The following is a 44,795-nucleotide window of genomic DNA, read 5'->3' on the forward strand; positions in this document are numbered from 1 at the left end:
GGCGTTGCCAAGATCGTGATGCCACATACTCACGCCTTAGATGCACCAAAGGCAGACGCTGGGAAAGTCTACGGCTTGGAACTTAACTCAAAAGTTGAGATTCAAGGTCGCGTTGGCAGATTTCTTAAGCTCAAAGAGCTACACAAAGGCAAGCAGGTATATGTCACAGGTAACCGTGCTTATATCGTGCTATAATCGTAAATGTAATTTATATTGGACAATAAAAGAGCTACTTTGGGATTAATTTCCTGAAGTAGCTCTTTTTTTGTTTCTATGATAAAATGACTTTATCGGGCAGAATGGTGCCTTTATATGTAGCTTTAAGCTTCTATGCATATAAGTATTAATGAAGTGAATTAAAATGCATTTTAAGAGCCACTCTGGAGGGTAAAACCTCTGGGGTGGCTCTTTTTTTGTGTAATGATATAATAAAAAGAGCAGTGGTATTACCCACTTGCTCTCTTGAGTTTTACTTCATAAACTTTTTAATGATCCATGAAGCAATTACAGTGGCTAAAACACTTGAAAAAGTAGTAGCCACAAAAGCTGTTATAGACATGAAAGTAACACTTTCTAGGTTGTGATAATTTGGAATTGGTTGGGTTCCACACAACCATTTATATTTTAGCAAATTTTAAAATAAGAACAAAATATTGAAACATTGTTCACTTTTAATATATAATAGTGGTGGACATGAAAGGATACACTTTCGTTTAAAGTCCCGAAGCTGGTTACTTTGGGCATGTGTCTAGCCGTCTAGTCGGTGTTTGTTGCTCTTGCTGTGCCGCAAGGGCTTTTTTGATACTTAAATTATCAGTTTTAAATAGCAACGAAAGAGCCACTCTGGAGGATTTGTCCTCTGGGGTGGCTCTTTTTTGCATTTTCAAAGAAATAATTATTGCATTTATCACGATAACGTGATAATATAATAAATGAAGGAGGTGATAATCTTGGCGCGGAGAAAAGTTCCTAAGAAGTTTCGGAAAAAACTTCGAAAGAAAAAAAGCCCTAAGGCTACTCCGTTAGAAGTGGCTGCAGCAATTGCAACAATTATTTCGGCAGTCGTTGAATTGCTCAGCTATTTCCACATTAGACCTTAAAGCTGTAAGGAGCCGAAAGGCTCCTTTTAGCCTATTATAAATTAGTTAGGAGAGAAAATCTATGAGTAAACGTTTAGCATGGACCATTATTTTAGTTTGTTCAGCATTAGTAGTGTTGCTAAAAGTCTTAACATATTTAGGAGTTAGACCATGAAAATAAATCTTAATAGTGATGATATAATGGAAGCAAGAGAAGCTGCTAGCATTTGGGGCGTGTCCGAAGGCTATGTTAGAAAAACTATAAGTCAATCACCCGAAAAATTTCCTGAGGGAACCGTCCGTAAATTTGGTAAACAATGGGTAGTTACTACTGAAGGAATGGAACATGCTACAGGCAAAAAAGACCCTAGAAGAAATTGATCTCTAAGGTGGCTCTTTCCATCTTTTCAATGGCTAAGCCTTCATTATTGCAATGTGCTATAATGATATTGTTTATATTGGACATGAAAAACCGCCCACAGCTAGTCTGTGAGCGGTTTGACAATTATAGAAAATCTACGTAAAATCTACTGAATAATCAGCACATTAGGTGGTATCCTATGGAACATTTAAAAACGAAAAAGGCTATAAATCAACACATGAGACGTGATAACACAAGAATTTATATTGACATCAAGGGGAAATAAAATGGCTAAAAAGAAAACAAATATTAGTAGAATTATACTACGAGTTTTGGCCATTATCCTTTTAATCGTTGGTGTGGCGCTAATCTTTAATAAACAAATTAGCAATCAAATGATTCGTCATAATCAGCAATCTACTCTCAATGGCTTGAATAAAAGTAAAGTTACGGAAAATCTACGTAAAAAAGGGATGTATGATTTTAGTAAAGTAAAATCATTGGGAATAGCGCAAGCAACAAGATCACAAGTTAAGAAAACTTCTGGTGCGATTGGTGCGTTAGCAATTCCTGATGTAAATATGTCCTTGCCAATTATGTTAGGCATGAGTGATGATGCCATGTCGACAGGCGGTGGTACGATGCGAGCTGATCAAGTGATGGGTAAGGGAAATTATCCTTTGGCGGGTCACTATATGACAGCAAAAGGTATCTTATTTTCACCATTAGAAGATGTCAAAAGGGGAGAGTTAATTTATTTAACTAATCTTAATAAAGTATATGTTTACCGAATTTATATGAAAAAGGTTGTTGATCCTACAGCTGTTTGGCTGGTTGATAATACGAAGAAAAATATCGTAACTTTGATCACTTGTGCTGATGGGGGCAAGAATCGCTGGGCTATCCGTGGCAATTTAATTAAAACGGAAAAAGCTACCGATGATAATTTGAAGGTTTTCAAGTTAAAATAAAAATCTACAATCTTTAACCTGATTTAGATTTGCGTTAAAATTATAATAGATTTTGTAATAAAGACACTCAATCATGAGTGCCTTTTCGTTTTGAAAAAACATAAGGTGTTTGATAATTAATGAAATGGCAAGAAAGAACAGCTCAAGAATTAGCACCAGACTTAGTTGAGAAGTATCAATTGAGTCCAATCGCAGCTAAGTTATTTGCTTTACGCGGTATTAATACGGACGAAAAGCTCGATTTTTGGTTTAATGCTACAGAAGATAATTTAGCTGATCCAGCACTCATGCACGATATGGATAAAGCGATTGAGCGAATTAATCAAGCAATTGATAATGGTGAAAAAATTACCATTTATGGCGATTACGATGCCGATGGGATTACCGCAACAACCATTATGACAGAGACATTAAGTATTTTGGGCGCAGATGTTCATTATTTTATCCCTGATCGCTTTAAAGATGGTTATGGTCCTAATTTAGCTCGATACCAAGATATTGTAGCTGATGGAACTAAATTAATTATCACAGTTGATAATGGAGTTACTGGGATTGAAGAAGTTAAATATGCGCAAGAGCATGGCGTTGATGTGATTTTGACAGATCACCATACTTTTCAGGAAGAAAAACCAGCTGCTTATGCAACTGTCCATTGTAATTATCCTGGGCAAAAATATCCTTTTGATGACTATTGCGGTGCTGGAGTCGCTTATACAATTTGTCGTGGTTTAATGCAAGATACGATGCCCGAATTACTTGATTTAGCAATGATCGGTACGATCGGTGATATGGTTAAAGTCACGGGTGAGGGTCATATTATTGTTAAGCGTGGCCTGGAAATGCTTAATCAAACAGAGCGACCTGGTTTGCGTGCTTTAATTAAAAATGCTGATCTAACTTTAGGTGGAATCAATGAGACTGATGTAGGATTCAATATTGCTCCACGTTTGAATGCTGTCGGCCGGTTAGATAATGCTAATTTGGCGGTTGAGCTTTTACTAAGTGATAATGATCTCGAGGCACAAAAAATAGCTGATAAAATTGAAGAACTTAATAATCAGCGTAAAGAGTTGACCACTCAAGTTTATGAAAAATGTATGGATTTGATTCAAAAAAATAGCTGGCAGAAGCAAAATACTTTAGTTTTATATGATCCAGAATTTCATGAAGGCGTCTTGGGGCTAGTTGCTAACAAGATTGTTGAAAAAACACATAAGCCGACAATTGTTTTAACTAAAAATGCTGCAGGTGAAATTAAAGGATCAGGTCGTTCATTTACTGGGTTTAATTTATTTAATGCATTGAATCCTATTAAAGACCAATACTTAACAAAATTTGGTGGTCATGATTTTGCTTGTGGCTTGTCAATGGAAGAAGAAAAAATTGCTCTGTTACGAGACCAATTTGAAAATAATTTCCAAGTTGAGGGTGGTCTTGAAACTAAAGATTATGATATGGAACTACCTATGAAAGGATTAAGTCCGCAAACTTTAGCGCAAATCAACCAGGTAGGACCTTTTGGTACGGGTGATCCACAACCAATTTTTAGTATTTCTGATCCAACGATCACTCACTTTTTTAAAATGGGTAAAGATAAGAATCACGTTAAATTTACTGTTAACAAGCAAGGTAGAAATTTAGCGGTAGTTGGTTTTAATAAGGGCTTTTTGAATAATAATCTTTTACCATTTATTTCTAAAATTTTTGTGCAGTTATCATTAAACACTTACCGAAAGCAAATTTCTTTACAAGGAATTATGACTGGTCTCGCTTTTGCCTCCCCTAAATTAGCCGTCCCAATACCGGTAATCGATTTACGTCAAGAAAAATATGTGATGGGTTTTGCTGACCGTTATCTATTATTTGATCAAAAAAATATTCCGATTGTGCGTAATAGACTGCAAATCGATGAAGATAAGATTAGTTTGGTTAAAGATTATGATCAAACAGGTGAAACGATCGCTTTACTTGATGTGCCACGTAATCAAGTTGAGTTGGATGAAGCTTTGGAAAAGAATTACCAACAGATCTATTTGCGCTTTTTGCTTGATCAATTACCAGTTGAGCAAATTCCAGCTAAAAGTTATTTTGGAAATATTTTAAAGTATATTTATAGTCATCCAACATTAACCCCAGCAGATTATCGAACCGTAGCACCATATTTAGGTTTAGATTATGATAGTGTGCTTTTCATTCTGAGAGTATTTTTTGAACTTGGTTTTGTAAAACTAGACGAAGGCAAGTTAGTCGGTGCCCCAGCTCCTAAGAAGCAGCCATTAACGGCATCGAAGTACTTGATGGCAGCTTCTTCGCAAATTAAGTTTGTCAGTCAATTGCGGACGATGCCAAGTCAACGTTTAATTACATATATTAATAATTTGGCAAATAATTAGATAATTATCCTGTTTTCAGTGCTTTTATTGTTAAAATCTGGTAAAATATACTGGTCGAAAGTGTTTGAATACAAACACACAGAGTTTTGGAGGTTTTGCTTCTTATGGCAGTTGATTTTAGTAAATATATTGCAAGTGTTCAGGATTTTCCTAACAAGGGCATTGTTTTCCGTGACATCACACCGATTTTGCAAGATGGTGAATTGTATCGCGCCGCTACGCATGAATTAGCAGAATATGCTAAGAGTAAGAAGGCAGATGTAATTGTTGGACCTGAAGCTCGTGGTTTTATTGTAGGTTGTCCTGTAGCTACTGAATTAGGCTTAGGTTTTGTACCTGCAAGAAAGCCACATAAGTTACCAAGAGAAGTTGAACGTGCTTCCTATGACTTGGAATATGGCTCAAATAGTTTGGAAATGCATAAAGATGCAATTAAGCCGGGTCAAAGAGTGGTTCTGTGTGATGACTTGATGGCTACTGCTGGTACCTTAAGAGCTTCTAAAGAATTAATCGAAAATCTTGGTGGTAAGCTTGTAGGTGCTGCGTTTTATATTGAATTACCAGATTTACATGGTAGAGAAAAGTTGCCAGATGTTGATATTTACAGTTTGGTTAAGTATCACGGCGCCTAAAAATAGAATAATAAAAAAAGGGAATTAAATCGATCTGATTTAGTTCCCTCTTTTATTTGAGCAAGTTGATATTATATTAAGAATTATTTTTTAACAAAGCCGGCGTCATACCAGACATTACTATTGTATTTAACTGACCAGCCAGTGACATTTGCATTAACGGCGGTCAATTCATAACTATTGGAGGTTGGTGCGAAATAGGCTTGATCATGCATCCATCTTTGCCATTTTTTGAAGGCTTGAACTCTGTAGTTAGGATCGAAGGCCTTTTGGCTGTCGATATCGTTTAATAGTTTATTATTGGTTTTAGAAGCAAACCGGGCAAAATTCAATTGCGAACTTTGACCATAGAGACTATTTGGTGAAGCGTCTCCTAAGCCCCAGGTACCCTCAAGTACATCAATTCTAGGGTCTGCGGCTTTAACTGCTTGAACCCAAGAATTGAATTCCATTGGTCGACCGCCTAAAAAACGTACATTCAAGCCGACCTTCTTCCATTGTTGAATATAATTGGACCAGATAGATTCCGCGTTTGGTGACGATGCGCGAACTGCTAAGTTAATTGTTAATGGTTTACCATTAGGCTGACTACGGAATTTGGCACCTTTTTGATATTTATATCCAGCTTGATCTAGCAATTGTTTTGCCTTTTTAAGATTATATGGATAACCAGGAATACTTCCATCATGAAATTTACCGTATTGTTCTGGAATTAAAGTGTCAACTCGGAAATTAAGATCATGATAGAAGCGGTGGTTGATCATATCAATATTCATGGCTGATAACATTGCTCTTCTTAAAGCTAGGTTATTCATCTTACTGTGCTTATTCTCAACATTTTTGCCTAATTTACTATCCCAACGGCCGACGCGAAAAGCAAGATAACTATAGCCTAAAGCTTTTTGACCAATAAAATTAACACCCTTTGTATTTTTTACCTGGTCGTATTCTGAGTTGATTACATCAGCCACGTCAAATTTGTGACTTTTAATTGCTTGTGACGCATTTTTATTGCTGATGACAGAGATGTTAACATGGTCAAAATTAGGTTGACCACGCCAATAATAAGGATTGCGTGACCAGGTAGTCGATTGTCCTCGCACTAATTTATCTAATTTAAAGGGACCGAAGAATAATGGCTTCTTACGAACTTTGTCGCTAGAAACGAGTTTACTGAAGGGCACATCTTTTAAATAGTGATAAGGTGCTGCATGATTCCAGATATAGCTATTACCAGCTTCTAACATAGCAGGATGCATTTCTTTAAAATGCAGAACAGCTTTTTTCCCATTGGGACCATCAGGTAGCTCAATTCCAGAAATTTTATTAGCCTTTCCTTGGTGATATTCAGTTACACCTTTCAAATCTTCTAAGTCAGAGTTGTACATAGTAGTATTGACCTTAGGATTGGCTAAAATTTCATAAGCATATTCAAGGTCCTTGGCCGTAACAGGTTGCCCATCAGACCAGCGAACCTTCTTTTTAACTGCAATGGTGGCAGTTTTAGCTTTTTGATCCAATTTTAAAGTGGCGGCACCAAGATTGTTATATTGCCGGTTTTTATCATATGTAAATAGTTCTTCATTACCCGGATCACTAACAATGGCATCTGGATGAGTGTCAGCTATTTCAGCTAAAAAGATCCCAGTAAAGGGAGAATCCGCTTCTAAAGCATAAGTCAAAGTCCCGCCCTTTTTAATGGGCTTTTTAGGCACTGTTTCTTTAAAATGTTCATTTGCTAAACTGGTATTCTTGCGAGCTTGATTGCCACAAGCTGTTAATGCAAGGCTGGACAATGATAATAACATGAACGACAAAACTTTGGTTTTTGAATGCATATTATTCCTCCTTTTAAAAACCAAAGCAGCTGAATAAAAAAAGCCCTACTAGGCCAATCTTATTGACCTAATAGGGCGTTTATTTAACACGGTACCACCTAAATTTTCAATAAAAATATTGAATCTTAATTCACATACGGCCACTTTAAATGGCGATATGCTACCGCGATAGAGGGCGGATCCTAAAATTGCTAATGAATCACAATTTTAGCTCAAAGGTGATATTTAGTAAAAAATAAATGCTTTTTTTCACCGACCAAAAGCTCTCTGGAATTATTTTTACTTTGCTAAATTTCCTTATCAAAGCTGCAAATTATTGTTTTGTATGCCTAATAATACGCGGTTAATTTAAATAGTCAACTAAAAAAATCAAATGCAATCTATATAAAATGTGCTCAAGCCTTGGTAAATCTGCGTTTATATGATTAAAATAATTTTAGTAAATATATTTAGTTTTAGTAAAACTTATAACTAGATATTTAGAAAATAAAAATGTAGAATATCATTTAACAAATTATGACGAAGGAGAGCTAGGATTTTGGCTACAATTAAAGAAATTGCCCAAAAAGCTGGAGTTTCAGCGGCAACTGTCTCACGAGTATTAAATTATGATCAAACTTTAGCAGTCAATGATGCAACTAAGCGCAAAATTTTTGTGATCGCAGAAAAACTGAATTATCAAAAGAATATTCGTAAAAAGCGAAGCAAAAATAAATTTATTGCAGTGGTCTTATGGTACCAACCTGAGCAAGAAATTAAAGATACTTATTACTATTCAATTCGTATGGGAATTAATGAGCAGGCTAGAATCGTTGGTTATGATACTAAAGTCTTTTATCAAAGTGATGCCTGGTTAGATTTAACCAAAGCTGAAGGCATAATTGTTATTGGTTCTAATCAATTTACTGATCATCAGCTGAAAAAGTTAAAAGCTTTTAAGAGGCCACTAGTGTTTGTGGGGCGGAACACTTTGGCTGAAGGATATTGCTGTGTTTATTCAGATTTTCACTTATCAATTAAAGAAATTGTTGATCATTTTATTAAGATAGGCCAAAAAGATATTGGAATGTTGGCTGGTGACCTTAATGATGAATATGACAAGGAAGATCTAATTGATTTTCGCTTTCAAGATTTTGAATTTTATGCGCGAAAATTAGGTTTATTTGATTCGAGCAAAATTTTTGTTGGAAAGTTTACGCCTGAATCAGGTTATGAAGCTATCAAGCGGGTAATTGAGGCCGGTAAAAAAATACCTGATGGTTTAATTGTTGCCAATGATGCTATGGCTATCGGAGCATTAAAGGCGTTACGTGAAGCGAATATTTTAGTACCGAATGATGTGAGTGTTATTTCATTTAATGATACAACTGCAGCAAAATTTGCTAATCCGGCTTTGAGTAGTGTGCATGTTGATACCCATGCGATGGGTGCAATGGGGATGCAGGTTTTGCAACAAGTAATAACTAATGAAAAAGTTACGCCATATAAGGTAGTCTTTAAGACTAGCTTAGTTTTGCGTGAAAGTAGTTTGAATTAAAAAGGATTGATTTATCAATGTTTTGAAAACAGAGATAAATCAATCCTTTTTTATTTTTAGACAATATTTAAAACTTTCGTTCGAAAAATTGTTGACGCATAGAACACATGTTTATATAATTGTGATTATTAGAACGAATGTGCAGATGTTAATATACCATCGCATCTGTAGTTTGTAAATTTGAAATATTGAAAGAAGAGTATAAATGAAAAGGAGCCAGTAAAAAAGAGAGGCAAGATTGGGCAAACACTATTATTTTCGTATTTGCAGAAGAAGTGGAGGAGTTTTAAGTATGAGGATACAGTTGAACTAGTTTCACAATATGTTAAATCTGGAGTTTTAGTACCTATAAAATCTCGAGGAGTTACGGCAAATAAAGATAATCTAGCTAAGTGCTATTTCTATAACGAGATTAATTTCAGCAGATTTGGTTAAAAAACTAAATAGTTTTAATCAGATAGATGTTAGCTGGTATCTTGAACCTAAAAAAGGTGATAAAAATATTTTTTTGGAGCCAGACAATTGGCACAAGGAATTTTTAAAGGAGTACGATTTTTTGAAAAAATTAGATGTATTTTTGACTGAAAATAAAGTCAAAATTAGTAAGACGGTATCGATTAATGAGCGTAGCTTAGAAATCTTTGGTGAAGAAAAAGTTTTCGAAAAGAAAAATGGAATTTCCATTTTAAAACGGTATCATATTGATCATGCTCAATTAAATATGTATAGGACATATGAGTTCACGAATTTTATTCCTCTAACTGGTCAAGGTAATGATTTCATTATGATTGAAAATGAAGATCCAATGTTTGATTTAGTGAAAGCATACCACGAACAAAAGAAAACTCAGTTTATGAATTTGGAGATTAATTCTTTAGTTGACTTGCTTAATAATCCTTTGGCTAAATATTATTTACCAGTTGATTTTTTGACAGGAATAAATTATACATTGGTGATTTAGATGGTGCAGGAATTAGTATCTTTTTAAATGTTCGGGACCATACACCATATCATGATATTAGACCTTGGGTAGAAGTGTATGAAAAGATGTTAGATAAAGCATTTAGTGAAAATATCATGTCTCGGCTTGATCAAAATAAAAAGCGTAATCAGGTGAAAGATATAGAATTGATGGATTTTTTACAGTATTTTTCACCTACATATCAAAGAATGATTCATAAATTATTTGTAAGTAATTGCTATATACCACAAGAAATTTTGAATTACAGTGATTATTAGGTGAAAACTATGGACGATACTGATTTAAATTATCTAAAAGAAGCAATAATTCAGCGAAGTAAAAATTTGCAAACTAATAATTTATTACTTAAAACTATAAGTCGAGCAAAGTTGCAGCTTAATAAATTCTTTGTAAATGACGTTGCCAAAGAGAATGAAAATCGACGTAATATACTTCAAGTAATGAATTTTTTAAGTATTTGTTGGAGCTTACAGTTATCCTCAGCTGATAATTTATTTGAGATAGATGAATTTGTAGATACTTACCTTGCTTTTTTGCTGAGAATCCGGCACAGAGAGTACATTTTGATCTTCAAGGTTCAACTTTTAGTTATTGAATCATTCTAATGAATATCACTATAGGGCTGGGTATTCCGAAGATATAAAAATGGCGGGTGCAATTGAAGCTTATGCCTATCCTCTTAAACGTATACTTCGTTTAGTTAGATCTAAATCTCCAAATGATCATGAAATTTTTGAATTACGAGTATTTGTTGATCAACAAATGTGTCTTAGTTCTAGGGAAGAATTGATACAAATTTTTAAGTTTCTGATTAATAATTTTTTAGGTGAACAGGATTTTATAGAAATTTATAGGGTAAGATTTGTTGATTCAAAAGAATATATAGGTGTCCAAATAGCAGATCTGCTGGTAGGTGCGGCACGACGGAAGATATTAGTCGATACGAGTATTATTTATTATTCAATTAATAATGACATTGATTGCCGTAAAGACGAGAATTTTCTTAAATGCTTCGGGCTATTGAATTTATGGCGAGAACAATATGCTCAAGATTCAAAATATACCTTGCTTTTACAAAAGAAATTAGATTATTTAATTAAAAAGATTGAAGCGATTATATATCAAAAATCAGTGTCATATTACGTTTCTCAAATTATTGCTACAGTTCACCCATTGAATAAGACATTAAGCAAGGATATTAAAACTTTTCAAGCTTTGGCTAGAAAGACTGGAAGTGAAGAAAAGCGGCGAAATTTTTTTAATATCTTTTTGAATAATTTAAAAAGAGTAAGATAAAATATGGGTTAGTAGTATGAAGAAAACGATAGGTCAAATTGATTTATTAATCGATAAAATTACTGAGCGAGAAGCGCTATTGAGTGATAAGAAGTTTGATCAAGCTGTTTTTTATCTGATGGATAATTGGAATTTATTAAAACAATCATTAAGTGCTGATATGGATTATAGCCAATTATTTGAAAAACTGCGAAAGCTAAATAAAAAAATTAAAGGTATTTCTAAGCCTTTTCATTATATGCCTAAAAAACACGTGCTATTAATCAGGGAAGGAGAGCAATTAATGCCATAATTAGCAATATTATTGGTGCTGATTGTAAAAAATTACAAAATTTGCAAGATGAACAAATCTTTCAGATGTATCTTGAAGCTAAGCTGCTAAATAAAAATTGAATGAAGCTTAACGATGATCGGGGAGTTAGTCAACGAAGCAGAAAAAGAAAATCTTATTTTATTCAATTAACTTTGAATATCTAATTACATGAATTTTGAAAAGTGAGTCTTCTTAAAAGTGATTGAAAATGTTATGATTTGAATTAAGGATCATTGATATAGCGGGATTTGTTTAGTGTATTCTCCACGTATGTGGAGGTGATCCTGTTTCGTTATGATGACCAAGTTGGTCACGTGCGGTATTCTCCACGTATGTGGAGGTGATCCCATTAAATTACCAGTTTTAGTAGGATTGCTCCAGTATTCTCCACGTATGTGGAGGTGATCCTATATGAAATCTACATTGATTGTGCAACATTTTGTATTCTCCACGTATGTGGAGGTGATCCCCGTTGATGATGCACCACAAGACATCAAGGCAGGTATTCTCCACGTATGTGGAGGTGATCCCTGTCTGTTATCGATGATAGCCACATTTCGAGCGTATTCTCCACGTATGTGGAGGTGATCCCTTGAGCTGCACATAGCCACCACAGCCCAATTGGTATTCTCCACGTATGTGGAGGCATCTTCCTCTTGTATCAAGAGATCTAAAAATAAAAAAATAGATAATCGATTAACTTAATCATTCTAAAAATCGTGCTTGATCTAACTTCCAAACATCGTTATACTAAAGAAAGTGTTGCATCGAGAATCCTTATTCACGATGCCCGATCAACAGAAATTTTAGCAAACCTCTTAAAGGCGACTCGCTTTTAGGAGGTTTTGTTTTTTTATTGCCAAACAAAAAAGATGACAAAAACGCTTTAATCATTCACAATAGGGAACAACAAATTGTTGAATTAGAGGATTTAATTATGAAAACAGTAAAGAATATTATTATCGGCTTTGGTAAAGGCGGCAAAACGCTAGCTAAATTTTTAGCGCAAAAGGGCGAAGAAGTCCTAGTCATTGAAAAATCCAATCAAATGTATGGTGGTACTTGCATTAATATTGCTTGTCTGCCATCTAAACGCTTAATTATTGAAGCGGGTAATGGCGTGGATTTCGTAGATGCAGTTAATGGCAAAAACAAAATGACTTCAATGTTACGCGGAAAGAATTACCATATGCTAGCAGATGAGAAGACAGTGACTGTGCTTGATGGTACTGCTAAGTTTACAGGAGACCATGAAGTTGCTGTAACTTTAACAAATGGTCAAGTAGAAGAATACCGCGGTGAGCGAATTTTTATTAACACTGGAGCAGTTCCAGTGATGTTGCCGATTCCCGGTCTGGCAGAAAGTAGTGCTATTCTTGATTCAACTGCTGCTATGGCCCAAGCTGAATTACCTAAGAAGTTGGTCATCATTGGTGCTGGCTATATTGGCTTAGAATTTGCCTCAATGTTTGCAGAATATGGTTCAGAAGTAACCGTATTGGACTTGCACGATAATTTTTTGCCACGTGAAGATGATGATATTGCAGCTGAAATTAAGCGTGATCTTGAACTTAATGGCGTGAAATTTGAATTAGGCGTAAAAATTACTAAGGTTGATGATCATACTATTTATTATGAGAAAAATAGCGAGTCTTTAACAATAACTGCTGATCGAATTTTAGTAGCTACTGGTAGAAAGCCCAATACTGAGAATCTCGGCTTAAAAAATACTAAGATTAAGCTAACTGAACGTGGTGCAATTGCAGTTGACGATTATTTAAAGACTAGTGTCAAAAATGTTTGGGCAATTGGAGATGTTAAAGGTGGCTTACAATTTACTTATATTTCGCTTGATGATTTTCGAATTATTAAGGACCAATTATATGGGGATGCCCAAAGGAAAGTAAGTGATCGAGTTAACGTGCCATATAGTGTGTTTATTACGCCAGCTTTGTCTCGAGTTGGCCTAAATGAAAAAGAAGCAAAGGCACAGAAAGTTGAATATGAATTGAAAAAGTTGCCGGTAGCTGCAATTCCTAAAGCACAAGTACTGAAAGACCCACGTGGTTTATTTAAGGCTCTAATTAATCCAGCTAATAACCAGATTTTAGGTGTAACTTTATATGGCGCTGAATCATATGAATTAATTAATCAAATCAGTTTGGCTATGAAAATGAAAATACCAGCACATGTTTTGCGGGATCAAATTTATACGCACCCAACGATGAGTGAAAGTTTTAACGATTTATTCAAGTAAAAAAACAGCTCGTGTCTACCAAATAGTAGATCACGAGCTGTTTTTTACTTACTGGTTAATTTAAATTTAGACCATGGTTTAATGAAGTCGAGCAAGAATAATTCATCTGAACTAATAGAACCAACTTTATTCATGCGTGGTTCTTTATGTGGTTCAAGGACAATTTGTAATTCATTTTTATAATGACCAAAATTATCATTGCCAATAATAATATCGCCGCGTTGAAATTCTACTTCGTTATCATGGATAGGATTAGGAATATCTTTATAGGTAACTCGCGGCATAGTTGAGCGAATAACCGCCTTAGTTAGGTCACCTCGGCGGAAGTGTTGTGGCTTTTCAACTATTGTTTTTTCAATTTCGTTAATGTCAGATACATAATTTACGTGTAATTTTAACTGATAGCGATTTACTTCAGAGAGTGCTTTAAGTTCCGCTTCACTAGCATAGGCGTTGCCAATAATTACATCATCAATCATATTTGAAGCAAATAAATGCATTGCTTGTACTTCGATTGGTAAATTGCGGTCTTCTTCTAAAGTAGGGAGGCCATCTTCAACATTCCAGGGACCAACTTTGCCAACTTGACTAGAGACAAAAGCAGCAGAGTGAATGCCAAAATTTTTAAAACGTTTACTACAATCTAAGAAGAAATCATAAGGTAGAGCCGTGCCGCGCTGTGGATAAAAATTATGGCAGCCATAGATGAAAGGTTGGTTGGCTTGGTAAGATAAAATATTGTTGAGGTAGTCAACATTATTACTCATATTAAGTTCAACAATTAGGCCATAAGGATTGTATGAAAGCATGGCCTCTGTTGCACCGTCAAAAGCTTCATCAAGCCGAATACCAGCTGCACCGATATCTGCAAAAAATTTCAGATCTGAATAATCAATTTCTAATTTCTTAAAGAGCTGAGGTGATACATCAAGAAAAGTTTGGTAGCCTAATTTATTGCCGTAGTCAATAATCTTCTTATATTTAGCTTGAGTTTCTTCAGGGCTACCTTGTACCTCAAGCATACTCATAAAAACACGAGTAAAGCCGTATTTATGACCTAGTTCTAAGTATTTTGTATTATCTTCAAAGTTGGTATGATCTGGATAAATGGACAGACCAAGTGATCTCATTGTCATAAAAGTACCTCTTTCATATTAAGATGTCTATACCAATTATATCAAGTTTAGCATTATGGGTCTAGTCCAAAGCGAAAAAGCAGTGAAATAATATACTCAAAATATAGTATGCTGATAGCAATTCGTCTCGTTACTTTTTCAGTAAACCAGGTGTTATATTAGGTGTACAGAGTATGTTTAAAAAGAGGGAAAATCAAGATGGGAAATTGTGATCAAGAGTCTGAGCGGCGACAAGTGGATGCACCTGGGTTAAATCTTTTTTTGAGTAGAATATATGAATATATGGCCTTGGCGGTTTTTATTTCAGCTATCAGTGCTTATCTAACAATGACGGTTTTTGCTAGATCATTTGCTAGCTTTATTGCGGCTCATCAATGGGAAGTGTGGCTGTTAATTTTATTGCCAATTGCTTTGACTTTTATTATTAGTTTTAGAGCAACGCGTAATCCCGTCGCGAGTTTTGCCTTACTGATGATAACCGCAATTGTTTATGGCGTTACTTTTGCTTTTCTTGCCGAGGCTTATAGCGGACACAATGTTGCTTCAGCCTTTGTTGCTTCGGCTACTGTTTTTATCATTATGGCAATTATCGGAACTATAACTAAAAAAGACCTGAGTCGAATTGGTTCTTATGCTTCTGCTGCTTTAATCGGCTTAATTGTAGCAATGGTAATTAATTTGTTTTTACATAATTCTATAATTGATTATATTTTTTCAACTATTGCGGTCATTATTTTTACTATATTGACGGCATGGGATGCTCAGCGCATGAAGAATATTTATTTACGCTATGGTGGTGATATTTCAACTAATGGACTAGCAGTGCTGGGTGCACTGCAGTTATATCTTGACTTTGTTAACTTGTTTTTACAATTTCTGGATATTTTTAGCGCAAGTGAAAGTAATTAAAATTTGACTTTATATTAATTCAAATGAAATAAGCACAATCTAATATATAAGCGTATACTATAAAGATATAGTTATTATTAGGGAGTGTTTTTAATGAAAAAATGCAAAAATTTGTTGATGACAATTGTTGTATTATTAACGTTAGTTGGGGAAATTAGTGTTATACCTGCGAATCTACAGAGTTCATCGCAATTAGTTAATGCAACCGTTTATCGTAAAAAAAGAAGGCGTAAGCAACATGACAAGACTAAAATTTGGACAAGTGAATATAAAATTGTTGGTAATAAGCGATCAAAAATATTTCATGTAATGCGTGGACATAATTACCGAATGAATCGCGAAAATGCAATTTTCTTTAAGAGTAAAGCAGCAGCTCGTGCGGCGGGATATCGTGAGTCAAGAAGATAAATGAAAAGCACTTCCAAGAATATAATTTCTTAGAAGCGCTTTTTTAATGCAAAATTGAATTAATAATTTATCTGTTTTTCATCACCGGTTGGTAAACTAAATCGATCACTACAGCAGCAATTAGTGCGACTAAAACGGTAATTGCTAAGTTTTGAATGGAAATTTTCACCATTGCTAAACCACAAAGGGCTAAGATAAAGGTTAACAAAACATCCGCAATTTGGACACCACCGACTAGTTTAGATGGATAGTCTTGCCAGAAGTACTTACGAGTTCTAGTAATTAGAACGATTAACATTGCACTAAGTACCAAGTAGACATAAACCATGGTAGAAACAGCACCATGACTCCAGCCATGAGTATTTAAGAACCAAACAAAGCCAATTCCAATTAAAGTCCAACCAGCGGCTAGTGAAAATGCAATTTTAGCTAATTTAGTCATGTTCCAATTTTCTGGTTTATAGGTAATGTGAGTCCGGTCAGTACCGATCATCATTGTGACCATATTGTTCATAATGGTGTAAATAACCATTGCATTTAAAGCCATTGGAATATAGTCGAAGAAGAGGTAACCAAAGGTCAATAACATAGTTAATTCAGCAGTTCTAGCCAATTTAGTTAACGACCACGTTGTCATTCTTTGATATACTCGGTGTCCCGCGTCTAAAATTTTAACGATTGAACCTAGGCCATCGTCAAGCAATACCATCTTACCAGAGCGCTTAGCTACGTCGGCCGCATTAGAAACGGCAATTCCGACCTCTGCCTGCTTCAAAGCAGGAGCATCGTTAACACCGTCACCAGTCATTCCGACGATGTAGCCTTTTTCTTGGAACAGTTTAACCATATTAAGTTTATCTTCTGGTAAAACATCAGCAATACCAGCAAGATCATTAATATCAGTGTTTTCGTTAAAATCATGAATAGAAATTACGTCACCGGTTAAATCAACTTGTTCTGCAACTGCTGCGGCAGTTTTTTGATTATCGCCAGTCAACATAATTGGCCGTACGCCACGCTTTTTCAGTTCAGCTAAGGCTGCTTTGGAATCTTTTCTAACTTTATCTTGTAAGATAAAGACGCCGGCGAGTTGATCATCAATTAAAACAGCTACAGAACGTCCGGCCTTAAAGTTAATACCAGAAACTTCTTCATTAGCATGTTTATCAATCAATGATAATTGCTTAAATGAGCCTAATTTTACATTATGACCATCGACTTCAGCCATCGAATAACCAATATCGGAAGTGAACGGTGTGAACTTTTCAGCATTTATTACTGGAATTTTATTTTCATTTAAGTATTCATCAATTGCTGTATCAATAATACCAGCATTACGTTTATCAGTTGCAGCACCGGCTAAAGTAAGTACATCCTTATCAGGTAGGTCGCTTAAGTCGGTCCAACCAGCTACAGCGGTTTTATTTTCTGTAATAGTTCCAGTCTTATCAAGCAAAAGTAAGTTTAAGTTGGCTGCATCTTGAATACCAGTTAAGTCAGAAGTCAGAACCTTCTCTCTACTTAAACGAGTTGCTTCAAATGAGTTAGACAATGCAAAGGTCGAAGGCATTGCAACTGGAATTGAAGCGATGAACATCATGGCCAAGAATGGCAACATATTGATAAAAGTGTTGAAATTGCCGCCCTTAAAGAATGAAGCAATAATAATAACTAAAGTCAAAACCCCGTCAAGCAAGCAGAGGTAGTAAATAATTTTAGTTAATAATTGTTGTAAGTGTCCTGGTGCAGCAGAATTATTGATTAAGTTAATCGTTTTCCCACTTCTTGAGTTTTTACCAGTTGCCGTAACAATTGCTAGGCCGTCACCTTCGACAACGGTTGTGCCCGCATAAGCAGTACTATCAATTGTCTTCTTAACCGACTTAGATTCACCTGTGATTGAACTTTCATCACAAGCTAAATTGCCATCAACAATCTTAACATCGGCTGCTAAAACATCCCCACGCTTAAGTGAAATTAAATCACCTTTAACTAATTGCTTCGAGTCAAGTTTGATCCACTTATCATCACGTTCAACTGAAACAGTAGGGGTTAGTTTGTGTGAAATACTATTTAAAACGCGTCTTGACTGCTTCTTTTTAGAGGCACCATTAAATGCTGCAAATAGAAGCATCAATAATACGAATAAAGATTGGACCCATTTGCCTAGGATACATTCTAGAATTAAAGCAGCTTCTAGAATCCAAGCAGAGAGGTTCCATAATTTAGATAAGAACTCCTTAAAGAAATTATATTCAGGCTCAGGTACTTCATTCAAGCCATCTTCTTTGAGGCGCTTATCTGCTTCAGCTTGAGTTAAGCCGCGGAATTTATCAGACATTGTTTTCCCTCCAAATCTACCTTTAATAAAGTAGCACAAATCTTGCAATGAATAAAATACTAAAATACAATATCAGATATTAAAATATTTGATATCAGTGCTAACTAAAATTAAAAAAGGATAAACTTTATGAATTTAAAACAATTACGGTATTTTTTGGTAGTAGCAGAAGAAAAGCAAATTACATCGGCTGCTAAACGGCTATATATTGCTCAACCGCCGCTTAGTTATCAATTAAAACAATTAGAAAAAGAATTAGGAGCACAACTGTTTAAACGAACTGCTCATGGAATTGAATTAACAGATGCAGGACAGACTTTTCAAAGTTATGCCAATGAAATTATTACGCTAGCTCAAAATGCTGAAAATCAGGTGCATAAGACGGTTTCAGGTGAATTAGGTACGATAACACTTGGGATGGCATCTTCTTCTACGGGATTAATTCCAATGAATTCTTTTGAAGAGTTTCGACAATATTATCCAGAAATTTCGTTTGATATTTATGAAGATAATACTTATGGCATTCTAGACAAATTAGAGAAAAAGACAATTGATTTAGGCATTGTGCGTACGCCATATAATCAAACTGGTTTGCAAACTAAGACTTTAACTACTGAAAAAATGATGGCAATTACTACTGATCCGATTTTGAAAGAGAAGAAAGAATTACGGATTAAAGATTTAGCAGGACACCCCTTAATTGTTTATCGCCGTTTTGAAGCTATTTTTAATCAAACTTTTGCGCATCATGGTCTTAAACCATTTTATGCAGTGAAATGTGATGATTCTCGAACGGCAATTACGTGGGCTAAGCAAAAAATGGGCTTGGCTTTAGTACCAGAGTCAATTGCTAAAACTTATGCTGAGGAAAGTATGATTCCGATTAAACATGCTAATTGGGTGACTCATTTACAATTAGTTTGGCGAAAAGACCGGCAGTTGACTCCATTGATGAAAAAAATCATTGCTGCAATGTGATAATATTGTAACTTGTGTCTAATTTATCCATAATTAATGTAAACGGATACATCAATTATGGAAGGTGATCAAATGTCGAATCCAATTCATGTTTATTCAGAAATTGGAAAGTTAAAAACAGTTATGTTGCATCGACCAGGAAAAGAACTGGAAAATTTAGCACCAGACATTTTACAGCGGATGTTGATTGATGACATTCCTTATTTAAAAATTGCTCAAGAAGAACACGGTGCTTTTACCCAACTCTTAAAAAAGCAGGGAATTCTTGTGCTTTATTTAGAGGATTTGTTAACACAGGCTAACGGCAGAAAAAATACGTTATGCATTTTTGGATCAATTACTTGATGAGTCAGGGATTACATGAGATATAAACAACCTTCTTTAGCTGATCTAGCTGAAGATCCAGATTATCCATTTTATCTGGATCCAATGCCAAATGTATATTTTACCCGTGATCAACAAGCTGCAATTGGTTCAGGAATGACGATTAATCGAATGACCTATCGCGCTAGACGGCGTGAATCTTTATTTATGGAAATTATTTTAAAGAATCATCCTAAATTTAAAGAGGCAAAGATTCCCGTTTGGCGTGATCGTTATCAACATGGTCGTCTTGAAGGTGGGGATGAATTGGTCTTAAGTGATCATGTGTTGGCTGTAGGAATTTCACAAAGGATGTCAGCCACTGCAATTACTGATCTGGCTCATAGCTTATTTGGTCATTCAAGTTATGACACGATTTTGGCAATTGCGCCAGTCGAAGTTGTTACCTATGATCGTAATTATGTATCAAATGATTTGTTGCGCAGGCATGGCATTATTTTGCATGAAATCCGTTCTAGCGAATTGTCCCGTGGTCGTGGTGGCCCTAGATGTATGTCTTGTCCATTAGTTCATGAAGATTTATAAGAGGCAAAAAATGAAGTATTTGCAAAATGTTTTTCAAGGTAGAAGCTTATTAAAATGTATGGATTATACACCAGCAGAATTGAATTATTTAATTGACTTTGCATTGCACCTGTTTGAAAAGTCATCGACTAGAACCCGTTCAGCCTTTGTAGTTGCTTGCAATGATTTAGGTGCTAATCCAGAGTATATGGGTGTTGGTGAAATCCATCTGGGTAAAAAAGAAAGCGTCAAAGATACTGCGAAAGTTTTAGGCAGTATGTTTGATGGGATTGAATACCGTGGCTTTGCATAAAAAGATGTGGAAGATTTAGCTAAATATGCTGGTGTTCCCGTTTGGAATGGTCTAACGGATAAGTGGCACCCACCCAAATGTTAGCTGATTTTATGACGATTAAGGAAAAGTTTGGTCATTTAAAAGGATTAACTTTGTGATGGTCGCGATAATGTGGCCGATAGTCTTTTGATAGCCGGCAGCATGTTAGGAGTTAATGTACACATTGTTACGTCTAAACCATTGTTCACGCATCCAGATGTGCAAGCAATTGCAGAAAAATTTGCTCAAGAAGCGGGGTCGCAAAATTTGATTACTGCTGATATTGATTAAGGCGTCCAAGTTGCTATTACACACGGCAATGGTCCGCAAGTCGGCAATTTGCTTTTGCAGCAATATGCGGGCGCTAGCAAGGATAATCCGGCAATGCAACTTGATACGATCAGTGCAATGACGCAAGGGAGTATAGGCTATTGGATGCAAAAAGCACTAGATGATCAATTGCATGTTGACAATTTTCCTAGTCAAGCAGTTGCTTTAATTACGCAAACGATTGTCGCTGCCGATGATCCTGCTTTTGCTAATCCTACCAAGCCTATTGGACCTTTTTACACATTTAATGAAATGCAAAAACAACAAATCTATCATCCTGATTATATTTATAAACAAGATGCAGGCAGAGGTTATCGTCAAGTGGTTCCATCACCTAAACCAATTGAAATTGTAAATGCCCCGATAATTAAGAATTTATTGAAAAATAATTTTGTCCCGATTGCTTGTGGTGGTGGCGGTATTCCTGTAATTGTCAAAGATGGACATCTTGAAGGAGTAACGGGCGTAATTGATAAAGATTACTCGGCTGCTAAAATGGCAGAAGACATTAATGCCGATGAATTAGTAATTTTGACTACAGTAGATCACGCCTTTTTAAATTATGGCAAAGAAAATCAGCAGGCAATTGGTCAAGTTAAAGTTGAACAATTAAAAAAATATTTAGCAGCTGGTCATTTCGCCGTTGGAAGTATGAAGCCTAAGGTAGAAGCTGCAATTGAATTTGTAGAAAAAACTGATAAGACGGCAATTATCACTTCCTTGAAAAATGCCAATAAACTAGCGGATAAAGTTGGCACAATTGTCTATAATTAGTTGGGTGATAATTAATGAATATTTTTGATGAAGGCAAACAACAAGATATTGCTCAAGTTTTAGCGGCAAAAGATAAACGAGTAGCTTTACAAAAGGCGATCTTTGCTAAATATCCGAATCGTTCTTTAGTTGATATTAAAATGAATATCCCAGGACCAATTAAGAATAATCGCTATTTAACTAAGATATTTAAAACAGGGATTCACGAGTTGGAAAGCTTATGGCATAAGTTGGGTTATGATTATAAATTAGTAGTTCAGCTTAATGATGATAGTGGGTGTGAGAACTTTTATGTACTAAATTTCCCAGCTGAAAAGATTAAATGGTCGACGGTTGATTTTGAAGATCATCAGCCGTTGGGACGTTTATTTGATGCTGATGTATTAATTAAAAATCAACCAGCAGCAATTTCACGGAAAGATTTAGGCGAACCAGTACGTAAATGTTTTCTATGTAGCCGTCCTGCCAAAGAATGTGCCCGAAGTCGCAGACATTCAGTGAAGCAAATGCAAGATTATATTTCAAAATTATATCAAGAGTATATTGCGTAGAGTGTGAGATCGAGGTTTATTAAAATCTCGGTTTATTTTTGCGAAAAATCCGTTAAAAAATTAAAGAAATAGATTAAAATAGTAATGAATGAATTTTTAGTTATACATGTAGGAATGAGTATGAAACTAGACAAAAATCAAGATAATTTGAAGCAAATTGCTTCATTAGTCCAATATGCTTTTTTGAAAAATAATGATTTGACTCACGATGAGAACTTTATGGAACGCTACCGCCATAGCGATGGCTACGGCTATTTTGTCGGCGATAAATTAACTAGTTATATGATGGTTAATCAGTTTAAGAGTGATGTTTTGGGGCATCACTTACCGATGGCGGGCATTGGTTATGTAGCTTCTTATCCTGAATACCGAGGGAAAGGCCATATATCACAACTGATGAAAGAAGTTTTAAGTGATTTACATGATCAAGATATTCCTTTTGCAAATTTAGCACCATTTTCTGAAACTTTTTATCGTCATTATGGTTTTAGTAATAGTATTTATCAAAAGGAGTATCGCTTTAGTGGGGATGCCTTACGTAGCTTCAAATTTTCAGATGCTGGTCATATAGTTCGTGGAAAGTGGGATGATTTGACCGTTCAAAATGGCGTAATTCAGCTTTATGAACGGCAGCTTCATACTGATGATGAACGTAATACGATTGTGCGTGAAGCATGGTGGTGGAATAGACTAGATTCTTATTATCATCATCGTAACGTCGCTGTCTATTTTGATGCTGATGAGCGACCAATGAGCTATCTAATTTATCGTATTAAAGATGATACTTTTTTGGCTGATGAAATGTACGCTATTACACCTCAAGGATTATTAAGCATGTTTTCTTTTATGAGTTCACATGCAACTAGCGTTAAACATTTTAGAATGATTGTTCCAGAAAAGTCGTTGCGAGCTGAGCTTTTTCCTGAGCAAAATCAGCTTCAAGTTAACGTATATCCCTACATGATGAGTCGAATCATTGATTTTGAAAAAGTCTTGGCTTGTATGCGGCCTGTTCAAGAAGGCGACTTTAATATTGAAGTTACTGCAGATGAACAATGTCCTTGGAATCTTGGCATTTGGCAATTAGGTAACCACCAGCGAAAAGTAACAGTAGAACGTAAGAACGATGCCTTGGTTGATTTCTCTGGTTCAATTACTGCTTGGACTCAAGTGCTTTTAGGTAGACTAACAATGAGCGCAGCTGTTAAACTAGGTTTGATTACTGATCATCGTATTAAAAAGCTAGAGTTTGTTAAAGGTGATATCTCATTTTATGATTATTTTTAATTGTGAGGTTAAAAATGATGAATAAAGGTAAGAAATTTAATTTAATCAAATTATTTGGCATTGTAGTTAGTGGACTTAATTTAATTTTCTTTGCTTTAATGGCACTTAGTCAATATGAAGGCGCTAAGGACAAGAAGAGAGTAGCTGAAGAAGGACACGCACCATTAGATGAAAAATAAAACGCAACAATTAAAAATTGCCTATTTTAACCAATTAGGACGAAAAGAATTAGATCAGACAGCGCAACAATTTAGTCAAAAGTATCCTGAAGTAGAGGTGAAGTTGATTGCTGCTAGCCATGACGATGCTTTTTCAATGTTAAATAAGGATCAAGCAGATTTGGCAATTAATGATCTACGTGATGATAATAATGCTTTTAAACAAGTTGAAATTACGCAAGCAGGTGTGATGGCTATTTTACCTAAAGGGGCATATCCTAATGGTCTGCAAATGATTGAAAAAGATAAACTTGCTGATTTAACTTGTTTTATCGTGGCAAAGCCGGAAGAAGAAGTAGCAGAATTACATTTGTTTAAAGACTTATATCAGATAAACAGTCCTTTTATTGCTGCTAACTCAGTTGAAGAAGCAGCGCTCTTGGTCGCTGCTGGATCGGGTTATTTCATTATGAATGAAAATACCGCTAACTTAATTAGCAATGATAGTTTGCAACGGTTTTTCTTACTTAATCATGGTCAGTTATTAAGACAAAAAATTATTGCTTTTAGCAAATCAGCTCAATCATTAAGTAGTGATTTTATTAAGTTTTTGCAAGCAGAGTATTAATTGAAAAGAAATTCTTGTTTTAGACCTAAGAAATACTGTAAAATATATTGTGAAAGCGAATTCATAATATGTTTACATTTTGGAGATGATTTTGATGCTAAAAAGAAATTTACTACCTTTAACTTCAATGGTACTTGCTTTGGGTTTAACAGGCTTAACAGGTCAAGTTGAAAGTGTTGCTGCAGCGACATATGGCAATGGTGTGCAAGTTACGATTCCTAAAAAGATGCAAGGTACATGGTATTCTTATGATCGTGATGCACATAACGGCACCAAGATCGTCTTCACTGCACATGCGATTAACGGTAAGCCAATTTATACGGAAGAAACTACAACAATTAGTGATTATTTTAATGGTAGAATTGCCAATCAGAAGAAATTTGATCAAGTTACGCGAAATTGGATGTCTGGTAAAACTACTAAGATGAAAAACGACACCTTTTATGAGATTGATCCCTGGATTACTTTTGAAAATTGGAATCTTTACCGCGTAGTTCTCCAAACGATTAATGGAAAAAAGCATAATGTACTAGTGTATTCTAGCAAATATGATGGTGGCAATTACTTTAGAAGTAAAAAGCTAGCTAAACAAATGAAAGATTTTAAATTTAAGCAGATTAATTATACGCTTTAAATTATGGCATTCCTTTGCAAGGGATGTTTTTTTGTTAAGCAACGCGGTAAAATTGAGTATAATAACAATAAAATTGATTTTGTGGGGGAATAGTTATGAAGTTAGAACAAGCACCCATTTTGCGTTTATATAAATTAGAAACTAGTAAAGCAGATCATGCTAAGTTCATTGAGGCCTGCCAGCAAAATATGCTTAATTCGCAAGCAAATGAAGCAGGTACTTTGTTTATGCAAACAAGTCATGACGAAGAGACCACCAACTTTATGGTTGAATGTTATCAAGATGAAGCCAGCTATGAGATACACGATAGTTCTCCGCAATTTAAGCAATTTATTTCTGCAACTAAAGGATTATTGACTAATCGAGTTGCCGTTAAGTTGTTTCCAGAGTTTATCTCTACTAAGGCAGAGAATTTATCAGTTAGTGGACCAAATAACTATGTAATTTACTTGACTGAAATTGGTGTTTCACTGGGCAAAGGGGATGAATTTGCTCATGCTGTGATGAAAGAAATGAAAACAGCGGTAGAAGAGGAAAATGATATTTTGGCAATGATTGCCGGTACGATTGAAAATCAGCCCAATGAGTGGTTGGCGATTGAAGTTTATCGTAATAATGCCGCTTATGAAAAGCATTTACAAACTAAAAATTTCAAGGAATATTTGAATAATACAAAGTATTGTGTTGAAAGCAAAAGTTTACGTAAGTTGCAGTCAGATGTAATTGTTGATCAAGGTGAAATTTTTTATCAACCATAAAAGAAGACCGAGTTCTGCATTATTGCATTACTCGGTCTTCTTAATATGGTTTTAGTTAATTTTTTATTTTCTATGTTTTGTTCTTACAGGTACTGCTGCGGGTTTGTTAATTAATACTGAGCTGATGGACATTAACTCCAACGTTAAAAGTGATCCAACAACTAAGAGCAATTTAATCAAGTTACTCATTCCTTTCATTTAATTGACTATATCATAACTAAAAATTATTAAGAATTCATAGTTAAAGATTAATAGATTTGGTTAAGAAAATAAAGCTAGGCAAAAGAGTCGTTAACACGTAAAATAAAGATAGAGTCAAAGTCTAATGCTAACGCGTATAAAATAAAGCAGCATCGATTAGAATGCTGCTTTATTTTTATAAATTAGATTATTTATTCCGCATTTTTGTTAAATATTTTTGGTGTTTTTGCTCAGCTTTTTCGTCTTTTTTAATGAAGAAGTAGGCTACTGCGGCTAGCACACCAACAACTACGCCGACAAGAATAGTTTTCCACGTAAAGTTGGTGACCATGTAGCAAGAAATAATTAAAGCAAGAACAGGAATTACGTAACCAAATGGTAATTTAAAACCATGATTTGGAAATTCATTAGTATGCTTGAATTTGATAACTGCTAAAATAGATGGAACGTATTGGATGAAGGAAGCTAATACGATACATGATACTAAGAAAAGATATGATTGCGTAATTAAAATCATTGTAATTACTGCACTGAGTAAAATTGCAATCCAGGCAGCATCATGCTTATTTTTCTTACCAATCCAACTTGGTAACATTGAGTGCTCATTAGCCAAAGAGGCAATTAATGATGGTGTGTTGAATGAACTGGCAAATGCAACACCAAGGACACTGATCAGCATTCCAACAACTACTAAAACATAGCCCCATTCACCAACAGCTTTTTGGAAGGCAGCGGCAATTGGAGTACTATAGTTTACCATTTTGGTCCCCAAGATACCGATTGCGACCAGCATCATTAAAGCATAAAGAACGGTTACGGTTACCATGACTGAAATTAATACTTTAGGAATATTCTTTTCCGGATTGTCCATTTGTTTAGCGGCAATTGGAATGAAAGAAAAGCCAGTAAACATGTAGAAGACAACGCTAAAGGCAGCACCAAAGTGTTTGAAGTAACCACCAACGCTTGCAGTTGCAGCTTTAGGAATTACCGGTGTAAAGTTCATCTTATGAATGAAGAAAACCCCGATAATGATAAAGATTACAATCGTTAATATTTTGGCTGCAGACGATAGGTTATCGACAAATTTTACTAAAGTTCGACCAAATAAATTGATAATTGTAAATAAAATAATTAAGCCAATTGCTGTACCATAGTAGACCGCTGGATTATTATATGCAGGCGTTAAGGTCTTTAAGATAGTTAACAATGCTACAACTTCTGCAGCATAGGTACAACAGCCCAAAAACCAGGTGTAAATACCTAGTTCATAACCAGTGAAGCGGCCAAAAGCATTGTAAGAATATAGCCAGGCAGCACCTGATCCAGTAAACCGACTTGATAGGTCAGCGTAACAGAGTGCGACCATACTTACGGTGACAGCAGCACAGATGGTTACGAAAACACTCATCAAGTTCATGTCCTTATAGATAGTTTGTGGTAGCAAAAACGCACCAGAACCGATTACTCCGTTAATTCCCAAAAAGTAAATAGACATGAATGAAAGCTTCTTGGGAGTCGTTGTTTTTTTAGCACTTTTCTCACCCCTCATATCAAATAGCTAAAAAATACATTTTGTCTAACATTAGGTTAGATCTTAATGTAAGTAATTTCAAATAATAAGAGTTATTATTTGATTAAAAATTTAGAATAATATAGTTTAGCAATAGGTAGATTAAAAGTAGTGTTATTTCACGTATTCCCCCCCTTAAATAGAGTTAATGTTGTAAAATGGAAGATGCATAATTATTAATGGATAAAGTTATTGCATTACTTCAAAATAGGCCAGAAGGGCCATTTTGTTGTGAAAAAAATAAAATTAAAAGAATATAGGATTGGAAATGGCAGGAATAGTAGAGCAAACATTATTAGAGCAACAAAATATTGACTTGAATGAAATGGTAACAGTAAATCAAATGATTAATCAATTGTTGCCAAATGCAAGTAAAGAATTACAACAAAAGTTAAAGATTAAAATCTATAATTTTGTCCGGACACGCAAACAACCCAGTGTCACGGTTAGAAGAAGAAAATATTTTAAACCAGCTGTGGCTAACTTGATTATTGGCAATGTTCAAGACTATGCTGATGCAATTGAACGTCGAGCTAAAGATGACTCAGCTAAAGAGAATACTGATGATAAAAAAGTTATTTCTAAGCCTAAGCGGGTTAAGACGATTACTAAACGCAAGATTTTAGCTAAAGTTATAAAAAATGATAAGATTGATAATTCGACTCAAAATAAGCTAGAAGACAGAATCGATTCAATTGTGAAGGCCAATTTTATTAGACCAGTTAATAAACGTGGTAGTTTTTCAGTTGAAGATGGCGAAAAAGTCGTAGCCGAATTAGATCCTTTTTATCAGAATATTAAGATTGATCAAAAGCATCGTAAGAATGCTGAACAGACTGAAGATAACAAGAAAAAAGAAGCTAATGAGCAGACTGATCAGCATTCAAAGGATCAAAATGAAGGTCAATTGAAGAAGTTTGAGCGTAAGAATAATAGCAACAACTGGAATAATAATCAATCGCAAAATCAGCATAAGCGACAAAACAAGCATCCCTTCGAAATTAGAAGAGAAAACAATAACCGCTCCCGTAATAATCATACTAATCGTCGTTATAATAATCGCAATAATAACTATGAATTTGAAGAAGCAACAGGCTTGCGGGACCGCTATAATGCAGTAATTAGAAATTACAATCAATTAGAGCAAAGATATAATGCTTTGCAAGATAAATATAATCGGGCTTTAGATGATAAAGCTAGATTGATCGAAGAAATGGGTAAGAAGAACGAAGACTTACGCCGTGTATTGATCGATGTTTTGCGAAAAATGTAGTTTTGGGTAAAGAAAGAGACTAGTGATCAATTTGAATTGATTACTAGTCTTATTTTTGGTTTAAACATGTGATAATTTAAAATTAAAAAAATATGTGTTTATTATTATTTTTTTGTAGTAAAATTAAAAATTATAAATATTTTTATTAATGGTTAATGGAGGAGAAGTATGAGTTTAAAAGAGCTATTTAAAAGCAATGTGTTTCGAGCCTGCATTATTATCTTATTGTATGTTTTATACGCATTATTTGGGAGTTTTAGTGAATATTTATTTAAATATGCTCTGAATTCAATTACTGCTGGTAATTTTAATACATATGTTTATTGGCAAATAATGCAGTTTGTTTTAGCATTATTCACTTCGTTGCTTTTACCAATTACTACCGTTGTTTTCACTAGGCAGACGCAAAACTATCTGCATAAAATTCGGCAAGAAATCATGCATCATTACTATGATGAAAAAAGTGATGAAAAAGTCTCTAGTATGCAGAACCGATTAACAGCCAATTTAAAAATCTTATCAGATGATTATGCTACACCTTGGATTACTATTTTAAGTGGGGTTTTAGAGATTGTGATTGCTATTGTTTTACTAGCAAGCATGAACTGGATTCTAATTTTGGTTACTGCCATTTTAGCTATGATTACACTTTTTGCTCCTAAAATTATGGAGAAGAAAACATCAGCTGCCACAGATAAAGTAAATAAAAAGAATGAAAAGCTGTTAAATACAATTGCTCATTGGCTTGGTGGATTGCAGGAACTACGTCGTTATAGTGCATACAGTCGTTTGGTTAAGCAAATTCATCGATCAAGTAGTGATTATGTGAACGCAAGTAAGGGTAGTGCAAAATTAAGAAGTGTAAGTTATTTGATTAATGCTTTTAGCAATTCAATTGCACAAATTGGTATGAGCTTTATTGCTGGAATCATGTTTTTGCTTAATATGATTTCATTCGGTGATTTTGCAGTTGCTAGTGGTTTTGCATTTACGATTTTTTCAGCAATTTGGAATATTACTCAGTCGTTAACGCAAGTTAAGTCAACTAAGGCTTTACGCGAACAGATTACCGATTTAAGAAAGCAAGTTCCTGATGAAAATAAAGATAAAGTATCAGCCTACGGTCTTAAAGTTTCAGGCTTGTCTGTAAAATACGATCAGGGGGAAACAATTTTTTATCCTGATTTTACAATAAAAAAAGGGCAGAAAGTTTTGCTTACTGGCGATTCAGGAACAGGAAAATCAACCTTGTTTAATGTTTTGTTAGGTAAGCTAAAACCTGAATCTGGTACGGTGACCTATCTAGATGAAAATGAAACTATCATTCCTGAAGGAAAAGCTAGAATTGGCAATATGCCGCAAAATCCAGTAGTTTTTCCCGCAACGATCAAAGAGAACATTACAATGTTTAACGAAAATTTGCAGGATAAGCTTCAAGATGTTGTTCAAGCAGTTCAACTCCAATCCGACTTAGCCAAAATGCCAGATGGTGTTAATACAACAATTGATCTAAAAAGTGAAAATTTGTCTGGTGGACAACGGCAAAAAGTTGTTTTAGCGCGAACGGAAATACACGAGCAATCGTTTGTTTTAATGGATGAAGTAACTAGTGCGATCGATCAAAAAGCTACCGAAAAAATCATTGATGAATTGCTCAAAACAGATCAAACTATTTTGATGATTGCTCACAACTTTACGCCAGAATTAAAAGCAAAATTTGATTAAGAAATTAAATTAAAAAGTAAGAAAGGGGATAAAGTAAGATGAATTTGAAAACTTTTATTAAAACCAATCCAGTTCGTTTCTGGTTAACTGCAATTGGTTGGATTATTATTCCTGCTTTATCAATTACCAATACTTACGTTGTACAAGAAGAGACGAATATCCTTTTAAGTCGTAATTGGACTAAGTTTATTTTAATCAATGTTCTTGCTTTTCTGATTATGTTAGTTGACTATGGTGTGAGTGCTTTAGTTGATTATCAGCAGCAGGCTCAGGTACAAGACTTAAATGATCAAGTTAGAGATAAAATTGTTAAGCGATATTATTATGACGGGAAAAAGCATACTGTTGCACAGATGCAAAATCGTTTGACTAATGATTTACAAATGCTTAACAATAACTACTTTATTAATGTCTTCTTATTGATTTATGGTGTGTCAACGATCGTTTTTGTTTTAATTTATCTTATTTTATTGAGTTGGCAATTATTGCTGGCTATTTGTTTGATGGTAGCTATTTCTCTTTTGCTGCCAAAGTTAACAGAAAAGCCGTTACAAAAAGCAACAGAATTAATTTCTGACAGCAATCAAAAATATTTAGATACATTAAATGATTGGTTATCTGGTCTGGATCAACTTCAGCAATTTTTAGCTGGAGCTAAACTATTTTCCGTAATAGAAAAAACATCAAAAAAATTAGAAGATGCTAATGTTAAGCAAACGGCTTATATTAAACTGCTTAATGCTGTAAATGGAATTGTTTCCGCGGCTTTTGGTTTAGCATTGTTTGTGCTTGCTGGTTGGTTGGTTAAAAATCATCAAATTCCAATTGGTGCCTTATTGGTAGTCGGTAATTTTCGGTATTACTTAAATGGAGGAATTGATACACTTACTAACGGGTTAGGAGCAATGAAAGGTAGTAAAAAATTACTTGCCGAAGTTGATAAATCTGCTAGTGATATTCCGATGCAAGCTGAAAAAGATGTAGTTATGCCTAATGTAATTAAAACAAAAGATCTAGTTTTAAAGTTCCCTAATGGAGAAAAATTGACTTATCCTGATCTGGAGATTAAGCAAGGCGAAAAGATTTTATTAACTGGCGATTCTGGTGCAGGTAAGTCTACTTTGTTTAAACTAATTTTAGGTGAACTTAAGCCTAGTGCAGGTAAAGTTGTTTATGAGGATAAGGCTGGTAAGAAAATTAATCCTGATTTGAGTAAGATAGGTTATTTACCGCAAGATCCAGTAGTTTTTCCAGCATCGATTGAAGAAAATATTACGATGTTTAATGAAAAACTGAATGGAAAAGTTAAACAAGTAATAAATGAAGTGAACTTTGCTGATGATATCGCTAAGTTTACTGAAGGACTAGATGAAAAGATTAATCTTGATAAGCTGAATATTTCCGGAGGTCAAAGACAAAAAATTGTATTGGCTAGAGCAAAAGTTCACAATAGTGATATTATCTTGATTGATGAGGGAACTAGTGCAATTGATCAGAAAGCTACAATGTCGATTTTGAAGAATTTATTGAAAAGCAAAACGACGATTGTTTTTATTGCCCATAACTTTAATGAAGGAATGCATCAGTTGTTTGATCGAGAGATTCATTTAGTAAAAGAATAGTTGAAGAAAGACACTGCATTTTTAGGGATGCAGTGTCTTTACTTTAGTTTGGAAAGATATAGGTATTGAAACTGTTATTCTTATTTATTTTAAAATAGCTTAGTAATTGATAAGCCATCCAGTCAGTATCGTCTGCTTCAAAAAATATTGAAGGATAATTTTGAAACATTTTAACTAGAATAGTTTCAATAAAATTATTAGAACTAAACCTATCCCAAGAACAGATGTATGCAATCTCGTTGTTTTCAGTGAATACAAGATTATCTATTTCTCCGAGTTCATTAGTACTATAATATCCAGTTTTTGTTGGAACTTCTTGGATAAACGTGTCAATATTAGCAGTTAATGGTGACACAGATTGATGAACTTGTTTGTAATATTTATAAAGTAATTGGCAACATGTTCTGTAATCGGAACTTTCTGTATTGAAAAAATGAAGAGATAATTTGTTATTGATCTCAATTTTTAAATCTTTTTTGTTAACGGTAAGCGTATAACAGTGTCGTTTGCAGATAAAACCATTTCTTAATAAAAAATCTACGATTGGATTTTCATTTGAATCAATCATGACTTGCAATGCTTGGTGCTCTGCTTGAACTATTTTTGAAAATGGAATATTTACAGAGTAATCACTTAGATTGAATTTTAGATAAATATATTTGTTATGAAAAAGATTGTGATAAGTAGAAATAGTGCCTAGATGCTTATCGTTATCAGTTACTTTGTAGATTTTAGGAGATATTTTTTCAATTTTTGTAGTCATTTTTTATCCTTTTGATAATTGAAATTAAATTTTGATCGGTTCCGTTTTTAATTATGAAGTTATAAATCGGTTCATAATTGAGCACAGGGAAAATAAGATCAGGATCAATTTTAGGTATAATGTCAATCATTGATTTCTTACTAATTACGTTGAGATTTTTAACTTCTTGAGCATTTCTTATCTTTCTTTTTGCTTGTGAAGGAGGATAACCTTGTCCCCAAGGCTGTTCAAAAAGATTTTTTATAGTCTGCTCAAAATTGATTTCACCACTCCAACCCCAATTAAGTCCTAGTGGAAAGGAGACAACATTGCCGTTATTGATATGACCAAAAATAAAAGCATCTTGTAGAGTGGGGATATAACCACATTGAATATTAGGAAAAGTATTTCATGCAAGCATCATTCCTTGTCGAGAAGTACATCCTGTCACAATGAAGTCAGTCGCCTTGCTATTAATTAATAATGCAACAGCTAGGGAAACTTGCACGTAAGATAGACTAGCCGAACTATCTTGATAAATACCAAAATTGAATACTTGATCATTGGATCCTACAGATTCTTTGATATACTTCTCTAATATGAAATTTTTACTTTTTTGCGACGTAGCTTGAATAATACCTATTTTCATAAATTTTACCTCAAAGGTTTATTTTGAAAGCGTTTTATAATATTGCGTAGGAAAATAAATAAGAAGGTGAGCACAATGAAAGACAGAATTATTGTTGGAACTCCTGTTAAATTGAGTCATGTTTTAATCGGTATAATTGTGGTGATTTTTCTTTCACTGTTTTTAACAGGATTTGGTTATCAACCTTGGTGGCTATTTCTTATTGTACTAATTTTAGGCGTATTTGTAACTTTACCGACTTTTTTCAGTTCATATTGGCAAATTGATAGTAAGAATATCACATCTATCACTTATGATAGCAATGATGCACTAAAATTGCTGCAGTTACTTGGTTTGCGTAAAAAAGATAAGCAAATCATTAATTTGTCAGAGATAAAAAATGCTTCTGTTGTTTATCGTAAAAATTTGCGTCTCAGTCCCGTTGATTTTAATCCCGACTATCTAGATTTAATCTTAGATCTAAATAAAGGAACAAAAGTTACCTTATCACTTGGAAGTATTGATTATCAGAAATTAGATTCTATTCTAACTTTATTGGAGGATAAGGATATTGCAGTACATGATAAGCAGGGAGTTCAGCAATTATTGAAGGAAAATAAAAATTTGTTTAATCATTTTCACAGGAAAGAATGGACATCACTTTAGGTGAGTAAAAAACAGATAATTAGAGACTATTTCCAGGCATGGCTTAAACCAAATATTGAAGTTATTAAATCTATCTTTGATAAAAATGCTACATATAGTGAGTGCTATGGACCTATTTATAGAAATAAAAAGGAGATAATATCTTGGTTTGAAAAATGGAACAAGCAGGGAAAAGCAATTGCTTGGCCAATAGAAAAGATATTAATTAATGAAAATACATGTATTGTTGAATGGCATTTTAAATGTAATTACCAGAAAAAATTAGTGAATTTGACGGCGTATCAATTATAGATTTTAATGATCAAAATAAAATAATTTCAGTAAAAGAATATCAATCTAAATCTCAACATTATTATCCATATAGCAAATAAGACTTCTAGCCATGATAGGTTAGAAGCCTTATTTTGAATGATACAATCTAATTTCTATGGAAGAGATTACCAAACCAACTATGGTTCTTTTTAGCCTCTTCTTTTCGTCGTTGTTCACGATCTTCTAACATTGCCTTAGCCAGCATATCAACTGTTTGAGTTAATTGTGCTTGATTGTCTCGTTGTTGCTTATCTCTAAATGAACTACTATTTTGATACTTATTCATTAACGTATCATCATCAAGCCATTTATCAAAGTTTTCAACATCAATAATAAAACCGGTGCTAGTTTGTTGTGATGCAATGTGATATTTTCTAGGCAAATATTTAAAGTAACGATCAAGCATAATAGAGCCGCTGTTTTTCGCCGTTTGATCAGAGATTTTATTGAAAAGCTCTTTATTGATTTGAGCTTTTAGCCGGTCATCTTGTTTAATGAATAAGATATCGCTTCCGATTTTCGCTTGATTGATTAACATTCCCCAATCATTTCGACCAACGAATAGGGAATAATCGTAATTTTCTTCAAAATACTTGCTGACTTGGTTATACATATCAAATTTATCAAGTGCAGTTTTTAAAACATGCTTGATTGGATATAAGAAGTCTTTTTCAATCTTCTGTGCGTCTTCAACACTAACGTTAGTAAAGAATTTTGCTAATTCAACTTGACAATATTTAAAAAGATCATCATTTGCACGACTAAATAAGCTAGTTAATGCTGCATTACGTTGATCACTTTCACCTGAAAAAGTAGATTCAAAGCTTAAGTACCATAAACGACGCATAATTTCAGGCTTTAGAGAAAATTGTGATTTAATAGAGCTTTCTTGTCTATTCATCGTGAAAATGAATGCTGGTGAGGGATGAGTTAAATTACGATTGTTTGTAACTTCCTTGATGAATCTTTCAAAGTAAGTACGGGTTGTAAGTTCAGGACTTACATCATCAATCATTAATGGACTTACGGGACCATTTGTATATACATAGTCACTTAGCGTGTTAGTGATTGTCATATTGATATTACTCTTGCCAAGGGCATAATTTTTCGGATCCATCATCCCACTATCTAAGAAATTATGGGCGCCAATTAATTTAGCGGCTAGTCTTTTCCCTAGGGTGGACTTACCGGTTCGACCTTGTCCGATTAGTGCTGTAGCAATAGGCACGTCTTCTCTAGATACGTTGCTTCCAGATAATTCATATAAATTGCGGATTTTCCAAAGCCATGGTGATTCATATAGAAACAGCATAAAGTCACAAGCTTGCCAGCCTTCACCAACTTCTTTGTAAGTATTATATTCATGAGTGATATCACAGAAAAGCTGGAGTGCATTTTTTAATTGCCCTTCAGTTAAATCAGAAGTAATAACTTCAGAAGGGATATTATCACCAATTTTAGAGGCTTGGAATAATTGACCATTATTGTAAAACTGAACAGGAACAGGGAAAAGATCTTCTTCTTTTTCAATTTGTGTTGTATCTGCTTTTTTATTTTTGTCTTGACGAATAATGTGCTGAGTCAAGCTATATAAATCTTGCCCGATTGTATCTAGCTTACGTCTTTTATTGCCACCCTCACCAAATAAAGTAACTGTTTGAGAAGCAACAAGTTTTTCATTTTCAGATAATTTCTTTAATTCATCATCTTTGCTGTAGTGGTCGCGATACTTTTTTATCTCTTCAGCTGGAAGAATAATTATGTCTTTACCAGTTGAATTAGGGCTGTTTTTAATTTCAAGAGAAGAATCTTGCATTACATGAATGCGCAGCTCTTTCTTATCGCTATCTTTTAAATAACCGGATAACTTTTTAGCATCAATGTAAGTTGCGGCCTGATCAAGGTTATCCTGAAACATTTGTTGGTAACAATTGAATAATGGATCAGAAGTATTGCCGTAGTCCCAAACTAATTGCTCCACATTTTTATTAACAGCTGGATCGGTAAGATTCATTGAACCTGAAAAGACGGAGTACTTGCTTTGATTTTCCATTAAATAAAGCTTAGTGTGAATCAAATTCTGTTTGGTGAAAAAAAGCTGTAAACTACCATCTAGAATACGCTTAGTGAAGGGACTATCTTGGTGTTCGTAGCTATATTCAATCAAATCACGACGCTTATTTAAAATTTGGTCAATTCTTTTGCCAATTGAATTTGATCCATTATCGGTTAGTCCAAGAATTAGCGTAATCTGGTCAAAACGTGGTAGAAGATTTTTCTCAATAAATTTAATGTTAGAAATAAAGGAAACACCTTTAAATTCAGAAAATTTATTTGACTCTCTTTGAAGATCAACTAATTGCCAAAAATCGGCATTGGAAATTAATTTTTGGTCAGTATGATTGAGTATTTCTAATCCCATATGAAATCCTTTCGTGAGTATACAAACATTTGCTTTTAGTGTATCGTGAAAAATTGGATTAGAGCAAGGAAAAATTAATTTATCATTGAATTTATGAATTGGATTAAGTAAAATTTGATTCAAATAACGGAAGATAATATATGTTATTGTTTTGGAGAAAATTATGACGACAGTATATTTTGTAAGGCATGCTCAACCAGATTTATCAGTTCATGATGACTTAACGCGTCCATTAACGAAAAAGGGGTTGCAAGATAGGGAAAGGGTAGTTAATTATTTTAGAGATAAAGGTATTGATCAAGCTTTTTCTAGTCCATTTAAACGTGCAATTGATACAATTCAGCCAGTTTTGAATGAAAAGCAATTAACGCCGACAATTATTGCTGACTTTAGAGAAAGGAAAATTGGCAATGAATGGATTTCAGATTTTCACGAATATTGTAAGAAACAGTGGGAAAATTTTGATTATAAGCTAGAAAATGGTGAGTCTTTAAAAGAAACACAAAATAGAAATATAGCAGCCTTGAAGCAAGTGCTAAAAGAATGTCAAGGACAAACGATAATTATTAGTGGGCATGGTACTGCAATCGGATCAGTAATTAATTATTATGACTCGAATTTCAAGTATAAAGATTTTGCTTTAATTCAGCCTAAGACACCGTTTATTGCAAAACTATCTTTTGATGGTGAAAAATATTTAGGTTATGAAGTAATTACATTTTGACTTGTTCAGGATAAAATTAAAGTAAGTAAAAAGAGAAGAATTTACCATCTCCTCTTTTTATTATATTCTAGATTATGTTAAATTTTATCCTGAGCAATGAAATTATTATATATAGTTTTGATTACTTCTTCTTCATCTTGACGTCTGGTACCGATCATGATTGAGATTTGGGATGCCCCCTGATTAATCATCTGGATTGAAATATTCTTTTTACCAAGCGGGTAGAGCAAACTAGCACATAAGGTTAGCTTATCCTTCATTCCTTCACCGACTACCATGGTAATGGCATAATCATCGATCCATTGCATTTGATCAGGATTAAGACTGGTTTGAATCTCATTACAAATGACATCAATTAATTGATCAGTTAAAGCATCTTTTTTGAAGATGATAGTAATATCATCAATTCCGGATGGCATATGTTCATATGAAACATGATGATTTTGTAAGATTTCCATTAATTTTAAAGTGAAGCCAGCACCCTTATTTAGCATATATTTTCTTAAATAAAGAGCGGCAAAATTCTTTCCACCGGCAATTCCGGTAATTGTATGTTTAGGAATAAAGCCATCTTCGGGAACGATCAACGTACCTGGCTTTTCTGGAGCATTGGTATTTTTAACATTAACCGGAATTTCACCTTGAATGGCAGGAATTAGTGCTTCATCATGAAAAACTGAAAATCCAGCGTAGGATAGTTCCCGCATTTCTTGATAGGTCATCCGTTTAATTGGCTTAGGGTGATCAATAATATGTGGGTTAGCTGAAAAAATAGCATCAACATCAGTAAAGTTTTCATATAAGTCTACGTTGAGACCTCTAGCTAATATTGCACCTGTAATATCAGAACCGCCTCGCGAAAAAGTGGCAATGTGTCCTGAAGGAGTAATACCATAAAAGCCAGGAAAGATGATTTTTTCATCAGTTGCAATTTTGACTCGCTTGAGATTGACATAAGTTTCAGGGTTGACTTCAGCATTATTAGGTGTACCAGTGACGATTAAACCTACATCTTTTGGCTCCAAAAATCGCGCTTTAATTCCTTGATGATTTAAAATTTTGGCAATCAAAATTGCATTAAGCCGTTCTCCATGAGCCTTAAAAGTAGCCATGCGATAATCGCTATTTGGATAATCTAACTTAGGTAAAGCGAAGAGAAGACGCTTGGTATCGTTTAACTCTGCTTCAGGTAAGGCAAAATATTGAGCAATTAATTCGTAACGCTTAAAAATGCGGTTAGCAATATCTTGATAATTATTGCTTCTCAGGCTCATATAAGCATAGGTGATTAGTAAATCGGTTACTTTAATATCATACTCAGTTCTTTTGCCAGGTGCTGAAACTACAACGACTTGTCTTTCAGGATCGACGTTAATAATACTTAGGGCCTTATCTACGCTATTACCTGAGGCGAGGGAAGAACCTCCAAATTTAACAACTTTCATATCTATTTTTCCTCAACTATTATTTCAAATCTAAAATTGAACTGATTTCTTTTTTCATGTCATCTGGTTCAATAATTTTTTCAGTCTTGGGTTCACGCTCAAAAAGGGCACGCACACCAATTGATAATTGACCGCCTAATTCATCATGTAATTCTTTAATTGCACCGACGCCAGTTTGCATACTAGGACCACCAGTAATTGCTTCATATACTGTTTCTGGGAACTTATATGGACTAGCTGTTGAAACAATGACCATCGGAGTATGATCATTAGTTTTCTTTTGATATTGGTTGGCAACATAAGATCCAACTGCAGTGTGTGGATCAATCACGTAGCGATCATAGTCGTAGACGCGCTTGATCTCTGCTTTGACTTCTTCTTCAGTGGCAAAACCAGCAGCAAAAATTTCTTGTAATTTAGTAAAAACTTCACCGCTAACTTGATAATGACTACGTTGCGTTAGTTGATTCATCAAGCTAGCAATTTCGTGATTATTTTCACCATACAGATCAAATAAAAGACGTTCTAAATTGCTTGAAACTAAAATATCCATTGCTGGAGCATTGGTTAAGTGGAACTTGCGTCGCTTGTCATAAATGCCATTGTGGAAGAAATCAGTTAAAACATTATTTTCATTAGATGCACAAATTAATTTTTTAATAGGTAAACCTAACTTTTTGGCATAATAACCGGCTAAAATATCACCAAAATTACCTGTTGGTACAGCAAAGTTAACTTCATCACCAAGGGTAATTTCTTGGCGCCGGACTAATTGACCATAGGTATATAGATAATATGAAATTTGTGGGACTAAGCGTCCAATATTCATTGAGTTAGCTGAAGAAAATTGATAACCATTAGCACTAAGCCGATCTCTAAAAGCAGTATCATTAAAAATCTTTTTAACTTTAGTTTGAGCGTCATCAAAATTACCTTTGATTGCAATTGCCTGCAGATTATCGCCACGTTGACTAAGCATTTGCTTAAGCTGAACCGGGCTAACACCACCTTCAGGATAAAAGACGATTACATCGGTACCTTTTTGACTAGCAAAGCCACGCATTGATGCCGTACCAGTATCGCCAGAAGTAGCGGTTAAGATGATAATATCTTTATTAATCTTTTCAATTTGAACAGCCCTAGTCATTAATTGAGGCAAAACTTGCAAGGCAATGTCCTTGAAAGCGAGAGTTGGACCATGAAATAGTTCCATATAGAAACGATTATCATGCTTTTCAATTGGCACAATACTACGATCATCCCATTGCTCGCTATAAGCATTTTGAACCGAAGTAGTAATTAGGTCTTTACTAAAATCGTCAAAGAATAAGCTAATCACCATAGCAGCGATTTGCTTGTAGGAAAGTTTGGATAAGTCTTCTAATTTAAAATTAGCATGAGGAAAGGCAACAGGCACGTAAAGACCACCGTCTTGAGCCAAGCCCTGAATAATTGCTTGAGGTGCAGTTAAAGTGTTTTCTTTTGAACCTCTAGTACTACGATATTGCATAAACAATCTTCCTATCTTATGAAATATTAATATTATAACTATTGTACCTTGATTAGCACCTATGATACAATCATAAAAATAAGAAAATCATTAAAAGAGGATAAGATCAAATGGCCATTAAAATTGCATTGCTTGGATTAGGAACAGTTGGTTCAGGTGTTTTAAAAATAATTAAAAATAATCAAAAGAAGATTAGACAAACTAGTGGTGAAGAAATCATCATTGAAAAAGCTCTAGTACGTAATCCAGAAAAACATCGTAATTTAGCTAGTGAAGTGATGCTAACTACAAATTTTGATTCAATTTTGCAAGATCCTGAGATTAAAATTGTAGTTGAATTAATAGGTGGACTTCATCCTGCTAAGGAGTATATTACTGCAGCAATCAATGCTGGAAAAAATGTAGTTACGGCCAATAAAGACTTAATGGCAACGTTTGGTTCAGAATTGATTAATTTAGCTGCAAGTAAAAAGTGCGACTTAATGTATGACGCTAGCGTTGCAGGCGGGATTCCTATTTTACGGACTTTGGCTACCTCTTATTCCAGTGACATTATTTCTGAAATTCAAGGAATTATTAATGGTACGACGAATTATATTTTGTCACAAATGGGAGAAAAGGGACTAAATTACGAGGAAGCGCTGAAAAATGCTCAAGAGCTGGGCTTTGCGGAGGCTGATCCTACTAATGACGTTACAGGTAAGGATGCCGCATACAAGATTGTAATTTTAAGCAAGTTTGCTTTTGGTACTAAGATTAGTATTGATGATTTTACTATTCAAGGAATTAATAATCTAAAAGATTTTGACATTAAGCAAGCCCAGAAGTTGGGCTATGTCATTAAGCTGATTGGAATTGCCAAAAATATTAATGGTAAATTATTTGTAGAAGTTGCTCCATGTTTGTTGCCAGGAAATGCGATTATGGCGCATATTAAAAATGAACTAAATGCTTTACAAATTAAGAGCCAAAGCCTAGGAACGGCAGTATTCACAGGCCCTGGTGCGGGTAGTCCTGCAACGGCTAATTCAGTCATGAGTGATGTGATTACTGAAACAAAAAACGTAGTGAAAAATACTACCGGTCAGCCATTTAGTAATTTTTCCCATGTTATGCAATTAACAAGTTCGGAAGATGTGAAATATTCCTATTATTTATCTTTCGAAGCAGAAGAAACCTTGTTTGATCTGAGTAAATTACTCTCTAATTTGGAAATTCCGGTTCGTGAGATTAAACAAGTCCAATCAAGAATTGTAGTTGTAACCGAAAATATTAGTCGACAACAGCTCCAAGATTTAGCGATTCAAGATCAATATTTAAAAGCTAGCTATAAGATTTTGCAGTAAAGGAAGGGAAAAAATGATTATTAAAGCACCAGCTTCAACGGCAAACTTGGGTCCTGGCTTTGATTCGCTTGGCATGGCGGTTTCACTTTATTTGGAAGTAGAAGTTTTAAGCTTAGCCGATCGCTTTCAGGTGGATCATGTGATGAAAGGAATTCCACATGATGAAAAAAATTTAATTGTTAAGACTGCACTAACAGTTTATCCAGGGTTACCACCGCTTCATTTACGCGTTAAAAGCAATATCCCATTGGCTCATGGTTTAGGTAGCAGTTCAAGTGCTATCGCAGCCGGAATTGAATTGGCTAATCAAATTGGTAAGCTAGGACTATCAGACGAAGAAAAGGTCCAATTAGGAGCTAAAATTGAGGGGCATCCTGATAATATTGCATCGACCATTTTGGGTGGCTTGGTTGTCGGTACTGAAGTCAATCATCATTTCGATGCAGTTGAGGCACCACTTCCTCCATATGCATTGGTGGCTTATGTGCCCGATTATAATTTGGAAACTAAGACGGCTAGAGCAGTTTTGCCTAAAGAATTAGCTTTTGATGTAGCTACGCATGGCTCAGCAGTTGCTAATACTTTAATTGCTAGTTTGTTTGCTCAAGACTACCCTAAAGCAGGAGAATTAATGGAACAAGATGTATTCCATGAAGTTTACCGAGAAAAACTAGTGCCGGAACTTGTAAAAGTGCGGGAGGTAGCTCATTCTAAACATGCCTTAGCAACTTATTTGAGTGGCGCAGGTTCAACAATTATGACGTGGATTGAAGACAAACATGTAGCTGGCTTTTTATCGGGCCTACGTAAACATGATTTAAAAGATGAGACATTAATCTTACATCCTGATGAACACGGTGTTCAAATTATCCAATAAAAAGACTGACCAAGCGGTCAGTTTTTTTAGTCGTCAAAGGTTGCAGCAAAACTATCACCATCGATTAGCATTCTTTTAGCATTGACAGCATACCAATAAGGAATAACTTCAGTGCCATTTTCTTGCTCTAATTCACAGTCGGCCATTTTTAAAATTTGGTCTAAATTTTTAGCACTGACGTTAGGGTAGAGCTTCAGTAAAGCTTCTTGAGTAATGCCACTTTGTTTAAAGCCACTAGTGGGATAATTGGCAGAAAAAATATCAGAAAAATCATCTAAGTCATATCTAGGCTTAAATTCTTCATCAAAGTATTTGATTTCGATGTTTTCAATTTCCATAAAGGCACCAAGTTGTTTTGCCATGTAAGGGAATTTATTAGCTAGTTGTTCAACAGTAAAATCATTGTTTGCTTTAGTTTGTGCATTGGGATGCAGTTTAAGCCAAGCTTCACGTATATTATGACTATCTTTTCTTTCAATAAGAAGGTCTTTGACTTTTTGAATAGCTGCATTGTGTCTGTTTACGGCTTTTTGCCAGTCTAATCGATTAGGATATAACTGTCTATAGCGGACAGGCAAGGGATGATTGATTGCGTTGTAGATAAAATTCAGCTTGTCAGTGGTATAAGAAGTTAGTTCATCGTCACGCCACATTAATTCATAGTAAGAACTCATGAAAGACACCTTTCTATTTGGATAGACTAATTAATATTAACTGAATAGTATCATTTTTGGTCCCGTTTAACAAAAGTGATAAAAATGTCTATTTAGATTGGTCAGAAGCAAAACTTTTGTTAAAATTAATGTGTTTACTATTAGTATTTGCTCAAAGGATTTGACAAATTATGGATCAACTTGATAAGTTCAACCGACGCTACAATTTTCTTTCAAAATTGTCAGCTGCCTTCTTTTATTCAATTGCGGTTGCAGTTGCCCTGAACTTTTTTTGGACGCCGGGGCATATGTACTCGTCAGGAATCACGGGTTTTGCGCAGTTAATTAATACTGTAAGTGAAAGATATCTACCGTTTACGTTATCAACATCAATGATGTACTTTCTTTTGAACTTCCCTTTATTTATATTGGCTTGGTTCAAGATAGGGCATAAATTTACTTTCTTCACCATCGTTGCTGTTGTTCTGGGTTCTATCATGATGCACGCTATTCAACCTTGGCAAATGCACCTGGATCCACTGGTTTGTGCGATTTTTGGTGCTTCAATCAATGGTATTGGAACTGGGATGGCATTGAAAAATGGTATTTCAACTGGTGGATTGGACATTATTGGGATTGTAATTAGGCAAAAAACGGGCATTAGTTACGGAAAATTTAATATTTTTATTAATTTGATTATTATCGCTGCTGCGGGATGCATGTTTGGTTGGACACGTGCTCTTTATTCCGCCTTGACTATTTTTATTAATGGGCGAGTAATTGACGCGGTTTACACCCAACACCAGAAGATGCAAGTAATGATTGTTACTCAGCATCCCCAACATATTATCGATGGTATTCAAAACCGGATGCATAGAGGAATTACCATTTTGCATGATGCTGAAGGTGCATATAGTCATATTGAAAAGACTGTTTTGATTACAATCATTGATCGTTACGACATGTACGATATTCGGCAAATCGTACAAAAATCTGACCCTTATGCATTTATGAGCGTAAGTGAAGTAGAGAAGGTCTACGGAAGATTCAAAGAGCAGGAGATTGTATAAGTAATAAATAGTTAATGAAACAGAAGCAAAGTTGCTTCTGTTTTTTGTTTATAATCAAATAGCTTATACCTCTATACATAATAGCATTATTTTATATATTTCTTATAGGAATAACTGATTATATATTATTTTGTGCATTTTATTAATACTAAGTCGGAAACTGTCAAATCTTTTGTGTAAATAGATCTTTCTCGTAAATTGATTTTTTAATTATTTATTTAATCAAAGTAGGA

40 protein-coding genes, 4 pseudogenes, 1 CRISPR repeat array and 1 other annotated feature are annotated in these 44,795 nt (G+C 34.5%); of the genes and pseudogenes, 34 read left to right on the top strand and 10 right to left on the bottom strand.

The features are described 5' to 3' along the window. From Q0Y84_RS06570 to Q0Y84_RS06595, 6 genes and pseudogenes are all read left to right on the top strand, one after another. Window positions 1-195, top strand: a pseudogene (locus Q0Y84_RS06570) (lysin); the annotation flags it as partial. A gap of 755 nt (window positions 196-950) precedes the next feature. Beyond that, a complete protein-coding gene (locus Q0Y84_RS06575; RefSeq protein ID WP_165518602.1) occupies window positions 951-1,100 on the top strand; it encodes a hypothetical protein in 150 nt (49 codons plus the stop codon). Window positions 1,101-1,250: 150 nt separating this feature from the next. After that, a complete protein-coding gene (locus Q0Y84_RS06580) occupies window positions 1,251-1,460 on the top strand; it encodes a helix-turn-helix domain-containing protein (RefSeq protein ID WP_148238334.1) in 210 nt (69 codons plus the stop codon). 267 nt (window positions 1,461-1,727) lie between these two features. Next, a complete protein-coding gene (locus tag Q0Y84_RS06585) occupies window positions 1,728-2,411 on the top strand; it encodes a class A sortase (RefSeq protein ID WP_297951816.1) in 684 nt (227 codons plus the stop codon). Window positions 2,412-2,530: 119 nt separating this feature from the next. Continuing rightward, window positions 2,531-4,804, top strand: a complete 2,274-nt coding sequence (gene recJ, locus Q0Y84_RS06590) for a single-stranded-DNA-specific exonuclease RecJ (protein ID WP_297951819.1) — start codon at window positions 2,531-2,533, stop codon at window positions 4,802-4,804. A 104-nt stretch (window positions 4,805-4,908) separates the two neighbouring features. Next, entirely contained in the window at window positions 4,909-5,436 is a 528-nt protein-coding gene (locus Q0Y84_RS06595; RefSeq protein ID WP_297951821.1) for an adenine phosphoribosyltransferase, read from the top strand. A gap of 83 nt (window positions 5,437-5,519) precedes the next feature. On the opposite strand, the gene Q0Y84_RS06600 is transcribed toward Q0Y84_RS06595, so the two are convergent. Then, window positions 5,520-7,274, bottom strand: a complete 1,755-nt coding sequence (locus tag Q0Y84_RS06600; protein ID WP_297951823.1) for an oligopeptide ABC transporter substrate-binding protein — start codon at window positions 7,272-7,274, stop codon at window positions 5,520-5,522. Between the two features lie 68 nt (window positions 7,275-7,342). Next, window positions 7,343-7,587: a binding site (T-box leader), on the bottom strand. 225 nt (window positions 7,588-7,812) lie between these two features. Here Q0Y84_RS06600 and Q0Y84_RS06605 point away from each other — a divergent pair. From Q0Y84_RS06605 to Q0Y84_RS06635, 7 genes are all read left to right on the top strand, one after another. Beyond that, complete coding sequence (locus Q0Y84_RS06605; RefSeq protein ID WP_297951826.1) at window positions 7,813-8,811, top strand: LacI family DNA-binding transcriptional regulator; 999 nt, start codon at window positions 7,813-7,815, stop codon at window positions 8,809-8,811. A gap of 556 nt (window positions 8,812-9,367) precedes the next feature. Beyond that, window positions 9,368-9,772, top strand: a complete 405-nt coding sequence (locus Q0Y84_RS06610; protein WP_297951827.1) for a hypothetical protein — start codon at window positions 9,368-9,370, stop codon at window positions 9,770-9,772. Between the two features lie 86 nt (window positions 9,773-9,858). After that, window positions 9,859-10,050 (top strand): hypothetical protein, encoded by a 192-nt coding sequence (locus Q0Y84_RS06615; protein WP_297951829.1) that lies wholly within the window; start codon window positions 9,859-9,861, stop codon window positions 10,048-10,050. Window positions 10,051-10,059: 9 nt separating this feature from the next. Continuing rightward, window positions 10,060-10,398 (top strand): hypothetical protein, encoded by a 339-nt coding sequence (locus Q0Y84_RS06620; RefSeq protein WP_297951831.1) that lies wholly within the window; start codon window positions 10,060-10,062, stop codon window positions 10,396-10,398. A 40-nt stretch (window positions 10,399-10,438) separates the two neighbouring features. Continuing rightward, window positions 10,439-11,089 (top strand): DUF3800 domain-containing protein, encoded by a 651-nt coding sequence (locus Q0Y84_RS06625; protein WP_297951833.1) that lies wholly within the window; start codon window positions 10,439-10,441, stop codon window positions 11,087-11,089. 16 nt (window positions 11,090-11,105) lie between these two features. Then, window positions 11,106-11,381, top strand: a complete 276-nt coding sequence (locus tag Q0Y84_RS06630) for a hypothetical protein (RefSeq protein WP_297951835.1) — start codon at window positions 11,106-11,108, stop codon at window positions 11,379-11,381. Between the two features lie 278 nt (window positions 11,382-11,659). After that, window positions 11,660-12,054: a CRISPR direct-repeat array (repeat unit 28 nt; unit sequence GTATTCTCCACGTATGTGGAGGTGATCC). A gap of 285 nt (window positions 12,055-12,339) precedes the next feature. Further along, a complete protein-coding gene (locus Q0Y84_RS06635; protein ID WP_297951890.1) occupies window positions 12,340-13,659 on the top strand; it encodes an FAD-dependent oxidoreductase in 1,320 nt (439 codons plus the stop codon). A gap of 44 nt (window positions 13,660-13,703) precedes the next feature. On the opposite strand, the gene Q0Y84_RS06640 is transcribed toward Q0Y84_RS06635, so the two are convergent. Then, entirely contained in the window at window positions 13,704-14,795 is a 1,092-nt protein-coding gene (locus Q0Y84_RS06640; protein WP_297951837.1) for a MupG family TIM beta-alpha barrel fold protein, read from the bottom strand. A 198-nt stretch (window positions 14,796-14,993) separates the two neighbouring features. Here Q0Y84_RS06640 and Q0Y84_RS06645 point away from each other — a divergent pair, with 198 nt between their 5' ends. Further along, on the top strand, window positions 14,994-15,704 hold the full coding sequence (locus Q0Y84_RS06645) for a Bax inhibitor-1/YccA family protein (protein ID WP_297951839.1): 711 nt from the start codon (window positions 14,994-14,996) through the stop codon (window positions 15,702-15,704). 93 nt (window positions 15,705-15,797) lie between these two features. After that, entirely contained in the window at window positions 15,798-16,112 is a 315-nt protein-coding gene (locus tag Q0Y84_RS06650) for an Ada metal-binding domain-containing protein (protein WP_297951841.1), read from the top strand. Window positions 16,113-16,179: 67 nt separating this feature from the next. Here Q0Y84_RS06650 and Q0Y84_RS06655 read toward each other — a convergent pair whose 3' ends face one another. Next, entirely contained in the window at window positions 16,180-18,453 is a 2,274-nt protein-coding gene (locus Q0Y84_RS06655) for an HAD-IC family P-type ATPase (protein ID WP_297951843.1), read from the bottom strand. A gap of 129 nt (window positions 18,454-18,582) precedes the next feature. On the opposite strand from Q0Y84_RS06655, the gene Q0Y84_RS06660 reads away from it, so the two are divergent. The 10 genes and pseudogenes from Q0Y84_RS06660 to Q0Y84_RS06705 all read left to right on the top strand — a co-directional run bounded on the left by Q0Y84_RS06660 (window position 18,583) and on the right by Q0Y84_RS06705 (window position 25,773). Next, window positions 18,583-19,431 (top strand): LysR family transcriptional regulator, encoded by an 849-nt coding sequence (locus Q0Y84_RS06660; protein ID WP_297951845.1) that lies wholly within the window; start codon window positions 18,583-18,585, stop codon window positions 19,429-19,431. Window positions 19,432-19,503: 72 nt separating this feature from the next. Further along, window positions 19,504-20,340 (top strand): annotated as a pseudogene (locus Q0Y84_RS06665) (arginine deiminase family protein). A 10-nt stretch (window positions 20,341-20,350) separates the two neighbouring features. Beyond that, a pseudogene (locus Q0Y84_RS06670) lies at window positions 20,351-20,941 on the top strand (ornithine carbamoyltransferase); the annotation flags it as partial. Beyond that, window positions 20,936-21,757: pseudogene (gene arcC, locus Q0Y84_RS06675) on the top strand (carbamate kinase); the annotation flags it as partial. The pseudogenes Q0Y84_RS06670 and arcC, both read left to right, overlap by 6 nt. Window positions 21,758-21,771: 14 nt before the next feature. After that, a complete protein-coding gene (gene citX / locus Q0Y84_RS06680) occupies window positions 21,772-22,308 on the top strand; it encodes a citrate lyase holo-[acyl-carrier protein] synthase (protein ID WP_297951847.1) in 537 nt (178 codons plus the stop codon). Window positions 22,309-22,428: 120 nt separating this feature from the next. Next, a complete protein-coding gene (locus tag Q0Y84_RS06685; protein ID WP_297951848.1) occupies window positions 22,429-23,595 on the top strand; it encodes a GNAT family N-acetyltransferase in 1,167 nt (388 codons plus the stop codon). Window positions 23,596-23,609: 14 nt separating this feature from the next. After that, entirely contained in the window at window positions 23,610-23,774 is a 165-nt protein-coding gene (locus Q0Y84_RS06690; RefSeq protein ID WP_297951850.1) for a hypothetical protein, read from the top strand. Next, the gene (locus Q0Y84_RS06695) at window positions 23,764-24,381 is read left to right on the top strand and encodes a LysR family transcriptional regulator substrate-binding protein (RefSeq protein ID WP_297951853.1); all 618 of its coding nucleotides are present in this window, start codon (window positions 23,764-23,766) and stop codon (window positions 24,379-24,381) included. Before Q0Y84_RS06690 ends, Q0Y84_RS06695 begins: the two co-directional genes overlap by 11 nt. 85 nt (window positions 24,382-24,466) lie before the next feature. Continuing rightward, window positions 24,467-25,015, top strand: coding sequence for a hypothetical protein (locus Q0Y84_RS06700; RefSeq protein WP_366791583.1), 549 nt, complete (start codon window positions 24,467-24,469; stop codon window positions 25,013-25,015). A gap of 95 nt (window positions 25,016-25,110) precedes the next feature. After that, a complete protein-coding gene (locus Q0Y84_RS06705) occupies window positions 25,111-25,773 on the top strand; it encodes an antibiotic biosynthesis monooxygenase (protein WP_297951857.1) in 663 nt (220 codons plus the stop codon). A gap of 388 nt (window positions 25,774-26,161) precedes the next feature. On the opposite strand, the gene Q0Y84_RS06710 is transcribed toward Q0Y84_RS06705, so the two are convergent. Then, window positions 26,162-27,526 carry an APC family permease gene (locus Q0Y84_RS06710; RefSeq protein WP_297951859.1) on the bottom strand — a complete coding sequence of 455 codons (1,365 nt, stop codon included), beginning with the start codon at window positions 27,524-27,526 and terminating at the stop codon, window positions 26,162-26,164. Window positions 27,527-27,815: 289 nt separating this feature from the next. On the opposite strand from Q0Y84_RS06710, the gene Q0Y84_RS06715 reads away from it, so the two are divergent. The 3 genes from Q0Y84_RS06715 to Q0Y84_RS06725 all read left to right on the top strand — a co-directional run bounded on the left by Q0Y84_RS06715 (window position 27,816) and on the right by Q0Y84_RS06725 (window position 32,167). Then, window positions 27,816-28,820, top strand: coding sequence for a hypothetical protein (locus Q0Y84_RS06715; protein WP_297951860.1), 1,005 nt, complete (start codon window positions 27,816-27,818; stop codon window positions 28,818-28,820). Window positions 28,821-28,988: 168 nt separating this feature from the next. Further along, entirely contained in the window at window positions 28,989-30,545 is a 1,557-nt protein-coding gene (locus tag Q0Y84_RS06720; RefSeq protein ID WP_297951862.1) for an ABC transporter ATP-binding protein, read from the top strand. Window positions 30,546-30,583: 38 nt separating this feature from the next. Beyond that, entirely contained in the window at window positions 30,584-32,167 is a 1,584-nt protein-coding gene (locus Q0Y84_RS06725) for an ABC transporter ATP-binding protein (protein ID WP_181576720.1), read from the top strand. A gap of 43 nt (window positions 32,168-32,210) precedes the next feature. Here Q0Y84_RS06725 and Q0Y84_RS06730 read toward each other — a convergent pair whose 3' ends face one another. Then, window positions 32,211-32,930, bottom strand: coding sequence for a GNAT family acetyltransferase (locus Q0Y84_RS06730; RefSeq protein ID WP_297951866.1), 720 nt, complete (start codon window positions 32,928-32,930; stop codon window positions 32,211-32,213). Window positions 32,931-33,318: 388 nt separating this feature from the next. After that, on the bottom strand, window positions 33,319-33,558 hold the full coding sequence (locus Q0Y84_RS06735; protein WP_297951868.1) for an RpiB/LacA/LacB family sugar-phosphate isomerase: 240 nt from the start codon (window positions 33,556-33,558) through the stop codon (window positions 33,319-33,321). Between the two features lie 75 nt (window positions 33,559-33,633). On the opposite strand from Q0Y84_RS06735, the gene Q0Y84_RS06740 reads away from it, so the two are divergent. Together Q0Y84_RS06740 and Q0Y84_RS06745 are read left to right on the top strand one after the other, a co-directional pair. Continuing rightward, entirely contained in the window at window positions 33,634-34,203 is a 570-nt protein-coding gene (locus Q0Y84_RS06740; RefSeq protein ID WP_297951870.1) for a hypothetical protein, read from the top strand. Continuing rightward, a complete protein-coding gene (locus tag Q0Y84_RS06745) occupies window positions 34,204-34,494 on the top strand; it encodes a nuclear transport factor 2 family protein (protein ID WP_260264277.1) in 291 nt (96 codons plus the stop codon). Between the two features lie 127 nt (window positions 34,495-34,621). On the opposite strand, the gene Q0Y84_RS06750 is transcribed toward Q0Y84_RS06745, so the two are convergent. Then, window positions 34,622-36,937 carry a phospholipase D-like domain-containing protein gene (locus tag Q0Y84_RS06750; protein WP_297951874.1) on the bottom strand — a complete coding sequence of 772 codons (2,316 nt, stop codon included), beginning with the start codon at window positions 36,935-36,937 and terminating at the stop codon, window positions 34,622-34,624. A gap of 163 nt (window positions 36,938-37,100) precedes the next feature. Between Q0Y84_RS06750 and Q0Y84_RS06755 the strand changes: the two genes are divergently transcribed. Beyond that, window positions 37,101-37,661: a histidine phosphatase family protein gene (locus Q0Y84_RS06755; RefSeq protein WP_297951876.1), complete on the top strand. Its 561-nt coding sequence runs from the start codon at window positions 37,101-37,103 to the stop codon at window positions 37,659-37,661. A gap of 77 nt (window positions 37,662-37,738) precedes the next feature. Here Q0Y84_RS06755 and Q0Y84_RS06760 read toward each other — a convergent pair whose 3' ends face one another. Together Q0Y84_RS06760 and thrC are read right to left on the bottom strand one after the other, a co-directional pair. Then, entirely contained in the window at window positions 37,739-39,106 is a 1,368-nt protein-coding gene (locus Q0Y84_RS06760) for an aspartate kinase (protein WP_297951878.1), read from the bottom strand. A gap of 19 nt (window positions 39,107-39,125) precedes the next feature. Continuing rightward, entirely contained in the window at window positions 39,126-40,616 is a 1,491-nt protein-coding gene (gene thrC, locus Q0Y84_RS06765; protein WP_297951880.1) for a threonine synthase, read from the bottom strand. A 110-nt stretch (window positions 40,617-40,726) separates the two neighbouring features. Here thrC and Q0Y84_RS06770 point away from each other — a divergent pair, with 110 nt between their 5' ends. Continuing rightward, window positions 40,727-41,962, top strand: coding sequence for a homoserine dehydrogenase (locus Q0Y84_RS06770; protein ID WP_297951882.1), 1,236 nt, complete (start codon window positions 40,727-40,729; stop codon window positions 41,960-41,962). Between the two features lie 13 nt (window positions 41,963-41,975). Then, window positions 41,976-42,839 (top strand): homoserine kinase, encoded by an 864-nt coding sequence (gene thrB, locus Q0Y84_RS06775; protein WP_297951884.1) that lies wholly within the window; start codon window positions 41,976-41,978, stop codon window positions 42,837-42,839. 26 nt (window positions 42,840-42,865) lie between these two features. Here thrB and Q0Y84_RS06780 read toward each other — a convergent pair whose 3' ends face one another. Then, window positions 42,866-43,513 carry a temperature-sensitive replication protein gene (locus Q0Y84_RS06780; RefSeq protein ID WP_297951886.1) on the bottom strand — a complete coding sequence of 216 codons (648 nt, stop codon included), beginning with the start codon at window positions 43,511-43,513 and terminating at the stop codon, window positions 42,866-42,868. Window positions 43,514-43,683: 170 nt separating this feature from the next. On the opposite strand from Q0Y84_RS06780, the gene Q0Y84_RS06785 reads away from it, so the two are divergent. Next, window positions 43,684-44,562, top strand: a complete 879-nt coding sequence (locus Q0Y84_RS06785) for a YitT family protein (RefSeq protein ID WP_297951888.1) — start codon at window positions 43,684-43,686, stop codon at window positions 44,560-44,562. The last annotated feature ends 233 nt before the right edge of the window (window positions 44,563-44,795 follow it).

Source organism: uncultured Lactobacillus sp., from assembly GCF_947367125.1.
Classification (GTDB): Bacteria; Bacillota; Bacilli; order Lactobacillales; family Lactobacillaceae; genus Lactobacillus.

What these genes read in the sequence shown, in the direction of transcription:
- Q0Y84_RS06580 (WP_148238334.1), top strand. Translation starts at nt 1,251, where the DNA reads ATGAAAATAAATCTTAATAGTGATGATATAATGGAAGCAAGAGAAGCT.
- Q0Y84_RS06585 (WP_297951816.1), top strand. Translation starts at nt 1,728, where the DNA reads ATGGCTAAAAAGAAAACAAATATTAGTAGAATTATACTACGAGTTTTG.
- recJ (WP_297951819.1), top strand. Translation starts at nt 2,531, where the DNA reads ATGAAATGGCAAGAAAGAACAGCTCAAGAATTAGCACCAGACTTAGTT.
- Q0Y84_RS06595 (WP_297951821.1), top strand. Translation starts at nt 4,909, where the DNA reads ATGGCAGTTGATTTTAGTAAATATATTGCAAGTGTTCAGGATTTTCCT.
- Q0Y84_RS06600 (WP_297951823.1), bottom strand. Translation starts at nt 7,274, where the DNA reads ATGCATTCAAAAACCAAAGTTTTGTCGTTCATGTTATTATCATTGTCC.
- Q0Y84_RS06615 (WP_297951829.1), top strand. Translation starts at nt 9,859, where the DNA reads ATGTTAGATAAAGCATTTAGTGAAAATATCATGTCTCGGCTTGATCAA.
- Q0Y84_RS06620 (WP_297951831.1), top strand. Translation starts at nt 10,060, where the DNA reads ATGGACGATACTGATTTAAATTATCTAAAAGAAGCAATAATTCAGCGA.
- Q0Y84_RS06625 (WP_297951833.1), top strand. Translation starts at nt 10,439, where the DNA reads ATGGCGGGTGCAATTGAAGCTTATGCCTATCCTCTTAAACGTATACTT.
- Q0Y84_RS06630 (WP_297951835.1), top strand. Translation starts at nt 11,106, where the DNA reads ATGAAGAAAACGATAGGTCAAATTGATTTATTAATCGATAAAATTACT.
- Q0Y84_RS06635 (WP_297951890.1), top strand. Translation starts at nt 12,340, where the DNA reads ATGAAAACAGTAAAGAATATTATTATCGGCTTTGGTAAAGGCGGCAAA.
- Q0Y84_RS06640 (WP_297951837.1), bottom strand. Translation starts at nt 14,795, where the DNA reads ATGACAATGAGATCACTTGGTCTGTCCATTTATCCAGATCATACCAAC.
- Q0Y84_RS06645 (WP_297951839.1), top strand. Translation starts at nt 14,994, where the DNA reads ATGGGAAATTGTGATCAAGAGTCTGAGCGGCGACAAGTGGATGCACCT.
- Q0Y84_RS06650 (WP_297951841.1), top strand. Translation starts at nt 15,798, where the DNA reads ATGAAAAAATGCAAAAATTTGTTGATGACAATTGTTGTATTATTAACG.
- Q0Y84_RS06655 (WP_297951843.1), bottom strand. Translation starts at nt 18,453, where the DNA reads ATGTCTGATAAATTCCGCGGCTTAACTCAAGCTGAAGCAGATAAGCGC.
- Q0Y84_RS06660 (WP_297951845.1), top strand. Translation starts at nt 18,583, where the DNA reads ATGAATTTAAAACAATTACGGTATTTTTTGGTAGTAGCAGAAGAAAAG.
- citX (WP_297951847.1), top strand. Translation starts at nt 21,772, where the DNA reads ATGAATATTTTTGATGAAGGCAAACAACAAGATATTGCTCAAGTTTTA.
- Q0Y84_RS06685 (WP_297951848.1), top strand. Translation starts at nt 22,429, where the DNA reads ATGAAACTAGACAAAAATCAAGATAATTTGAAGCAAATTGCTTCATTA.
- Q0Y84_RS06690 (WP_297951850.1), top strand. Translation starts at nt 23,610, where the DNA reads ATGATGAATAAAGGTAAGAAATTTAATTTAATCAAATTATTTGGCATT.
- Q0Y84_RS06695 (WP_297951853.1), top strand. Translation starts at nt 23,764, where the DNA reads ATGAAAAATAAAACGCAACAATTAAAAATTGCCTATTTTAACCAATTA.
- Q0Y84_RS06700 (WP_366791583.1), top strand. Translation starts at nt 24,467, where the DNA reads ATGATTTTGATGCTAAAAAGAAATTTACTACCTTTAACTTCAATGGTA.
- Q0Y84_RS06705 (WP_297951857.1), top strand. Translation starts at nt 25,111, where the DNA reads ATGAAGTTAGAACAAGCACCCATTTTGCGTTTATATAAATTAGAAACT.
- Q0Y84_RS06710 (WP_297951859.1), bottom strand. Translation starts at nt 27,526, where the DNA reads ATGAGGGGTGAGAAAAGTGCTAAAAAAACAACGACTCCCAAGAAGCTT.
- Q0Y84_RS06715 (WP_297951860.1), top strand. Translation starts at nt 27,816, where the DNA reads ATGGCAGGAATAGTAGAGCAAACATTATTAGAGCAACAAAATATTGAC.
- Q0Y84_RS06720 (WP_297951862.1), top strand. Translation starts at nt 28,989, where the DNA reads ATGAGTTTAAAAGAGCTATTTAAAAGCAATGTGTTTCGAGCCTGCATT.
- Q0Y84_RS06725 (WP_181576720.1), top strand. Translation starts at nt 30,584, where the DNA reads ATGAATTTGAAAACTTTTATTAAAACCAATCCAGTTCGTTTCTGGTTA.
- Q0Y84_RS06730 (WP_297951866.1), bottom strand. Translation starts at nt 32,930, where the DNA reads ATGACTACAAAAATTGAAAAAATATCTCCTAAAATCTACAAAGTAACT.
- Q0Y84_RS06735 (WP_297951868.1), bottom strand. Translation starts at nt 33,558, where the DNA reads ATGAAAATAGGTATTATTCAAGCTACGTCGCAAAAAAGTAAAAATTTC.
- Q0Y84_RS06740 (WP_297951870.1), top strand. Translation starts at nt 33,634, where the DNA reads ATGAAAGACAGAATTATTGTTGGAACTCCTGTTAAATTGAGTCATGTT.
- Q0Y84_RS06750 (WP_297951874.1), bottom strand. Translation starts at nt 36,937, where the DNA reads ATGGGATTAGAAATACTCAATCATACTGACCAAAAATTAATTTCCAAT.
- Q0Y84_RS06755 (WP_297951876.1), top strand. Translation starts at nt 37,101, where the DNA reads ATGACGACAGTATATTTTGTAAGGCATGCTCAACCAGATTTATCAGTT.
- Q0Y84_RS06760 (WP_297951878.1), bottom strand. Translation starts at nt 39,106, where the DNA reads ATGAAAGTTGTTAAATTTGGAGGTTCTTCCCTCGCCTCAGGTAATAGC.
- thrC (WP_297951880.1), bottom strand. Translation starts at nt 40,616, where the DNA reads ATGCAATATCGTAGTACTAGAGGTTCAAAAGAAAACACTTTAACTGCA.
- Q0Y84_RS06770 (WP_297951882.1), top strand. Translation starts at nt 40,727, where the DNA reads ATGGCCATTAAAATTGCATTGCTTGGATTAGGAACAGTTGGTTCAGGT.
- thrB (WP_297951884.1), top strand. Translation starts at nt 41,976, where the DNA reads ATGATTATTAAAGCACCAGCTTCAACGGCAAACTTGGGTCCTGGCTTT.
- Q0Y84_RS06780 (WP_297951886.1), bottom strand. Translation starts at nt 43,513, where the DNA reads ATGAGTTCTTACTATGAATTAATGTGGCGTGACGATGAACTAACTTCT.
- Q0Y84_RS06785 (WP_297951888.1), top strand. Translation starts at nt 43,684, where the DNA reads ATGGATCAACTTGATAAGTTCAACCGACGCTACAATTTTCTTTCAAAA.